Here is a 57113-nt window from a genome sequence, read left to right as displayed (position 1 = left end):
CGCCATCGGCGCCCTCCCACCCCCGGCGCGAATGCGTCGGTTCCCTGGCCACTGCGCGGACGCTTCTCCACGCCCCGCCTGGCCTTCGGCGCCCTTTCCTCGAAGGACCGTCCATGGATTTTCTGTCCGGCCTCTTCTCCTTTATCTACCAGACCGGCGACGCCTTCGCCTTTCTCGTTCTCTCCGCCTGCGGCCTCGCGGTGATCTTCGGCATGATGGGCATCATCAATCTCGCCCATGGCGAGTTCATCCTGTGCGGCGCCTATGTCTCCGCGAGTGCCGCGCGGATGGGCCTGCCGCTGCCCTTCGCGATTCTCCTCGGGGCAGTCGTCGCCGGCCTCGTCGGCATGCTGCTGGAGCGGGCGATCATCCGCCATCTCTATAACCGGCCGCTCGATTCCATCGTCGTGACCTGGGGCATCTCGATGATCGCGACTCAGGGGACGCTGATCATTCTCGGCTCGACCATGCCGGGCACGGGCACGCCCTTCGGCAGCTTCGCCGTCGGCGCCTATTCCTATTCCATCTACCGCCTCGTCCTGATGGCGGCGGCCGTCGCGACGCTCGCCGTCCTCTGGCTGATCTTCACGCGCACCCGCTTCGGCATCCTCGCCCGGGCGACGATCCAGGTGCCGCACATCGCCGAGGCGCTGGGCGTCAACACGCCGATGATCTACAGCCTGACCTTCGGCCTCGGGGCGGCTCTGGCCGGGCTCGCCGGCGGCCTCTACGCGCCGACCATGACCCTCGTCCCCACCATGGGCGCGGCCTTTGTGGTGGAGGCCTTCGTCACGGTCGTCGTCGGCGGCGCCGACATCTTTCTCGGCACGGCGCCGGCTGCCGCGATCCTCGCGGTGGTGAAGGCGGGGCTGACCTCCTGGCAGGGGCAGCTTGCCGGGCAGATCGGCCTCCTCGTCGCCGTCATTATCGTCATTCGCATTCTGCCGCGGGGCCTGACCGGCTTCATCCTGCGGGAAAGGGCCTGACGTGTCTTCGCGTAACTCCATCATCTCGACCTTCAGGCTTCTCGAAGGCCCGCAGACCCTCGGCAAGGGGCCCGGTTTCTGGTCCGCCTTCGCCGTAGTCCTGATCCTCGCCTGCATCTATCCGATGTTTGCCGATGGCTATGACGTCGGCAACAATGTCTACTTCTTCAACTGGACCTTCATGGCGCTGGGCCTCAGCCTGATCTGGGGCTATGGCGGCGCGCTCTCTTTCGGCCAGACCGCCTTCTTCGGCGTCGCCGGCTATGCCTATGGCGTGTTGACCATCAATCTCGGCGACGCCTACGGGCTGACCTTCTTCTCGCTTCTCGCCGCTGTCGGAATCTCGGCGCTGTTTGCGGCCGTGCTGGGCTACTTCCTGTTCTTCGGCAGGATCAGCGGCGTCTTCCTCGGCATCGTCACCCTGTCGGTGACGCTGGTACTGGAACGCTTCATGTCCCAGACGGCGGGGCCGGAATGGGCGATCGGCTCGGCCCGCCTCAACGGCTTCAACGGTATGGGCGGCATGCCCTCGCTCACCATTCCATGGCCGGGCGGCGACATCGTGCTCTATCCCGACGTGACGCTCTACTACATGACGCTGGCGCTTCTGGTGATCGCCTATCTCGCGCTTCGGATGCTGGTGAACTCGCGCATGGGCAACGTGCTGGTGGCGATCCGCGAGAACCCGCAGCGCGCCGAGATGCTTGGCTACGACATCCGCCGCTATCAGCTCGGCGCCTTCGTCATCGGTTCCGGATTGGCGGGCCTTTCGGGCGTTCTCTACACCGCCTGGGGCAACTACATCACGCCGTCCTCCATGGGCATGTCGGCGGCCGCCCTCCCTGTCGTCTGGGTCGCGGTCGGCGGACGCAGCGACCTGACGACGACGCTCTTCGGCACGCTGCTGGTGCTCGCGGGCTTCCAGTATCTGACGATCTACGGAAGTCAGTATGCGCTTGTGATGATGGGCTTCCTGCTCGTCGTCACCATCCTGCTTGCGCCGAGCGGCATCTTCATCACCGTCGGCTCCCTGTTTTCCAAGGGCCTGCGGCGACGCCTGGCGAGGGAGCGCGCGTGATGGCGATCCTCGAAACCCGCAAGCTCGACAAGTGGTTCGGCGGCCTGCACGTCACCGACAATGTCGATTTCGCCCTGGAAAAGGGCGAGGTCCACTGCCTGATCGGCCCGAACGGCGCCGGCAAGAGCACCTTCTTCAAGCTGGTGCTGGGCGAGCACACGCCGTCCGGCGGCACGATCCTCTATGACGGCGAGGAGATCACCAGGGCGAAACCCTTCGAACGGGTCCGCCGCGGCATTTCCGTGAAGTTCCAGGTGCCGGGCATCTTCCAGGCACTGCGCGTGCGCCAGAACCTTCAGATCGCCCTGCAGCATCATCTCGAAGGCGCCGGCCTGAATGAGGAGATCGACCGGCTCCTGGAGTTCCTCAAACTGAAGGACGCCGAGAAGCAGCTTGCAGGCTCGCTCAGCCATGGTCAGAAGCAATGGCTGGAGATCGGCATGGCGATCGCGCTGAAACCGAAGCTCCTCCTCCTCGACGAACCGACCGCCGGCATGACACCGGACGAGACCCATGCCACCGGCGAGATGGTGAAGGCGCTGAACGCCGAGGGTGTCAGCGTTCTCGCGGTCGAGCACGACATGGCCTTTGTGCGCCAGATCGCCCAGAAGGTCACGGTTCTGCATTTCGGCAAGATCTTCGCGCAGGGCACGATCGACGAGATCGTCGCCGACGAGCGCGTGGCGGCGATCTATCTGGGCGAAGTCGATGCGTAAGGAAGTTCTCCTCGAAACCATGGGCCTTTGGGCCGGCTATGGCGGCAAGCCGGTGCTGCAGGGGGTCGATCTGTCGGTCCGCCAAGGCGAGATCGTCGCGGTGATCGGGCGCAATGGCGTCGGCAAGTCGACGCTGATGAAGAGCCTGATCGGTCTCCTGCCGCCGCAGCAGGGGAGCGTGTTGTTCGAAGGCGCGGAGGTCAACGGACTTTCCGCCCACCGCCGGGCGCGGCTCGGCATCGGTTACGTGCCACAGGGACGCGACGTGTTTCCGCGCATGAGTGTCTACGAAAACCTCCTCGTTGGACAGTCGATCGACGGCTCGGGCGACAAGGAAGCACAGGCCCGCATCGAGACGATCTACGGCTACTTCCCGATCCTCGAAGAGCGGCGCAATCAGCGCGCCGGCACGCTGTCGGGCGGTCAGCAGCAGCAGCTTGCCATCGGCCGCGTGCTGATGGGTGGGCCGGACCTGATCCTGCTCGACGAGCCTTCGGAAGGCATTCAGCCGAACATCGTCCAGGACATCGCGCGCATCATGGTCGAACTGAACCGTGACACCGGCATCACCGTCGTCTTCGTCGAGCAGAATCTCGACATGATCCGCGCGATGGCGGGGCGGTGCTATGTCATGGACAAGGGCGTCTTCACCGCCGAGATCGGCCGGGAAGCGCTGGAAGATCGGGAGACAGTCCGGCGGCATCTGGCGGTCTAGCATCTCGCATGAAACGAGCCGTCAATCAAACTTCGACGTCAAGAGAGGAAAGATCCATGAGCTGGTTCGACGATTCCATCATGGCCCGCAAGGCCGTTGCAAAGGGCAAGGCCCTCACGAGCCATTCCATCACCGAGGCGAGCCAGGGCAAGTATCACTATGTCTACGGCGCCTTCGTCGAGCCGGTCCTGACCATCGACCCCGGCGCGGTCGTCTCGGCCGAGACCCACGACGCTTTCGAGGGTGCGATCCAGTCTGAGACCGACAAGCCGAGCGAGATTCTCAACTTTCCCTATCTCAATCCGCAGAACGGCCCGATCTACGTCAATGGCGCCGAGAAGGGCGACTGCCTCGCCGTCTATATCGAAAGCGTCGTCCCGCGCGGGCCGCAGCCACGGGGCACGACCGTGATCATGCCGGAATTCGGCGGCCTCGTTCCGACCGGCGACACGGCGATGATCACCCCTGCCCTGCCGGAGCGGGTCAGGAAGCTGGAAATCACCGAGGAAAAGGGCACGGTCTGGAACGACCGGATCACGCTGCCCTACGAGCCCTTCATCGGCACCATCGGCACCGCGCCGGAGATCGAGGCGATCTCCTCCCTCGTCCCGGACTATTACGGCGGCAATATGGACCTGCCGGACGTCGCCCCCGGCGCCGTGATCTATCTGCCGGTCAACACCAAGGGCGCCTATCTCTACGTCGGCGATTGCCACGCCGCCCAGGGCGACGGCGAGCTTTGCGGCGTCGCCATCGAGCATCCGACCGTCACGACCCTGCGCGTCGACCTGATCAAGGGCTGGACGATCAAGACGCCGCGGCTGGAAAACGAGAAATTCTACATGACGATCGGCTCGTCGCGTCCGATGGAGGACGCCGCGCGCGGCGCCTATCGCGAGTTGATCCGCTGGATGGCATCCGATTTCGGCTTCGACGAGATCGACGCCTACATGCTCCTCACCCAATGCGGCCGCATCCGGCTGGGCAACATGGTCGACCCGAAATACACGATCGGGGCGTCGGTTCTGAAGTCGATTTCGGGGATCGCTGCCTGAGGCGTTTGGCTATGGGCCAGCGTCGCTCCGCCTCTCTTGGTGCGCTCTGGATCCCTATGGTTCGACAGGCTCACCATGAGGGTGTTGGAGGACTGGCCCCGAGGATAAGAGCATAAGGCTGAAAACCGCAGTCGATGCACCGCATCTGCCGAAGCCCTCACCCTGAGCTTGTCGAAGGGCGAGGGCGTTCACCTGCCGACCCGGACTGGTTTGCAGATCCAAGAGTGCGCCGCAATCGGGCGCATCCATAGGCCCGAGGCATCGAGCCGAGAGCCACCCTCGGCTCCCACCATGCGCGACGCCTCATCCCACACGCGAACGCCTTCTCCGCGCAACCATCCGGACGCGCGGGCGAGGAACCTATTCCCCTCCAACCCAAGGCACCAAGCGATGACCCCTCCCCCTTTCCAGGCTGCCGCCGTCCAGTTCGAGCCCGCCATGGGCGACAAGGAGCGCAACATCGAAGCGCTCGGCCGGCTCGTGGAGGAAGCCGCCGACCAAGGCGCCCGGCTGATCGTGACGCCGGAGATGGGGACCACCGGCTATTGCTGGTACGACCGCAAGGAGGTCGCCCCGTTCGTCGAACCGGTGCCCGGGCCGACGACGGCTCGCTTTGCCGCGATCGCGAAGCGGAGGGGTGTCTTCATCGTCATCGGCATGCCCGAAATCGATCCCGCGACCGATCTCTATTACAACTCCGCCGTCCTGATCGGGCCCGAGGGCGTCGTCGGCGTCCATCGCAAGACCCACCCCTACATTTCCGAGCCGAAATGGGCCGCGAGCGGCGATCTCGGCCATCAGGTGTTCGACACCGAGATTGGCCGCATCGCCCTCCTGATCTGCATGGACATCCATTTCATCGAGACGGCGCGCCTCTCCGCCCTCGGCGGCGCCGACGTCATCTGCCACATCTCCAACTGGCTCGCCGAACGCACGCCCGCCCCCTACTGGATCAACCGCGCCTTCGAGAATGGCTGCTATCTGATCGAGAGCAATCGCTGGGGGTTGGAGCGCGGCGTGCAGTTTTCCGGCGGCAGCTGCATCATCGGACCCGACGCCGAAATGCTCGCCGTGATCGACGGCGGCGACGGCGTCATCACCGCAACGATCGATCCCGCCCTTGCCCGAGAGCGCGCGATGCGCGGCGAGCCGGTGCTCAGCCAGCGCCGGCCGGAGCTCTACAAGGAACTGATGACCAACACGTTTTCCTGGAATCCGTCGGATTTCTTTTCGCTCTACGGCCATGAGCCGCTGCCGCAGGGCCGAAAGGCGAAGATCGCGGTCGGCGAGTTCGCACCAGGTGAAGACGGCGAGGCGAATTTGCAGGAGATCGCCCGGATCGCCGAGGACGCAGCGAGCGAAGGCGCCGAACTCCTGGTCCTGCCGGAGCGGGCACTCACGGGTCTCGAGAATCCGGCGGCCAGCGCGATCGGGCTCGATCATCTGGCGATCGCCCGGCTCGCCGAGATCGCAGCAAAGGCAAAGCTCTTCATCGTCGCAGGTTTCGCCGAGCGCTCTGAAGACGCCGTCTGGAACAGCGCGGTCCTCGTCGGGCCCGAGGGCGTCGTTGGCCGATATCGGCAGACGCATCTTTCGAGCCAAGACCATGAATGGGCAAGCGCCGGAGACGATTGGGCGGTGTTTGACCTACCCTTCGCCCGGCTCGGCCTTCTCATCGGCCATGACGCCAACTTCCCCGAGGCGGGCCGGGTCCTCGCCATCCGAGGTTGCGACGTCATCGCCTGTCCGGCGGCGGTGACAGGTCGCTTTGTCTCGGCCCATGAAGGCACGGACGTCACTCAGCCCGATCCAATCCCGACCGGTCCCGATCCCCTGCATTGGCACCAGTTTCGCGTCCGCGGCGGCGAGAACAACTGCCATTTCGCTTTCGCAAATGCCCGCTCGCCCGAGAACGGCCAGGCGGCCCATTCCGGCATCTTCGGGCCGGACACCTTTCTCTTTCCGAGACAGGAGGCGGTGGTTTCCGGCAATCGCGCCATCGCTGTCGCGGAGATCGACACCGGCTCCCTCGGCGGCGCCTATCCGACCAGCGCGCTCCGGCGCAAGGATCTCGTCCTCATGCGCCTGCCCCAGCACTATGTCCCGCTCGTCATCTAGCGATACGGCCGATGCGGAGCCCCTTAAGACAGGATTCCCCGCAGCAATTCGCTCAGCCGGTCGGCTTCGCCGGGGCTGAGCGAGTCGATGATCTCGCGGCGCTGCGTCTCCACGACAGGCACGAGGTCGCGAAACTCCCGCCGTCCCTTGTCGGCAAGAAAGACCAGCACCCGGCGCCGATCCTTCGGATCCGGGGCGCGATAGACCAGCCCGTTCGAGACCATGCGATCGACGATCTTGGTCAAGGTCGGCAGATCGACGAAGACGGAGGGCGCGAGTTCGCCCATCGACTGTCCGTCCCGGCGATCGAGCGCCACCATCACCCGATATTGCTCGATCCGAACGCCAGCGGGCTTCAGTCGCGTCTCCACGGCGGTTTCGAGACGCCGATTGACCCCGGCAATCAGGTCAGACAGGTCGATCGGGCCGGCCTCAGGCGCGCCATTCATGACAGATTCTCCGATATACTGGAATTTTCATATATTCGGAGGCGTCACCAGAGGCAATTTCAAAAGCGACGTTTTCGGCCCGGCCGCAGACCAGAGCGCTGCCATGACCGCCATGCCGCCAATTCGCGCAACTTGCCTAACCGACAAGCTTTTCTGTCGAGAAAACATACGGATCGCCGGGTGAGACCCCCGGTCCTGCGGGGCTCCTCCGTTCGGCTCGCGATGGCACGAAACATGCCAAGCGACTCGTCAGGGTCGCATGCGCCCGACTGCCATGCGTCCCTGCACCACCCTCCGGCAGCGGGAGCAGCGATTGATCCGGATCGGACTCTTGATAGCCCAGAGCGGCGCATCGGGAATCTGGGCGCCATCGTCGGAAGCCTGTGCCAGGCTCGCCGTCGAGGAGATCAACGCCTATTACGGCCTCCTCGGAAATGAAGTCGAGCTCACGGTCATCGACGCGGGGCAAAGTCCGGCGAGTGCGGCCGAAGCGATCGATCTGCCGATCGAGTTCGACGAGATCGACGCCGTTGTCGGCATGGTGCCGAGTTACCAGCGCGCCTCCATTTCCAGGGCGATCGCGGGACGCGTGCCCTTCATCTATACGCCGCAATTCGAGGGGCGCGAACGCGACCGGGCGATCGTCACGGTGGGCGAAACCTCCCACGAACTGCTGGAGCCCGGCATCGACTGGCTGTTCGAACAGAAGCGGGCGACGCGCTACTATCTCTGCGGCAACGACTATGTCTGGCCGCGCCAGACCCTGGCGACGGCACGGCGCATCATCGCCGCACGCGGCGGTGAGATCGTCGGCGAAAGAATATGCCCCTTCGGCTTCGAGGATTACGACTCGATCTTCACTGAGATCCGCGCGAGCCGGGCCGAGGTGGTCGTGCCCTATTTCCTCGGCGCCGAGGCGGTGTTGTTCAACCGGGCCTTCGCCGAGACCGGTCTGGCGGCGACGACCCTGCGCTTTTCCTCCGCGATCGACGAAACGGTGCTCTACGGCATCGGGCCCGACGCGACAGAGAATTTGTATTTGTCTTCGGGCTATTTCGGCTCACTCGATTCCCGCAACAATCAGGGGTTTCTCGAGCGCTACCATTCGCGGTTCGGCGAGACGCCGCCGCCCGCAAACGCCTTCGGTCAATCCTGCTACGAGGGCATCTACTGCCTGCTCGCTCTGGCGGAAGCCGCAGGGGATCTGGCCGTTCCGGCGGTCGTCGACCGGCTGGGCCAAACCTGTCAGCGGAAGACCGCGCGCGGCTCCGACGCCCCCAATATCGCCGGCCAGCGCCAGCAGATCCATCTCGCCGCGGTCGACGGGCTGGAACTCCGCATGATCCGCTGAGCTCAAGAACGCTTTCGCAGCGCAAAAAACATTTGCAATTTCAAAATTTGTGTTTTCAAATATTCCTGTCCGTTGCCGTTCCGGGTCACGAAGGGAAATTCCACGATGACAATTTCGCGCCGCAAGTTCCTGCACTCCACGATGGCCGCCTCCGCGGTCCTGGCGAGCCCGGCGATTTCGACGCGCTATGCTTTCGGCGCCGACGATCCGATCAGGGTCGGCAGCCTGCTCGACCAGTCCGGCGCGATCGCGTCATCGGGCGTCACCATGGTCGCGGCGATCCAGCTTGCGATCGACGAAATCAACGAAGCCGGCGGCCTGCTCGGCCGGCCGCTGGAGCTCATCCAGTACGACACCCAGTCGAACATCCAGCTCTATTCGCAATACGCCCAGCAACTGGCCTTGAAGGACCGGGTGGACGTGGTTCACGGCGGCATCACCTCGGCGTCGCGCGAAGCGATCCGGCCGACCTTCGACCGCTTCCAGGTGCTCTATTTCTACAACGTGCTCTATGAGGGCGGCGTATGCGACCGGAACGTCTTCTGCACCGGAACGACGCCGGCCCAGACGGTCGAGAAGCTCGTTCCCTTCGCCATGAAGAACAGCGGCAAGAAGGCCTACATCCTGGCGGCCGACTACAATTACGGCCAGATCACCGCCAAGTGGATGACGAAATACATGCGCGACAATGGCGGCGAGATCCTCTCCGTCGACTTCTTCCCGCTGGACGTCACCAATTTCGGCCCGACCATCTCCAAGATCCAGGCCGCCAAGCCCGACCTGATCCTCTCGGCCCTCGTCGGCGGCAACCACGTCTCCTTCTACCGCCAGTGGGAATCCGCCGGCATGAAGGGCCAGATCCCGATCGCCTCCACCACTTTCGGTCTCGTCAACGAGCCCTCGACGGTCGATGCCTCGGTGAGCAAGGACATCTATGGCTGCTACGGCTATTACGAGGAGCTGGAGACGCCCGAAAGCACGGCTTTCGTCGACAAGCTGAAGTCCCGCTGGGCCGAGATCCCCTACATCAGCGAACTCACGGCCACGACCTATGAGGGCGTCTATCTCTGGGCCGAAGGCGTCAAGAAGGCCGGCACGCTCGACCGGATGAAGGTGATCGAGGCGCTGGAAAGCGGCATTTCCTACAAGGGTCCCAGTGGCGAGGTCACCCTCGACGGGCCGACCCATCACACCGTCCGCAACGCCTATCTCGCACAGGTTCAGGACCGGAAGTGGAACGTGCTCGAGACGTTCCAGGACGTTCAGCCGTCCGACACCGCCATGGTCTGCAATCTGGCCGAGAATCCGAACGACAACCAGCAATATGTGATCGACATCGATAGCTGACGATCACCGCGCAGGGTGGCGGCGGGCTGGCGGACCGGGGCGACACGCCAGCATCGTCCCACCCTGTCGATCACCAGAGCAAGGCGCGGTTCGGTCGGATAGGCGGGTTTGCCTCTTCGACCGGCGTGCCAGCCGCCCCGGCTTCCTCTTTCGATCGGACGTGACCGACATGGACCTTGCCGCCCTCCTGGCGCTCAACGTCATCAACGGCGCCGCATCCCTGTTTCTGCTGTGCCTGGGCCTTGCGATCATCTTCGGGATGATGCGGATCATCAATCTCGCTCACGGCGAGTTCGTCATGCTCGGCGCCTATGCGGCCGTGCTTTCCGCCAATGCCGGGGTGAACATCTGGATCGCGATGCTGGTCGTCGCGCCGCTCTTCGTCGGCCTGGTCGGGCTGCTAGTCGAGCGTTGCCTGGTCCGCTTCCTGTATGGACGGCTGGTGGATTCCATGCTGGCGACCTGGGGACTCAGCCTTCTGATCATCGGGATCGTCACGACGATCTTCGGCAACACCATGCAGGGTGTCCCGACGCCGCTCGGCGGCTTCTCGATCGGAGACTACCGGACCTCCTGGTACACGCTGTTCCTGCTCGCCGTCGCGATCGTGATGATGGCGATCGTCTATGCCGTCCTGCGCTACACGCGCTACGGGCTGATCGCCCGGGCGGTGATGCAGAACCCTGACATGGCGGCGGTTCTCGGGGTCAATCCGACCCATGTCTACATGGCGACCTTCAGCCTGGGCGCGGCGGTCACGGGGCTGGCCGGCGGCGTGCTCGCGCCGGTCTCCGGCATCACGCCGGTGATGGGCGGCGCCTATGTCGCCAAGGCCTTCATCACCGTCGTCGGCGGCGGGGCCGCGATCATTTCCGGCACGCTCTCAGCCTCGGGTCTCTTCGGCTTCGTCAACCAGCTCGGCGCCTATTTCACCACGCCCGTCTATGGCGAGGTGATCCTCTTCCTCTCCGCCATCGTGCTGATCCGGCTCCTGCCCCAGGGCATTTCCGGCCGCTTCTTCAAGGGGACCGTCTGAGCCATGTCCGACACCGCCAAGCTCTCCGTCCAGATCGCCGCCGTCCTCGTGGCCTGCATCGCCGTCGCCCTCATGCCGGGCTATGTCGACCTGTTTCAGCTGATGCAGTTCACCCTGTTCGCCTCCATGGCGGTGCTCGCACTCAGCCTCGGCTTCATCTGGGGCTTCGGCGGCATCCTGTGCTTCGGCCAGACGGCGTTCTTCGGCCTCGGCGCCTACGCCTATGCCGTCGCGGCAATCAATTTCGGCGATTCCACACCGGCGATCCTGATGGCCATCATCGTGCCGAGCCTGTTCGCGCTCGCGCTCGGCTATTTCGTCTTCTATGGCCGGATCAGCGACGTCTATCTCGGCGTCATCACCCTCACCGTGACGCTGATCCTGTTCAACGTCTTCAACTCGACGGCGGGCGACGAATACACGATCGGCGTGGCCCGGCTGGGCGGCTTCAACGGCATGCCGGCGGTGCCGACCTTCAACATGCCGTTCGACCCTTCGGGAATCCTGTTTCCCGAGCACTCCTGGTATGTCACCGGCGGCGTGCTGATCGCGGTCTATGTCGGGCTGCGCCTTCTCCTGCGCAGCCGCTTCGGCCGGGTCGCCGTCGCCGTGCGCGAGAACGAGACGCGAGCGGCGCTTCTGGGCTACGATCCGCGCGTGGTGAAGCTCTGGGTCTTCGTCCTCGGCGGCGCCATCGCCGGGCTCGCCGGCGCGCTCTACGTCAATTGGGGCGCCTTCGTCGGACCGACGATCTTCGCCCTGTCGCTGTCGGCCGAGATCATTATCTGGATCTGCATCGGCGGTCTCGGCACGCTGATCGGGCCGGTCGTGGGCTGCTTCCTGATCCAGTATCTGGTCTCCCAGATCGGCTCCCAGCAGAGCTTCAATTCCAACCTCATCCTCGGCGCCATCCTGGTCGTCTTCGTCGTCCTCCTGCCCAAAGGCTTGGTCCCGACGCTTCGCAATCTGATCCTGTCCGGCTGGCACCTTGTCGGTGATGCCCGCCGCAAGGGCGCCGAGGCGAAGCGCAACGATCTGGCCGCGGGACAGCCCGTGGGAGCGGAGTGAGCGCCATGTCGACCATCCCTCCCCTTCTCGAAACCCGCAATCTGACCATGCGCTTCGGCGGGGTGGTCGCCAATGACGACGTCAATTTCACCCTCGACGAAATGGAGCTGCGCTGTCTCATCGGCCCGAACGGCGCCGGCAAGAGCACCTTCTTCAAGATGCTGACGGGCCAGCTCACCCCGAGCGAAGGCACGATCCGCTTTCGCGAGCATCCGATCGCCGGTCATGCCTCCCACGAGATCGCCCGGCTCGGGATCGGCATCAAGACGCAGATCCCCAACGTCTTCAACGGCCTGTCCGTGCGAGAAAACATCTGGCTCGCCGCCCAGCGCACTGCCACGCGCCAGGCCACCCGCAAGATCGTCGAGGAGGTGCTCGAACGCATCCAGCTCACCGATCTCGCCCATGCGATCGTCGGCCAGCTCTCCCATGGCCAGCGCCAATGGGTGGAGATCGGCACGGTGCTCGCCGCCGAGCCGGAGCTGATCCTTCTCGACGAACCGGCCGCCGGTATGACCGACGAAGAGACCGTCCGCACCGCCGAAATCATCCGCGAGATCAACAAGACCCGCGCGCTGATCGTCGTCGAGCACGACATGGAGTTCATCAAGATGATCGCCAGGACGGTGACGGTCTTCCACCAGGGACGCATCCTGATCGAGGAGAGCGTCGAGGCGGTGCTCGCCGACAGCCGGGTGCGCGACGTCTATCTCGGCAAGAAGGTGGCGGCATGAGCACGCTTCTTGAAACCACCGATCTGCGCGCCGGCTATGGACGCGTGCCGATCCTGTCCGGCGTCAACTTCGCCATGGCCGAAGGCGAGTTCCTCGGCATTCTCGGCCATAACGGCATGGGCAAGACGACCCTGATGCGCACCATCATGGGCTCGCTTCCGGCGAGCGGTGGGACCGTGCACTTCGGCGGCACCGACGTCACCAGGATGGCGGCCCATCAGCGCTCGCGTCTCGGCCTCGGTCTCGTGCCCCAGGGCCGGGAGATCTTCCCCGCGCTGACGGTCATGGAGAATCTGCGAATGGGCCTCGCCGCGGCCAAGCGCGAGGACCGCGGTGTGATCGACGGCGTGCTCGAAGACTTCCCCCGCCTCGTGCGCCTTCTCGACCGGCGCGGCGGCGCGCTGTCGGGCGGCGAGCAGCAGCTTCTGGCCCTCGCCCGCTGCCTGTGCGCAAGACCCAAGCTCATCCTGCTCGACGAACCGACCGAAGGCATTCAGCCCTCGATCATCGAGGAGATGATCGAGACGCTGAAGATCCTGCGCGAACGCTGGTCGCTCTCGATGATCATCGTCGAGCAGAATCTCGATTTCATTACCTCGCTGTCGGACCGCGTCCTCAACATCCAGAAGGGCCGGATCACCGGTGAGATCGACCGTGAAGCGCTGCTGTCCGGAAATGTCGGCATGGAAGTCGCCTGAACTCGGGCGAGCGCGCCGAAGCCGGTCCGGGTTTGACACCCGACCGTGAAACGAAACGCCGAGGGGCTCCGGCCCTGAAACTTGCAGACGCGTCGCCGCAAGGCATTGGCGTCCCGGTCTTCATTGAACGCATCCAACGAAAGGGAGAAACTTCATGCCCATCACCCGTCCGAATGTCGAACAGGTCCAGGCCATGGCCGCCGATCTCGGCATGACGTTCACGATCGAGGAAGCGGCCGATTATCTCGCCCTCATGGGCGCGAATTTCGACGCCTATGATCTGGTCGACGCCTTGCCCGACTACGTCGCGCCGGTGACCTATCCCCGCGTTCCCGGCTATCGGCCGGTCGGCGAGGAGAACAAGTACAATGCCTGGACCTACAAGAGCGAGATCAAGGGCAAGCCCGGCGGCAAGCTCGACGGCAAGACGGTCGTTCTGAAGGACAATGTGGCGCTTGCCGGCGTCCCGATGATGAACGGTGCGGCGACGCTGGAAGGCTTCGTCCCGACGATCGACGCCACCATCGTCACGCGCATGCTGGATGCCGGCGCGACCATCAAGGGCAAGGCGGTCTGCGAGCATTTCTGCCTGTCCGGCGGCAGTCACACCTCCGATCCGGGTCCGGTGCACAACCCCCACAAGATGGGCTATTCGGCCGGTGGCTCGTCCTCGGGCAGCGGCGCGCTGGTCGCCGCGGGCGAAGTCGACATGGCGATCGGCGGGGATCAGGGCGGTTCGATCCGCATTCCCGCCGCCTATTGCGGCATCTACGGCATGAAGGCGACCCACGGCCTCGTGCCCTATACCGGCGTGATGCCGATCGAGACCACGATCGACCACACCGGCCCGATGACGGCGAATGTCGCCGACAATGCGCTTCTGCTGGAAGTCCTGGCGGGCGCCGACGGGCTCGACCCGCGCCAGTACGCCCCGAAAGTGGAGGCCTATACGGCAGCGCTCGGCAAGGGCGTGGACGGCCTGAAGATCGGCATCCTGACCGAGGGCTTCACCCTGCCCAACATGCAGGAAGCGGTCGCCGACAAGGTGAAGGACGCCGTCGCCAAGCTTGGCGGCATGGGGGCCGTGGTCGAGGAGGTCTCGCTTCCCGAACACAGCCTCACCGCTGCCGTATGGCAGCCGATCGCGCTGGAAGGCCTGACCGCCCAGATGATGATCGGCAACGGCATGGGCTTCAACTGGAAGGGCCAGTACGACGTCGCCCTTCTCGACGCCCATTCCGCCTGGACGTCGCGGGCGGACGAATTGTCGAAGACCCTCAAGATCTCGATGCTCGTCGGCCAGTGGGGCCTCAGCCATTATCGCGGTCGATACTATGCCAAGGCCCAGAACCTGTCGCGCAAGATGAAGGCCGCCTATGACGAGACCTTCTCCCGCTACGACCTCCTGGTGATGCCGACCCTGCCCATGGTCGCGAGCAAGCTGCCCGGCAAGGACGCACCGCTGGAAGAGATCGTCACGCGCGCCTTCGAGATGGTCGCCGCCACCTGCCCGTTCGACGTGACCGGCCATCCGGCCATGTCGATCCCCTGCGGCCTCGTCGACGGCCTGCCCGTCGGGATGATGCTGGTGGGCAAGGACTACGCGGAAGCGACGATCTATCAGGCCGCTGCCGCCTTCGAGTCCGGCGTCGACTGGAAAGCGCTCTGATGCCGACCATAACCGCGGTCATTCGCGTGAAGGCGGGCGAGGAGGCGGTCATGAAGGCCGCCCTCCTCGACGTCGCCGCCCATGTCCAGGCGAGCGAGCCGGAGACGCTCGACTTCTTCCTCTCCCAGGATGCCGAAGACCCGTGCCGTTTCACGACCTATGAGCGCTTCGCCGATACGGCCGCGATGGATCGGCACAACGGCTCGGAAGCGGTGGCGAAATTTTTCGCCATCGCCAAGCCGATTCTCGACGGCGAGGTCGTGCTGGTGACGGCGGAGGAATTTTCCAGGAAGACCTGACGAACCCATCGCAATGGTCGACATGATTATTTCCAGTGCCGGTAGGGGTGGTGCATTCAGGCGAACCGCCGGTCAGCCGACCCCAGCCGGAACGTGCTCTGGTCGAAGCACCACGATCATAATCGCCGAGTGCACAGCAACGGCGTTCGGTGTGCCCACTCGATTGGCATGTCCTCCTGACGCCCGCGTTCAACCAAGGTGACCGAGCCCATGGAATTCCAGACCCTTCTCCAGATTTCCGATGCGCTCAAGCGCCGTGCGGTCTTGCCCGTCGAGGTCACGAAGACGATGCTGGAGCGCATCGACCGTCTGGACCGCCAACACCGCAGCTATCAGACCGTTCTCGCCGAGCGCGCCATGGACAAGGCGAAGGCGGCGGAGGAGGAGATCGGCAAAGGCATCTGGCGCGGCCCGCTCCATGGCGTGCCGATCGCGGTCAAGGACCTCTGCTACACGACCTTCGCACCCACCACTGCCGGCACCCGTATCCATCGCGACTTCGTGCCCGGCTACAACGCCACCGTTGTCGATCGGCTGGAGGCGGCGGGCGCGATCATCCTCGGCAAGCTCAAGATGACCGAGGGCGCCTACACCACTCACCATCCCGATGTCGATCCGCCGCTCAACCCCTGGGCGCCGGAGCATTGGGCCGGCTCCTCATCGAGCGGTTCCGGCGTCGCGCCGGCAACAGGTCTTGCCTATGGTTCGCTCGGCTCCGACACGGGCGGGTCGATCCGCTTTCCCTCGGCGGCCAATGCGCTCACCGGCATCAAGCCGACCTGGGGCCGGGTCTCTCGCCACGGCGTCTTTGCGCTGGCCGATTCCCTCGATCACGTCGGCCCGATGGCCCGGTCGGCGGGCGATGCCGCGGCGATCCTCGGCGTCATCGCCGGCGCCGACGACAAGGATCCCACGAGCCTTCGTGCCGAAGTGCCGGACTATCTTGCCGCCATCGGCCAAAGCATCCGGGACATGACGATCGGCATCGACCGCGCCTACGCCTTCGACGGCGTCGATCCCGAAGCCGCGGCCGCGCTGTCGGCCGCCGAGGAGGTCTTCCGCTCGCTGGGTGCCAGGATCAAGGAAGTGCGGTTTCCGCCGCATGAAAGACTGGTCAGCCTCTGGATCCCCATGTGCGCGGTGGAGACGGCCGTCGCCCATCGCGGGACCTATCCGGCGCGAAAGGCGGATTACGGGCCGGAACTCGCCGGTCTCATCGAGGAAGGCCGTGACCTCGGCGGGCTTGATCTCTGCGACATCATGCACGAGCGGCTCGCCTTCAACGGCGGCCTTTCGGCGATGTTCGAGGAGGTGGACGCCTTCCTCATTCCGACCATGCCGATGCGCCTGCCGAGCCTTGCCGAGCTGGCATCCTTCGGCGCGGACCCCTCCGTTCTCGTCAGACTCCTGCGCTTCACGGCACCCTTCGATTTTTCCGGCACGCCGACGATCACCCTGCCGAGCGGGTTCGACAGCGCCGGCCTGCCGCTCTCGATGCAACTTGCCGGGCCGGCGCTCTCGGAAGCCCGTCTGGCGAAAGCCGCCCACGCCTTCCAGACCCAGACTGACTGGCATACGCGTCGACCCGGCATGTAGATCCCTCCGAGGAGGCCGACCCCGAAGATCGATCTGAAACAAGCGTTCAGGCAAAGGCGCCAGCCGAAAACGCGAACGACGCGGGAAACATCTCCCGCGTCGTCTGTCATGGCGCCGAGGCTCGGCCCCACGCTCCTTCGAGGTCATGCACCGGATCAGGACAGTCGGACGTCACTTGCCGGCATAGACCGGGAAGACGTTCGCATCGCCGTAGTCCTTGATGGGCTCGGCATTCTTGAGCGTCTCCATGTCCGCATCGGATATCTCGAAATCGACGTCGGCATTGTTCTTCATGTGGTCCGGATTGGCCGTCTTGGGGAGCGGCAGCAGTCCGAGCTGAAGCGTGTAGCGAATGCTCAGCTGCGGAACGCTGACGCCGTACTTCTCGGCCATCGCGCCGATCTCGGCATTGTCGAGGATCTTGCCGTGCCCCATGGGCGAGTAGGCTTCGACTAGCAGCCCGTTCTTCTTGCAGTAGTCGATCAGATCGAACGGCGTGTTGCTGACATGGGCGAGGATCTGGTTGACCATCGGCTTGACGGAGGCGTTCTCGAGCAGATTGTCGAGATCCTCCTTCTGGAAGTTCGACACGCCGATCGCGCGGATCTTGCCCGCCTCATAGGCCTCTTCCAACGCCCGCCAGGCGTCGACATTGCCGGCAAAGAAGCGATCCGCACCGCCGAACTGGCCCCAGGGCTGCGGGCTGTGGATGATCATCAGGTCGATCGTGTCCAGCCCGAGAGTCTGAAGCGAGCCCTCGATCGCCGCCTTGGCGCCGGCATAGTCCTTGTGGGAGGCGTCCAGCTTGGTTGTCACGAACAGTTCGTCGCGCGGTTCGCCGCAGTCGCGGATAGCTTCGCCGACGCCGCGCTCGTTTCCATAGGCCTGAGCCGTGTCGATGTGACGGTAGCCCATGGCCACGGCGGCGCGCACCGCATCGGCGACCTTGTTGTCGTCGATCATCCAGGTCCCGAGCCCGAGCTTCGGGATCTTCACGTCGTTCGGCAGGGTATAGGTTTCTTGCAGGATCATGGTCTGCTCCTTTCGCGAAAAGGCTGTCGAGCCTCATATCGTTGCGGATCAGGCCTGACCGCCCGCCTTGTCGCGCCTGAAGCCAGCAAAGCAGGCTTCAACTCTTCCGTCGCGCCTGGCCGGCGATAGCCCATCCGTCCATCCCAGATGTGGTGCAGCCACCCGGGGCTGATTATGGGGGCGAATGTGAAGGCACTTATGAACGACAAGCATCAATCCGCTTGGAGTTATCCCCGTGCGAACGAGCCGTGCAGTTCGTTGGTCCCCTCCACGTGTTCCTGCGATGGCGCCGGAACCATCATGCCGACGCGCTGTTCCGGGGACCATGAATGAAACGACCCAGCACCAATCCGAACTCGAGCGTTCCGTCGGACTATGGCAACTGGTGTTCTATGGCTCGGGAACCATCCTGGGCGCCGGCATCTTCGTCGTCGTCGGGAAAGTGGTCGGTGAAGCCGGCACCCTGACGCCGCTCGCCTACGCGCTCGCAGCCATTGTGGCGATCACCTCGGCCCTTTCATTCGCCGAAATGGGCGCGCGCATTCCTACCGCAGGCGGGCCCATCGACTATCTGGAGCAGGCCTTCCACGCACCTGCTCTCGGATCCGGCGCGGGCTGGGTGCTTATGGTCGCGAACACCGTGTCGGCGGCGACCATCGTCACGGGTTTCGTGGCCTATCTGGACAGCTTCGCGACCGTCCCGGGATGGCTTGCGACCACAGCTCTCGTCCTCGTTCTCGGTGGAATCGCCATTGCCGGGATGAAGGAAAGTGCATGGCTGATGAGCGTGACGACTCTCATCGGGATCGGCACGCTCATCGCCGTGCTCTGGGCCCTTCGCGATTCGATCCTGGCTGCGCCCGCCGAAGTGCTGACCGGGCTCGACGCCAGCGCGGATGGCGGCGAAGGGTCGGTGGGCGGCGGCTTCGGCGGGCTCTTCGCCGGCGCCATTCTCGCGGTGTACGCCTTCATCGGCTTTGGTGATCTGGCGCAAACGGCCGAAGAAGTCCGCGACGTGAAGCGCACCTTGCCTCGCGCGATGATGATCTCGCTCGCGATCGTCTTCGTCTTCTACATCCTGATCGCACTCGCCCTGGTGGGCACCGGCGAACTCTCCGCCATCGCGGAAGCCTCCGCGCCCCTCGTCAAAGCGGTCGAACTCGTCGGCTGGCCGGGACTTCCGATCGCGATCGCCAGCCTCTTCGTGATCGTGAATGGCGCGCTGACGCAGATCATCGCGGCCGCCCGGTTGCTGCTCGATATCGCCCGGGACGGCCGCGGAGCGCCGCGTCTCTTTGCCAAAGTCAACGAGAGCACCGCCACGCCGATCCCGGCGACGCTCCTCATCTCCGTCACCGTGCTGGTGCTGGCTCTCCTGGTGCCTCTGAAATCGCTGGCCGAGGTCACGAGCTTTGCGATCCTGATCGTCTTCGTCGGGGTCAACCTGTCGCTCATCCGTATGAAGCGCAGAACACAGCCCGAGGATGTGCCCAATATCCCGGTGGTCGTGCCTTATGTCGGCGTGTTCGCCGCCGGCGCCGCGCTCGTCGCGCAGATCGCTCAGTTCATCCTCGGCGGGGGGTGACCAAGCCCTCACGCGCATTGCGTTGACCCCATGGGAGCCTGCGATCGGAAAGCAGGCGCGCGACAGCCCTCGAGCATTCTGACGACGCGTTCAATCATGCGTCATATCGCAGCGTTTCCTTTGACGAGCTGTGCCCGTGAAGCACTTGTCGAACCAAAGAAACGCAAGCGGAGAGCCGATTGGGTCGGGCGATCAAATGGTTGGCGGGTCTCGTCATTGTCGTGGCATGTGCGGCCGCGGGCATCTGGGGCGCCGACTATCTGACGCGCAGCGAACAGGCCGCGGCTTCGACCGAGGAGCCCAGCGCTACGCGCGTCTCCACCGAAAGCCCCGAATTGCGCGAACTGGAAGATCGCTATTCGGCTGTCGGAACGCTCCTGCCGCTGCGCTCGATCGAGTTGCGCCCGCTGGCGGCCGGTCGGGTGGTCCGCGCACCGGTCAACTCCGGAGATCGCCTCGCTGAAGGCGATCTCATCTTCGAACTCGACAGCCGCGCTGCGCGCGCCGAATTGGCAGACGCGCGGGCCACATACGAGGAGGCGCGGCAGGAACTCCGGCGCTTCGAGGAATTGCAGGATCGCAACGTGTCCTCCGAGGCGCGGATCGAGACGGCACGCGCGGTGTTTCGCCGTGCCGAGGCCGCCCTGCGGCTGGCCAATGCGAATCTCGAAGATCGCAGGCTCGTCGCCCCTTTCGAGGGCGTGCTAGGCGCGTTCGACCTCGACGCGGGCGAATATGTCGAGCCCGCGACGGTCGTCTCCACCTTCGAGGATCTGAGCGCGGTCGAAGCGGAGTTTGCCCTCCCCGAACGCTATTTTGCTCGCGCCCGAAAGGGTCAGACGGTACGGCTGCAGGCGCGCCCCTATCCCGAACGCGTCTTCACCGGCGAGGTCGACTTCATCGCCCCGGGCATCGATCCCGGCTCGCGCAGTTTCAACGTTCGGGTTCTCGTCGACAACGAGGACCGCGCCCTTGCCAGCGGCATGTTCGTCTCAACTGAACTCGTCTTCGAGACCTACGAGGCACTGACCGTTCCGGACGATGCCGTCATCAGCGAGGGCTCCGCCACTTACGTCTTCACGGTCGCGGACGGGACGGCGAGGCGGACTGACGTCGCACTGGGGGCAAGCCGCGAAGGCCGCATCGAGATCGAACAGGGCCTCGATCCTGCCTCGCGCGTCGTGGTCACCGGCTGGGACACCCTGTCCGACGGGTCGCCGGTCGAGATCGTCGAGGCGGAAAACCGCGACGAGGCGCTCGACTGATGTTGTCCGAGCTCAGCCTCCGCCGTCCCGTTCTCGCCTCGGTCGTCTCGATCCTGATCGTGATTCTGGGCATTGCCGGCCTGTCGCGCATGCCGATCCGGGAACTGCCCGATGTCGACGCGGCAGAGGTGACGGTCAGCGTCGCCTATACGGGCGCCGGGCCCGGCGTCGTCGATGCGGAGGTGTCGACGGTGATCGAAGGCGCGATCTCGACGGTCGCGGGCGTCGATTCCTTCACCACGGAAGCCGAACTCGGCGGCTCGCGAACGGTGATCACCTTCGAGCCCAGCCGCGACATCGACGAGGCGACGGCGGATGTTAGGGCCGCGGTCCAGGCGGTCGCGCCCGAACTGCCCGAACCGGTCGACCAGCCCTCGGTCGAGAAAAACGACACCGAGGGCGATCCGGTCGTGCGGCTGGCACTGGTCAGCGACACCCTGTCGGCGAGCGAGCTGACCGACTACGCCGAACGCTTCGTCACCGCGCGGCTGGAAACGATTTCCGGGGTGGCGACGGTGCAGCTCTCCGGCGAGCGGCTCTACGCCATGCGCATCTGGCTCGATCCGGACGCCATGGCCTCGCGCGGGGTGACGGTCGACGACATCGCCTCGGCGCTTCGGGAAAACAATATCGAACTGCCAGCCGGCCAGATCGAGTCCGCCTCGCGAAACTACCTGCTGCGCACCGAAACGCGACTCGCATCGGTCGAGGAGTTCGAGGAACTCATCGTGCTTCGCCGCGAGGGCTTCCCGATCCGGCTCGGCACGCTGGCCGACGTCGAACTGGGGGTGGAATCCGACGACACCCTGTTCCGCACCAATGGTCAGACGGCCATCGGCCTCGGCGTCCTGCGCCAGTCGAGTTCCAACACGCTGGCGATTTCGCGTGCGGTCGAAGAGTTCGTCTCCGATATCGAGGACGAATTGCCGGCCGGCACGACGATCCGCATCACCAGCGACGATGCCGAGTTCATCCGCAGCTCGATCTATGGCGTCTTGCAGACGCTCGGCATCGCGATCGCGGTGGTCGTGTCGGTGATCTTCGTCTTCATCGCCTCGATCCGTGCCACCCTGGTTCCCGCCGTCACCATTCCGATCGCCCTGATGGGCGCCTGCGCCGGAATCGCCTTCGCCGGCTTTTCGATCAACATCCTCACGCTCTTCGCCCTGATCCTCGCCATCGGCCTCGTGGTCGACGACGCGATCGTGGTTCTGGAGAATATCGAGCGACGGGTCGAGAATGGCGACGAACCACGCGAAGCGGCCTCCGCCGGCGCGAAGGAGGTCTTCTTCGCCGTCGTCTCCACCTCGGCCACGCTGATTGCGGTCTTTCTCCCGCTCTCCTTCCTGCAGGGCGAGATCGGACGGTTGTTCACCGAATTCGGCATCACCCTCGCGATCGCCGTCGCCGTGTCGACCTTCGTCGCCCTCACGCTCTGTCCCGTCCTTGCCTCGAAAATCCTCAAGAAGGGCGAAGGCCGAAACGCGCTTGCCCGAACCGTCGACTGGACGACGCGCCGCCTGTCATCCGGCTACCGCCGCCTGCTGCGGCTCGCTCTCAAGGTGCCGATCGTCGTTCTCGCGGTGGCGGCCTTGTTCAGCGGCATGTCCTGGACCTTCTACCAGAATCTGCCGTCGCAGCTCACGCCGCAGGAGGACCGGGGCGTCTTCTTCGTCAGCGTCGACGGGCCGGCGGGCGCCGGTCTCGGCTTCACCGACGTCGTCGTCGAACGCATCGAAGATCTGCTTCAACCCTATCGCGACAGCGGCGCCGTCGAGGAGGTCATCTCGATCGTCGGGCGGTATGGCGAGACGGGACGCGCCTTCGTCGTCGCCGTCATGGCGCCATGGGAGGAGAGAACCCAGGCGCCGCGGGAGATCGTCTCGGAACTGCGGCCGGCCTTTTCGAAGATCACACTGGCCAGCGTCCGAGCCTTTGCGCCCTCCGGCCTCGGGGCGGGCGGCGGCGGAACCCCGCTCGAAGCCGTGGTGACGGCCCCGAGCTTCGATCTGGCCGCCCGCTACTCCGAGGAGCTCGAGAGCCGGTTGCGGGAGCGGCCGGAAATCGTCGACGTGCGCCGCGACTATGAGGTGAACACGCCGGGCTTCGACATCGAGGTCGATCGCGAACGGGCGCGCGAGGTCGGCATCGCCGCCCGCACGGTGGCCGACACGGTGCGCACCTTCTTCGCCTCCGCCGAGGTTACCGAATATATCGAGCGCGACCGGCGCTATCCGGTGATCCTGCAGGCCCCGGAGGAGCGCCGGCGCAGTCCGGCGGACCTGCGCGGCCTGAACGTGCGGACCGCGTCGGGTGATCTGATCCCTCTCGACGGGCTGGTCGAGGTCGAGCGCCGCGCCTCCGTGCGCGCCTTCAACCGCTACGACCGCCAGCCCTCCGTCGAGATTTCCGCCGGGCTTGCCGAGGGAACCGATCTTGGAGCGGCGATCGCGATCACGGAAGGGATCGTTGCGGAGCTGCCGTCCCAGATGGGGCTTTCCTGGACCGGTCAGGCCAAGCAGTTTCAGGAGACGTCCGGCGGCCTCCTCATGACCTTCGGCCTCGCTCTGGTCGTCGTCTATCTCGTGCTCGCGGCGCAGTTCGAGAGTTTCATCCAGCCGGTCGTCATTCTGCTCTCAGTCCCCCTGGCCGTCGCCGGCGCGCTCGCCACGCTGTTCGCGCTGGGCGAAGCGATCAACGTCTATTCCCAGGTCGGCATGGTGATGCTGATCGGACTGATGGCCAAGAACGGCATCCTGATCGTCGAATTCGCCAACCAGCTCCGCGAACAGGGTCAGTCGGTGCGCGAGGCCGTGACCGAAGCCGCCACTATCCGCCTGCGCCCGATCCTGATGACGGTGCTCTCGACCGTTCTCGGCGCCGTTCCGCTGATCCTGTCCTCGGGCGCCGGCGCCGAAAGCCGGTTCTCGATCGGCCTCGTCATCATCGGCGGTTATCTCGTGGCTTCGATCCTGACCCTGTTCCTGACGCCGGTTCTCTACGACATCTTCCAGTCCGATGCCCGGGAAGAGAGGCGTGAGAAAGCCGATACGACCGGGCAGGAAGCCGAAGTGGCGACGTGAACATGAGAAGATGCCTCACTCACTCGACCGTCGTCATTCCCCGGGCAGCGAGCACCCGCCGTTCGGTGAAGACTACGATCTGATAGCGGACGACGGACAGGATCACCGAGACCGCTGCGACGGTCCAGATCATGCCGTAGTCGAGAAAGCCGCGCGACTGGTTGAGGAGGTTGCCGAGGCCGGTTCCCGTGGCGAGCCATTCGGCGATCATGACGCCGAGGATCGCCCGCGGCACCGTCAGCCGCGTCGCCGCGAAGACATAGGGCAGCGATGCCGGCACGGAGACCAGCCGCAATTCCTGAAGCATCATGCCCCATACGCCTTGGGAAGTTCGAGGGCGGCGCGCGGCACGAGGCTTAGGCCCTGCAGGATTGAGGATCGTCGCAAGCGCGATCGGTGGAATGGCGAAGGCGGCGATGTTGACGCCGCGCATGGCGCGCAGCGTCTTCGGCCAGAGCGCGGATTCAATGCCGCAGAGGATGGCGATCCCATTGCGCGGCGAATTCGACCGCCCCGCCCGCCGCAGGCTGGTCGCACGCTGAACGAAATCGGTCTGACGAAACCGCGAGTTGGCCGATGGGATATTGCGTGCTTCAATCATCTGAGCCAAAGGCGGATCGTGGGGGTCGCGATCCCGTCTATGGATCCACAGGAGCGATTCATGTTCATCTCCGTCTTCGAGATCTTCAAGCGGGGCGTCGGGCCGTCCTCCTCCCACACGATGGGTCCGATGGTGGCCGCCGCGCGCTTTCTCGACGATCTGCGCGGCGGCGCGGAGCGCATTCCGGGCGGCGGAGCGCCTGCCTCGATCCGGGTCTCGCTGCACGGATCGCTCGCTTTCACCGGCAAGGGCCACGCCACCGACCGGGCTGTTCTTCTTGGCCTCCTGGGACAGTTGCCCGAGACGCTCGACATCGAGGCCGCCGACGAAATGATCGACGATCTTCGAGAGTCCCGGAAACTGGATCTGCCCGACCTGCCCGCGATGGCGTTCGATCCGGACAAGGATCTGATCTTCGACTACGGGCCGCCCTTGCCGCTTCATGCCAATGGCATGATCTTTCGCGCCTTCGACGGACGGGGAAACCCGACGCTGACCACCACTTATTATTCGGTCGGCGGCGGCTTCGTGATGAGCGAGGAAGAACTCGTCGCCCAGAACGACGGCGGTTCGGGCAGCGCCAAGACCTCCGAAGAGCTGATCGGGGTGCCCTACCCCTTCACCTCCTCGCAGGAGATGCTCGACATGGGACGCGCTTCCGGCCTCACCATCGCCGAGATGAAGCGGGCAAACGAAGAGGCGCGCGGACGCGGTGACGATCTCGACGACCGGCTCGACGAGATCTCCGATGCGATGAACGAATGCATCGACCGCGGCCTCGAGGGCTCCGGCATTCTTCCGGGTGGGCTGAAGGTACGCCGGCGGGCGCGCGACCTCCACGAGAAGCTCGAAGCCGAGCGCTTCACCAATCTGCAGACGCCGCATATCGGCAATGAATGGTTGAGCCTCTACGCCATGGCCGTCAACGAGGAGAACGCCGCCGGCGGCAAGGTGGTGACCGCGCCGACCAATGGCGCGGCCGGCACGGTGCCAGCGGTGCTTCGCTATTGGCAGGAACATTGCGGCGGTCGCTCCGACAAGCTGCGGCGTGACTTCCTGCTGACGGCCGCGGCGGTCGGCGGGATCATCAAGGCCAATGCCTCGATTTCGGGTGCCGAGGTCGGCTGCCAGGGCGAGGTGGGGAGCGCTGCGGCCATGGCCGCTGCCGGCCTCTGCGCGGCTTTCGGCGGCACCAATGCGCAGATCGAGAACGCGGCAGAAATCGCGCTGGAACATCACCTCGGCATGACCTGCGACCCGGCCGGCGGCCTCGTTCAGGTGCCCTGCATCGAGCGCAATGCGCTCGGCGCCATCAAGGCCGTGTCGGCCGCCGCTCTCGCGCTACGCGGCGATGGCGAGCATTTCATGCCGCTCGACAATTGCATCAAGGTGATGCTCGAGACCGGCCGCGACATGAACGTCAAGTACAAGGAAACCTCGACCGGCGGCATCGCGGTCAACCTGCCGGAGTGCTGAGGATCAGACCTCTCGTAAGCTGTTCCGGCCCGGCGCGCGCTTAACGGTCGTCGTGAAATACGAGAGCGGCCGGGTCAGCGAAGATCGGCCGAGGAGTCCGGACGGACTGAAAGAAGCTCCGTGTCTGATGGTTGGCCCGTCGCCGGTTTGACGGATTCGCGCCCCGCCCGCCGAACCGCAAAGCACCTCCCTGCGTTGGCGAACCGCGGGCTCTGTCGATGCAACACATCAGGGAAAGCCGCGAATTCTGCAATAAACGAAAATATCTTCATCATTCTGCACATTATTTTACCTGTCTCTGCGCAATTAAAGGTCAATTCATTTCTATAAAAGCGACAAATACTCGGCATTTGGCGATTAAATTGGACGTTCATACCGCACTGCATCTAGCGTCGAAGCACTGAAGCCAGCGATCAACGAGACTGTTCGACGACTTGGGGTCGGTTCCATGGGGAGCCGCTCATCAGGAAAGGTGTGACCATGACCAAGAATGATGATCAAAGCAGGGGCTCGAAGCCGGCCGGCGCGCTGTCGCGGCGTACGGTCCTCAAGGGCGCGGCGGCGGCCGCCGGCGCTGCGGCGGGTTCCGGCGCGATCACCGGTTTCCCGACCATCTGGGCGCAGGAGATCAAGGACATCGAGCTCACCCATGTGGGCGTCTCCTACTCGGTGGTGAAGGCGATCGGCGACCAGGCCTCGAAGGATCTCGGCTTCAAGGTCACGATGCAGAACCTCGACACGTCGGCCGCGATCAACCGCTTCATCACCCAGCCCAATTCCGTCGACATCGCCGATGTCGAAGGCTGGCAGGCCAAGCTCGCCACAAGGCGCGGCGTCCTGCAGGGGATCGAACGTGCCCGGATCAAGCAGTTCGACAACATCCTGCCGATCTTCACCCGCGGCGAAATCGAGGGCCACGAGATCCCCCGCGAAGGCATCTCCCCCTATGAGGCGATGTATATCGAGGAAAAGGACGCGACCGAGCTGCACGAAGGCGTCACCGACTGGATGACCTTCCTGCCCCAGGTCTACAACGCCGACTCCATCGGCTACCGGCCCGACCTCGTCGGGCACGAGGTGACCGAGTGGAAGGAGCTGATCGATCCGAAATTCGCCGGCAAGGCGGCGATCCTCGACGTTCCCGCCATCGGCATCATGGACGCCGCGCTCTGCTTCGAGAGCGCCGGGCTCATCAGCTACGGCAACAAGGGCAACATGACCCGCGAGGAGATCGACCAGACGATCGACAAGCTGATCGAGCTCAAGCGCGCCGGCCATTTCCGCGCCACCTGGACCACTTTCGACCAGTCGGTCAACCTGATGGCCGCTGGAGAGGTGATCATCCAGTCCATGTGGTCGCCGGCGGTCGCCGCCGTTCGGGTCAAGGAAGTCCCCTGCGTCTACGCGCCGGTCAACAAGAAGAACGGCAAGGAAGGCTATCGCGGCTGGTGCAACGGCATGGCCCTGATGGGGCATCTGGAAGGCAAGAAGCTCGATGCGGCCTATGAATATCTGAACTGGTACCTGTCCGGCTGGCAGGGCGCCTTCGTCGCCCGCTACGGCTATTATTCGCCCGTCCCCAGCACGGCGAAGGAGCAGTTGTCGCCAGCCGAGTGGGCCTACTGGTACGAAGGCAAGCCCGCCCCCGAGCCGATCATGGACCCTTACGGCGTGCCGATGGAGCCGGAAGGCGCCAAGCGCGATGGCGGCTCCTTCATCGAACGCGTCACCAACATCTCGTGCTGGAACACGCTGATGGACGAGGCGGCGTACATGAACAAGCGCTGGAACGAGTTCAAGGTCGCCTGAGCCGAGCGCGTGAACCCCACAAGACATCGGGCCGGCCGCAAGCGGCCGTCCCGATCGCCCATCCTCCCCACGGAGTCCGATTGATGGTCAAGCGCTCAGACCTGTTCGGCTGGCTCGCGGTCTCGCCGCTCCTGCTCGTGCTGATCCCGTTCTTCGTCGTGCCGTTCCTGGTGATCCTGGCGGCGAGCTTCATGGAATCGGACGGCTTCGGCGGGATGATCCAGACCTTCACGCTGGACAATTACATCGGCGTGTTCCGCTCGCGGCTGACCTTCGACCTTTATTACGAGACCGCAAAGTTCGCCGTCATCACTTGGGCGTTCGCCACCGTCATCGGCTTCTGGGTCTCCTATTTCCTGGTCTTCCACGTGAAGAACCAGCTTCTGGCGATCGGCCTGTTCCTGCTCTGCACGGTCCCGTTCTGGACGTCGAACATCATCCGGATGATTTCCTGGATCCCGCTCCTGGGCAAGGAAGGCCTCATCAATCAGGGCCTGATGGGAGCCGGCATCATCGACCAGCCGCTCGCCTTCCTGCTGTTTTCGAACTTCGCGGTGATCGTCGCCTATGTCCATCAGCTGACGATCTTCATGATCGTGCCGATCTTCAATTCCCTGTCGAAGATCGACAAGTCGCTGATCGAGGCGGCGCTGGACGCCGGTTCGAGCCGCTTCGACATCCTGCGGTACATCGTCCTGCCCATGGCCAAGAGCGGCATCGCACTCGGCTCGATCTTCGTGCTGTCGATCGTGATGGGTGACTTCTTCGTGGTGAAGGTGATGTCCGGCGGCGGCTCGGCCTCGGTCGTCGGCGCGCTCTACGAAGATGTGGGCGTCCTGCAATATCCCTCCGCCGCAGCCAGCGCCGTCATCCTCACCCTCATTGTGGTGGCGGTCGTCTTCTCGATCCTGCGCGTCGTCGACATTCGCCGGGAGATTGCCCGATGAGCCGCTCCGCCACCGCCGGAACGCCGCGCTCGGGCGGCCGGCCCTGGACCTTCTACGTCCTCCTCGCCGTCTTCATCCTCTATGTGATCGGGCTCTACGCTCCTATGATCTCGATCTACATCCTGTCCTTCCAGGATGTGCGCGGCGGTCTCGTCTTCCCGATGAAGGGCCTGTCGCTGCACTGGTTCGTCGATCTCTTCACCCAGGTGCGCACCGGCGACGTGAAAGGCTCGTTCGATCGCTCGATCCGGCTGGCGGTCCTCGTCACGGTGTTAACTGTGGTGATCTCGTTCCTCGCCGGCATGGCCTTCCGCCGCCGCTACTTCGGCGACACGGCCGTGTTCTATCTGATGATCGGCAGCCTCGTCGTGCCCGGCCTGGTGCTCGGTCTCGGCATCGGACTGACGTTCAATTTCCTCGGGATGCGCCCGAGTTGGTATACGTCGGCGCTCGGCGCGCAGCTCTCCTGTACCCTGCCCTTCGGCGTCCTGATCATGTTCGCCGTGATGTCGCGGTTCAACACGGCCTGGGAAGAGGCCTCGCGCGACCTCGGTGCCTCTCCGCTCCAGACCGTCTGGCTGGTGATCCTGCCAATCCTGCTGCCGGGTCTCGTCGCCGTGGCCCTCTTCGGCTTCACGCTTTCCTATGACGAGTTCGCCCGCACGCTCCAGACCGCCGGGACGCTCAACACGCTTCCCCTCGAAATCTGGTCGATGACGCTCAACGTGACCTCGCCGGCGCTCTACGCGCTCGGCACCGTCACCACGATCGTCTCCTTTGTCACCATCGGCCTTGCGCTCGGATCGATCGTCATGATCCAGCGGCGTCGGGCCCAGCGCATCAAGAACGAGGCCTGACATGACGATGCAAACGACCTCGTCCGGCCGCGGCGCCATCGAGCTCGCCGGCGTCGTGAAATCCTACGACGGCGGAGAGACCACGGCCGTCGACGGCATCAATCTGAAGATCCCCGACGGGGCCTATTGCTGCGTGCTTGGCCCGTCCGGCTGCGGCAAGTCGACCATTCTCAGGATGATCGCCGGTCACGAGGACCCGACCCATGGCGAAATCCTGATCGGCGGCGAGAACGTCGTCGGCCTGCCGCCGGTCAAGCGTCGCACGGCGATGATGTTTCAGTCCTACGCCCTGTTTCCGCATCTCAACGTGCGCGACAACATCGCCTATGCCCTCAGGGTCAGGGGCATGAGCCGGTCCGAGCGCTACCGCCGTGCCGAAGAGATGATGGCGACCGTGCAGCTCGGCGAGTTTGCCGAACGCCTGCCGGGCCAGCTCTCCGGCGGCCAGCAGCAGCGCGTCGCCCTCGCCCGCGCCGCAATCACCGAGCCGCGGGTTCTGCTCCTCGACGAACCGCTCTCGGCGCTCGACGAGCATCTGCGCATCCAGATGCGCACCGAACTCGCCACCATGCAGAAGAATCTCGGCATCACCTTCGTTCACGTCACCCACACCCAGATGGAGGCAATCGCGCTTGCCGACCTCGTCGTCGTGATGGAACGGGGAAAGATCAAGCAGGCCGGCCCTGCCCGCGAAGTCTACATCGCCCCGCGCGACCGCTATGTGGCCGAGTTCATGGGTGGCCAGAACGTGCTGCGCGGCAAGGTCCGCACGATCAACGGCGTACGTGCCACCATGGTCGGCCGCGGCGAGGAGCCGATCGAAGTCGCGTTCGACGGCAGGCACCGTCTCGAAAAGGACGAAACGATCGAAATCGCGGTGCGCCGCGACGACATCGAGCTGCTCCGGCCGGAAAAGGGCAAGGTTCCCGCCGGCAAGGCCGCCGTGTCGAGCCGGATCGTCGGCATCGAATACCAGGGCAATTTCGTCAAGGTCATGCTGGACGCCACCGACGACGTCGCCTTCATCGCCTTCGTACCCGAACGCCGCTTCTTCCAGGATCCGATGAAGGTGGGCGAAGTCGTCTACGCGGCTTGGGACGTCGAGCACGCCCATCTGATGATCGAGCCATAGGAGAAACGCCATGAAGGTCAGTTTCACACTGAATGCCAAGCCCGTGACGGTCGATGTCGACCCGGCCACCCGGCTGGCCGATCTCCTGCGTGAGGATATGGATCTCACCGGAACCCATATCGGCTGCGACACCAGCCAGTGCGGCGCCTGCCTGGTGCTCCTCGACGGGGAGTCGGTGAAGAGCTGCACGCTGCTCGTCGCTTCGCTCGAAGGCCGGGGCGTGACGACGGTCGAGGGGCTCGCCGATCCCGATGGCGGCCTGCACCCGATGCAGACTGCGTTCCGGGAGAACCACGGCCTGCAATGCGGCTTCTGTACGCCGGGCATGCTGATCTCGGCCGTCGATTTTGCCAACCGCAATCCCGATCCGACGGAGACCGAACTGCGCCACTGGCTCGAAGGCAATATCTGCCGCTGCACCGGCTATCAGAACATCGTCAAATCCATCATGGCGGGCACCGCCGCGATGCATCAGCGCGCTTGAAGGAGAACACCGTCATGACGGCGATCGGCATCGGCCAGGCCCCGAAACGCAAAGAGGACGTCCGCTTCCTCACCGGCCGGGGGCGCTACGTCTCCGACATCAAGCTTCACAACATGGCGGCCGCCTTCTTCGTGCGCTCACCGCACGCCCATGCGAAGATCGGCGCAATCGACTCATCGGCTGCGCTGGAGGCCGAGGGCGTCGTCGCCGTCTTCACCGGCGCGGATCTGGAGGCCGCGAAGGTCGGCGGACTGCCGGTCGGCTGGGGCATTACCGGCAGTGACGGCGAACCGATGAAGGAACCGTTCTACCCGGTCCTCGCCGTCGGCAAGGTGCGCCATGTCGGCGATCCGGTCGCCGTCGTCGTTGCCGAGACGCCGGAACAGGCGCAGGCCGCGGCCGATCTCGTCATGGTCGACTACGAGCCTCTGACGCCCGTCGTCAGCATGCTCGACGCCCTGAAGCCCGAGGCACCGCTCGTTCATGAGGACGTGCCGCAGAATCTCTGCTGCGACTGGGCGATGGGCGACGAAGCGGCGGTCGAGGAGGCGCGCCAGAAGGCCGCCCACATCGCCCGGATCGAACTCGTCAACAACCGCCTCATCGGCAATCCGATGGAGCCGCGCGCAGCGATCGCCGAATACGACCGCGCCCGCGACCACTACACGCTCTACACCACCAGCCAGTTTCCGCATGTGGTCCGCTTCCTGATGGGCGGGCTGGTGCTCAACATTCCGCAACACAAGCTGAGGGTCGTCGCGCCCGATGTCGGCGGCGGTTTCGGGGTGAAGCAGTTCCACTATGCCGAGGAGGCGGCGCTCACCTTCATCGCCGGCAAGCTCTGCCGGCCGGTCAAATGGGTGAGCGAGCGCTCCGAAGGCTTCGTCTCCGACCGTCAGGGCCGCGATCACGTCACCGAAGCCGAGCTGATGCTCGACGAGAACGGCAAGTTCCTCGGGCTCTGGGTGTCGACGCTCGCCAATATGGGCGGCTATCTCTCGACCTTCGGGCCGAACATTCCGACCAATCTCTACGCCCCGCTGCTTTCGGGCGTCTACAAGCTGCCGGCGATCTTCTGCAACGTGAAGGTCGTCTTCACCAACACGCTGCCCGTCGACGCCTATCGCGGCGCAGGGCGCCCCGAAGCGACCTTCGTTCTGGAACGCCTCGTCGACGTGGCGGCGATCGAGACCGGGATCGACAAGATCGAGATCCGCCGCCGCAACATGATCTCGAAGGAAGAATATCCCTATCAGACCCCGGTGGTCGTCGAATATGACAGCGGCGATCCAATGGCCTGCCTCGACAAGGCGATCGAGGTCGCCGACATCGCCGGCTTCGAGGCCCGCCGCACGGAGGCAGCCAGACGCGGCAAATATCGAGGACTGGGGCTTTCCACCTATGTCGAGGCCTGTGGCCTCGCGCCCTCGCGCCTCGCCGGCCAGATGGGCGCCCGCGGTGGCCTCTACGAGAGCGCCACGGTGCGGGTGCATCCGACCAGCCATGTCTCCGTGATGATCGGCACCCACAATCACGGCCAGGGCCACGAGACCACCTTCGCCCAGATCGTCTCGGAACAGCTCGGCGTACCCTTCGAGGACATCGACATCGTCTTCGGCGACACCGACCGCGTGCAGTTCGGCATGGGCACCTACGGCTCCCGATCGCTCGTCGTGGGCGGCGCGGCGCTATCCAAGGCCGGTGACAAGGTGATCGTGAAGGGTCGCAAGATCGCCGCCCATCTTCTGGAGGCAAGTTTCGAGGACATCGCCTTCGAAAAGGGCGAGTTCAAGGTCGCCGGCACCGATCGCGCAAAGACCTTTGCGGAGATCGCGGGCGCTGCCTATGTGCCACACGACTACCCGCTCGAAACGCTGGAGCCCGGCCTCGAGGAGCAGGCCTATTACGACCCCATCAACTTCACCTATCCCGGCGGCGCGCATTTCTGCGAGGTGGAGATCGACCCCGATTCCGGCGAAATCGAACTTTGCGCCTATACCGCCGTCGACGATGTCGGCACGATCATCAATCCGATGATCGTCGAAGGCCAGCTCCATGGCGGCATCGTCCAGGGGATCGGCCAGGCGCTGTTCGAGCACGGCATCTATGACGAGGAAACCGGCCAGCTGATGTCTGGCTCCTTCATGGACTACTGCATGCCCCGCGCCGACAATCTGCCGTCGATCACCATCTCGCCGCAGGTCACCGCCTGCGCTCACACGCCGATGGGCGTGAAGGGCTGCGGCGAGTGCGGGACGATCGGATCGCCGGCCGCCGTCATCAACGCCGTCGTCGATGCGCTGAAGCCGCTCGGCATCACCCATGTGGACATGCCGGCAACGCCCAACCGGCTCTGGGCGATCATCCGCAACGCCCAGTCGACCAGCATCGCAGCCGAGTGAGGAGGAAGTTCCCATGACCCTCGCCTTCCATCGCCCTTCCTCCATCGCGGATGCCGCCAAGCTCCTTGCCGGCGCCGAGGACGGCAAATTCCTCGCCGGCGGCATGACGCTTTTGCCCACCATGCGTCAGCGCCTGGCGGATCCGAGTGATCTGGTCGACCTGTCGTCGCTGCCTGGCCTTGCGATGATCGAGCGGACCGGCGACGGCCTCGTGATCGGTGCCCTCACCCGCCACGCGGATGTGGCGGGCTCAGAAGTCGTGAAAGCCGCCGTCCCCGCCCTGGCGGCGCTGGCAGGCCGGATCGGTGACCCGCAGGTGCGCTATCGCGGCACGATCGGCGGCTCGATCGCCAATAACGACCCGGCGGCAGACTACCCGGCAGCGCTCCTCGCCCTCGATGCGACGGTCGTCACCGATCGGCGGGAAATCGCGGCCGACGATTTCTTTCTCGGCACCTTCGAGACTGCCCTCGAGACCGACGAGATCGTCACGGCAGTCCGGTTTCCCATTCCCCTTGCGGCGTCCTACGAAAAGCTGAGGAGCCCGGCTTCGCGCTACGCCCTCGTCGGGGTCTTCGTCGCGCGCTTTGCGGATGGCGTCCGGGTGGCGGTTACCGGTGCGGGTCCGTGCGTCTTCCGCTCCGCCGATATCGAGGAGGCCCTTGCGAGCGCCTTCGAGCCGTCCGCTCTCGACCGCATCTCGATCGACGCGAGCGAGCTCAATTCCGATCTTCACGCCGATGCCGACTATCGAGCCCATATGATCATGGTGCTCACCAAACGCGCCGTCGCGGCGGCAATTGCCGGCCATTAGCGCGGCGTTTCCGGGGTCGCCCCAGCCGGCCGGCCCCGTCTTTCGCGGACAAGAACGAAACCGACATCAGACTCGAAGTGGCGGCGGTCTTCCGCCCCCCTGGCGCCTGAGGCGAGGAGACACGACAGATGCAGGACGTCGAGATGGGTGCCGCCACGGCGGCTGCCCCGGGAGAACTTGCGCGCCGTTCGGCGACCGATCTCCTTGCCGGATACCGAAGCGGCGCGTTCACGCCGAGCGAGGCGGTCGATCAGATCCTGTCCCAGCTCGCAATCGTCGACGGCGCCTGCAATGTCGTCGTCACCGACCTCTACGACGGCGCGCACGCCGCCGCCGAGGCCGCGACGGCCGCCTATCGCAGCGGCGACGCCCTCGGCCCGCTCGCCGGCGTGCCGGTGACGATCAAGGACCTAGTCTTCGTCAAGGACGTCGCAGCCAAGGGCGGCGCACCATCGCTCAAGGATTTCGTCGCGACGACGGACGCCTTCGTGGTGGAACGCCTGAAGGCCGCCGGCGCGATCGTCACCTGCAAGACCACCACCTGCGAATCCGGCTACAAGCTCACCGCCGACAATCCCGTGACCGGCATCACGCGCAATCCCTGGTCCCAGGACCGTACGAGCGGCGGATCGAGCGGCGGGGCCGCTGCCGCGGTCGCCGGCGGGGGCGGACCAATCGCCATCGGGACGGACGGTGTCGGCTCGATCCGGGTGCCTTCCTCCTTTTGCGGCGTCTTCGGCATCAAGCCGACCTTCGGCCTCGTCTCCCGTGCTCCGGGCTTCTTCCCGCCCTCATGGGGCAGCCTCGCCCATACCGGTCCGATCACCCGCACCGTCGCAGATGCCGCCCTCATGCTCGACGTGATCGCGGGGCACGATGCGCGCGATGCAGCGTCGCTGCGCACCGAGACGCGCTATCCCAATCCACAGCCAGGCAGCCTTGAAGGCATGACCATTGGCGTCTCGCCCGATTTCGGCTACGCGCCGGTGGAGCCTGATGTCGCAGCGGCGTTCGAAGCCGCCGTGGCCGCGCTCACCGAACTCGGCGCGAAGACGGTGCATCTCGATGCGCTCGTGCCGGCCGATATCCTCGAGAGCATCCTCAAACCGATCGCGCTCAGCGAACAGGCCGGCTCGATGGGAGACCGGGACGAGAGCGCCTTTGCACAATCCGATCCCGACTTCCGCGACGTCCTCGCGAAGGGCCGGACCTATAGCGGGGTCGACTATGTGGAAGCGACGCATCGGCGGTCGAAGCTCCGGGCTCGTTTCCTCGACCTCTTCTCCGGCATCGACATGCTGGCGAGCCCAACCGTTGCCATCACGGCCTTCGCCGCCGGCGAACTCGGCGCCGACAGCATTGCCGGCCGGACCGTCGACCGGCATCTCGGCTGGTCTCCCTTCACCTGGCCGATCAATCTGACCGGCCTTCCGGCGGCCACCGTCCCCTGCGGTTTCGACCAGGCGGGGCTGCCGATCGGGCTGCAATTGGTCGCCCCCTGGCTCGAGGAGAACCGGCTCTTCAAAGTCGCCGCCGCTTTCGAGGCCGCACGCCCCTGGGCCCAGCATTGGCCAGAACTCACCCTGGCCTGATTATCCCACTTCGATGATCGCCGCCTGTCCCATCTTGCCGGCCAACACGGCAATGGAGGGACGTTGCTGCCTGCTATTCGGGCACTTCGGCCGTGGGGACGGCCCTTTCGTCGATGTCGATCCGAGCCGGCATGGGCATCCATATTGCCCAAATCATGGGGGCTGTTGCGACTGTTTCCGCGATTGCCCGCTTCTTGGCGCGGGAGTTGCTTCTTCCCTGTAGGCGGCGCGTCAACTTAGAGCTTGGAGCCCATGAGTTCGCTGACCTTCGACATTCGCATTCTCCGCTCGCTCCTTTCGATCGCGGAGACCGGCAGCGTCACCGAAACGGCCCGCCGGCTGGGACGCACGCAGCCGGCGATTACCTTGCAGCTCAAGCGCCTGGAGGATCTCAGCGGTCGAAGCCTGTTCCGGCAGGAAGGACGGCGCATGGTGCTGACCACCGACGGCCAGATGATCCTCACCTATGCCAAGTCGATCCTGCGCTCCCATGACGAACTGATCACCAAGCTCGCCTCGGACGAGATCGAGGGCCAGGTAGTGCTCGGCACGCCGGACCTCTACGCGCCCTACGTGCTGCCGGACGTCCTGTCGCATTTCCGCAAGGAGTTTCCGAAGGTCCAGGTGCAGCTCCAATGCTCCCTGTCGACGCCGCTCGTTCGCCTCGTCCATCGCGGCGAGATCGATGTCGCGCTGGTCACGCGCATGAACGACTTCACCGGCGGACAGGTGGTGCAGCGCCAGCAACTCATCTGGGTGACGGGCGAGCGCTCGAGCGCCCATGAGGAGGTCCCCGTTCCTCTGGCTCTGCTCCCACCGGGCAACATCTTTCGCGACCATGCCATCGCCGCGCTCGAGCAGGCCGACCGTCCCTGGCGGATCGCCTGCATCAGCGAAAGCATCTCGGGGCTACAGGCCGCGGTCTTTTCGGGGATGGCGGTCGCGGTGCTCGGCCGCAAGGCGCTCGTCCCCGGTATGCGGGAACTCGAACCGTCGCCGCAATTTCCGCTTCTGCCCAAGGTCGAAATGCTGCTCTACAAATCGCCGGTGGCGCTGTCCCCCGCCGCCCATGCCCTGCACCAGTACCTGAAATACTATCTCGACCCCACCTCGTCCGGTCCCGCTGCCTTGACTGCAGCGCTGCCGCCAAAGGCGAAGACCCGCGGCGAACTCGTCTCCTGACTCCCGGCCAGCCATCGATCGACGTTGGTTTCCGGCTTCCCTTGTCACTCCACGCTCGTCCACCGCACGAGCCCGCGGGTGCGGCCGTTTACCGAGATGAGCTTCTCGGCGTCACTCACGAGAAACGGCTCATCCAGGCAATGGCCGATCTGACGTCCTGATCGCCATACCGGCGCCAGATAGCCGATCCCGCAGGACCAGACGCCCCTTGCGCCTGCATTGTCGACCAACCGCATCGTCTTGAGTTCGCCCGTCTCGGAAAGAACAAGTCCCGCCTCATCTCCCAGCGACACGGGCATGCCGGCGCAAAGCTCGACTGTGCCGACCACCAGGGGGGACGGCGTCATCGCCTTGACGATCAGTTCGGCAAGCAGGCTCCCCAGGTTCTCGCTCGGTTCGATCCCGTTGTGCAGGATCGCCACTCGGGACCTTCCGTCGACGCTCTCTCGGAACGCTCCGCCACGATCGCCGAAGCGCGCAATGAAAGATGTGTCGGCGGCAAAGATCTCGCCATCAGCCGACAGGGCAATCAGTCCGGCATCGGCGTTGGGGTTGCTCCGCACCACGGCTTGTACGGCATCCTGCGGCGTTTCTCCGCGCGTCATCGCCGCCAATACGGATTCGGCAAGCGATCGGCCGTCCAGGCCGCGATTGTTCGGAAAGCGGTGTCCGGTCACAAGGCCCACTCCTGCCAAAGCCGGCGTGAACTGCGACAGCGGTTCGGGCCGGTTGGGGCCGCTGGACATCAGGACGACCGACCGCGCCGACAGGAGAAGTTCCGAGACACGTCCTTGGTCGAGGAGTGCACGCCCGCCCCCGTTCTGGATTTCGGCGCGATGGATGCTCCCGTCATAGCCGAGACCTGCGACGCTGACGAAACCGCCGATCGCTCCGGTGGCGAACGCTTCGATTGAGCCGAGGGAGGTCAGGATGGCGCGACCCGCCCCCGGCCCATGCGCTGCAATCCCTATTGTCACGCCAGGACCCAATGCTGGTCGCCAACGGCGCGCCATTCCCCGGGGTGGCCTGCGGCCGCCCCCTCGGTCTCCGGCATGCCGTGTCGCCGCTCGCGGCGCCGTGCCGGGTCCGGCACTGGGGCGGCTGCGATCAGCGCACGCGTATAGGGGTGAATCGGGCGCTCCAGAACGTCGGCGGCGGCGCCGAGTTCGACGATGCGCCCCTTGCGCATGACCGCGACGCGATGGGCGATCCGGCGCACCACTGCAAGATCATGGGTGATGAAGAGATAGGCGAGCGAGTCGGCCTCCTGCAATTCGATCATCAGGTCGAGGATCTTTGCCTGAACCGAGACGTCCAGGGCCGAGGTCGGTTCGTCGGCGACGATGATCTGCGGATTGACTGCGAGCGCCCGGGCGATCGCCACCCTCTGACGCTGGCCGCCGGAGAGTTCATGCGGCATGCGGGCGGCCATCGCGGCCGACAGTCCCGCCCGTTCGAGCAGGGCCCCCACGCGCTCGCGAACCACGCTTCGCGGAACACTCCCCTCGAGGATCATGGGCTCGGCGATCGTCCGGCCGATCGAAAAGCGCGGATCGAGCGAGGCATAGGGATCCTGGAAGATCATCTGGATCGCTCGGCGCATCCGGCGAAGCCCCCGACCCGACAGACGCGTGATGTCCTTGCCGGAAACCATCACCCAGCCGTGGTCCGGCGTTTCGAGACGCATCGCCAGGCGCCCGAGGGTGGATTTCCCCGAACCGCTCTCGCCGACGAGCGCCAGGGTCTCGCCCGCCTGAACCGAGAGGGTCACGCCATCCACGGCCTTCAGCGGTGCCTGCCGTGAAAACAAGCCGCCGCCGCCGAAGCTGCGACTGACATCGGCGAGGCGGAGGACTTCCGAACCAAAGGACGCCGCGGTCGTCGTGCGAGTCGGGTCGTCCAGCGTCGGTACGGCGGCGAGGAGCTTGCGGGTATATTCGGCTTGCGGCGCGGCGAAGATCGACCTGCATTCGCCGTGCTCGACCACCTGGCCGTTGCGCATCACCACGACCCGGTCGGCCATCTCGGCGACGACGCCCATGTCGTGGGTGATCAGGAGAAGGCTGGTGTCGAGATCACGCACCATCTCGCGCAGAAGGTCGAGGATCTGCGCCTGAATGGTCACGTCGAGCGCAGTCGTCGGTTCGTCGGCGATCAGCAGCGCCGGTTTCAGCGCCATCATCATGGCGATCATCACCCGCTGTCGCATGCCGCCCGAGAATTCATGGGGATACTGGCGCAGCCGCCTCTCGGCATGGTCGATGCCGGTCCGCTCGAGCATGGCGACCGCCCGCTTCCGGCTCTCCGCCTTCGACAGACCTTCATGGACGATCAAGGCCTCGACGAGCTGTTCGCCGACGGTCAGCACCGGATTGAGCGACGTCATCGGCTCTTGGAAGATCATCCCGATGCGCGCGCCGCGGACCGAACGCAGGCCCGCTTCGTCAAAGGCGAGCAGATCCTCGCCCTCGAACAGGACGCGCCCCGCGCGCACGCGGCCGCGTTCGGGCAACAGGCCGACGATGGACAGCGCGGTCATGCTCTTTCCCGACCCGCTTTCGCCGACGAGGGCGACGATCTCGCCCTTGCCGATTGAGATATCGACGCCGTCCACCACCGGCGGCTTCGTCTCGTCGGCGCCGAAACCGATCGTCAGATCCGAAATATCGACGAGCGCCATCAGCTTCGCTCCCGCGATTTGGGATCGAGGGCCTCGCGCAGGGCATCGCCCAGAATGTTGAAGGCGAGCACCGTCAGCGCGATGGCGAGCCCCGGATAGAGCATCAGCCAGGGGGCGCGGTTGAAGAAGTCGCGGCCGGCCGAGAGCATGGCGCCCCATTCGGGCGTCGGCGGCTGGGCGCCGAGGCCGAGAAAGCTCAGGGCCGCGGCCGCAAGGATCGCATTGGAGAGCCCAAGCGTCGCGATGACGATCATCGTCGGCACGACATTGGGCAAGAGATGCAGGAAGAGCAGGCGCCCATGCCCCGCACCGGCGGCAATCGAGGCCTCGAAATAGGGCTTGCCCTCCTCGCCGAGCGCGCTGGCATAGCAGGTGCGGGCGTAGAACGGCACGCCAGCAATCCCCACCGCGATCATCGCGTTTTCAAGGCTCGGCCCAAGAACCGCGACGAAGGCGAGCGCGATCAGCGTCTCGGTGAAGGAGAAGACGACGTCGGTCGAGCGCATCAGGAGCTTTTCGATGAAGCCGCCGGCATAGGCCGCCACGAGCCCGATCAAGGTCCCGATGCTGAGCGAGATACCGACGGCGATGAGACCGATCTGCATCGTCAGCCGCGAGCCGTAGACGATGCGCGAGAACATGTCCCGGCCGAATTCGTCCGTGCCGAGCAGATGGTCGGCGGAGGGTCCGGTGAGCGGTTTTCCGGCGGCCATCTTGATCGGCGAATAGGGCGCGATCTGATCGGCAAAGATCGCCATCACCACGAGGACGGCCACGATAAGGAGCCCGATCGCCCCGGAAGGCTGGCGCACGAGCCGCAGGAAGAAGGGGGCTCGGCCCTGGCGCGTATCGCCATCTGCCGCGACCTGCGTTTCGGTTGCGTCCGTCATCGCTCAACTCCTCCTGATGCGCGGATCGAGAAGGGCGTAGACGGCATCGAGCGCGAGCATGACGACCACGACGGTTGTGGCGAAGACCAGAATGAAGCCCTGAATCACCGGGTAGTCGCGCTGGAAAATCGCTTCCAGGGCGAGCCGGCCGATGCCGTTCCAGGCAAAGATGTTCTCCACCACGATCGCGCCGCCCATCATGAAGGTGAACTGCAGCCCCATGACCGTGACCACCGGCACGAGTCCCGCCCGCAGGACGTGGCGGCGCAGGACCTTGCCCTTGGACAGACCCTTGGCATGGGCGGTGCGGATGAAGTCCTGGCTCATCACGTCGATCATCGCCGAGCGCGTCATCCGCGCGACGATCGCCGCATTCGACAAGCCGAGGGTCAGGGCCGGCAGAACGATGTTGAGGGGTCCACTGCCGGCCACGGGCAGGAGGCCGAGATCGACGGCCAGCCAGAAGAGGAGAAGCAGGCCGAGCCAGAAATGCGGAATCGAGATCCCCGCGATCGCCGTCACCATCAGAAGGCCGTCGAGGACCGTGCCCCGCTTGTAGGCGGCGAGGAAGCCGAGTGGCACGCCGATCAGCGTCGCGATCAGCATTGCGAGGGCGGCGAGTGCCAGCGTGTTGGGCAGACGCTGCATCAGAAGCTGGGCGACGGGCTGCTGACCGCGGATCGTGACGCCGAGATCACCCTCGAGAAGCCGCCCGATGTATTGGACGTACTGGACCGGGATCGGCTGGTCGAGGCCGAGCTTCGAGCGCATCGCTTCGAGCTGCTCGGGCGTCGTGCCCTGGCTCTGGGCATACATGATCTCGACCGGGTCGCCGGGCACGAGATGGATCAGAAGCGTGACGGCGATGGTGGTGACGAAGATCGTCAGAAGCCCCATCGCCGCCCTTTGACCGAGAAACCGCAGCATCGCCCGTGCCTCTTCCTGAACCTTGGACCGGGGCGGATAGCCGCCCCGGCCTGTCGCTGACGGATAGGCGGGATCAGCCCTCGTCGGCGATCTTCACGTCGCTGAAGATCGGGTAGACGAAGGGGGCGACCTTGAAGCCCTCGACCTCGGGCCGGACGGCGAAGACCCATTCCCAGCCGGGGGTGTAGAGCGGCACGTGGATCGCCTTTTCCAGGAGATAGGCCATCACCTCCTCAACGGCCTTCCGGCGCTCGTCCGGGTCGGTCAGGACGCGGGTCTCTTCCAGCATCGCGTCGAGTTCCGGCGAGGTGTAGCCGCGATAGGCGCCGGGCGAATGCCAAAGGGCATAGAGGATGTCCGGGTCGTACCAGGACCAGGTCATCATATCCATCGAGCCCTTGCCCTCGGGATTCTCGTTCTCCTGGCGCACGCGGGCGTTCATCGTGCCGATGTCCATCATCTGGATGTCGGCCGTAATGCCCACCTGCATCAGCTGCGCCTGGAAGACTTCGGCGAGCTTGTCGCGCTTGCCGCCGGTCCAGACCAGGAGGTTGACCTCCAGCGGGTTGTCCGGGCCGTAGCCCAGCTCGCCGAGCAGTTCGGTGGCCTTTTCGGGATCGTATCGCGGCCGGTGCTCGGCACAGAATTCCTGGTCGTTGCCGAAGACGCCGCGCGAGATCGGGCACTGTTCCGGCATGGACAGATCGCCGTAGATCAAGCTGATCGCCGCTTCCGGGTCGGTGGCGTGAGCGACGGCCTTGCGGGCCCTTTCATCGTCGAAGGGCGGCCGGTGCACGGCGAATTCGAAGAAGACGTTCTGGCCGGTGTTTTCGGCCGTGACGATGTCGAGATCGCCGGACTCCTTCAGCATCGCCACGTCGTCCAGCGGCGGCTCGGCCACGTCGATGGCGCCGGTCTTGAGGCCGGCGAGGCGCGCCTGCGGCTCGGGCACGGTGGTGATCAACAGGCGATCTTCGTAGGGCGCCCCGGGATTGTCGGCGAGCTTGCCGTAGTTCTCGTAGTCCGGGTTCTTTTCCAGAACGATCTGGTCGCCCTTGGTCCAGCTGTCGAACTTCCAGGGGCCTGAGCCGATGGCGACGCTCGTGCCGAATCCGTCCTTGCCCTCGTTGGAATCGCAGATGATCGAGGAGAAGCTGTCGGCGAGGAAGGGGATCAGCGCGACGAAGGGCTTTTCGAGGGTGAACTTCACGGTCGTCGGATCGACCACCTCGACTGCGCTGATCGGGCCCCAGCTCGCCTTGGTGACGCTCGGATTCTCCTCGTCGAAGGCCTGATCGACGGTGTATTTCACATCGTTGGCGTCGAGGGGCGTCCCGTCGTGGCAGACGGCTCCTTCATGGAGCATGAAGGTGTACTCCGTGCCCTCTTCGTTGGACTCCCAGGACTTGGCAAGATTGGGAACCGGCTTGCCGTCTTTGTCCGTCGCGAGCAGCGTATCGTAGATCAGGCTCCAGACCTGGAGTGAAAGGGTGCTGGTCGCCCGGTGAGGGTCGAGGGAATCGATATCGCCGTAGCGGGCCCAGACGATATCGCCCGCCGAAGCCGTAGCGGGGATGGCGGTGCTCGCAGCAAGAGCGAGCAATGCTGAAGTAAGGCGCGTTCGCATGGACATGGGTCGTCGTCTCCTCTCGAAGGCAGGAAGGCGGAAGAACGGGCATGGCAGACGCACGACCGAAAACGGCACGCCTGCTTCGGCAGCGCTGACAAGATCGGACAGAAGTTCGGGAGAACCGCGTCACCGGAAGATACTCACCGGAGCCGCCAAGGCTCTGGGCGCTCTGTCTGACGGGGATAGTATCGATCGGCCGATGGGGGTCAAGAAAGTTTCAGAAACGACGTATTTATTTTCGTTTCTGATACTTTATTCAGAATCATTCCCGCCAAAGGAGTCATTTTTCAAAGCGCCGACCAAGACGACCCGCAGATCAGCAACCCGATCAAAGATCTTCGGTCAGCACCTCACCCCAGTCCTCATGGATGCGATCAATGAAATGGAGACGCTCGATCGCGTCTTGACCGATCCGCAGAGCGAGCGATGAGCACAAAAAGGTCAGAAGGGAGACTGGCGCCACAACGCTGTCGAAGACGCTTGCCCCCTGCGTACGGCACCGCAGGGTGATGTTGGCGGTGTCGTTGGCGGCCGGTGTCGCCTGATCGGTGATGAGGACGACCCCCGCCCCTGCCGCCCGCGCCGACCGCATGATCGAGCGCAGCCCACGCGACTTGCGGCCGACTCCCAGCGCGACAACGACGTCGGTCTCGCGGATGGAGGCAAACTCCTCCGGCACGGAGAAGCCACCGATCGGGATCATGCGAATATCCGCCTTGACGCGGATGAGCAGCGAACGGGCGAAATGGGCGAGCGGATAATTGTCGCCGAAGCCGACGACCCAGAGCTTCTCGGCCCGTGCAAGCAAACTCGTCGCAGCATTGAGATGATCCGAGCGCATCTGCTCGACCGAACGCACCAGGTTCTGCATCTCGACGGCAAGGTGCTGACTGATGTTCGTCGCGACGAAACGCCGGTCGCTCAGGGACAGGTGGCTGCGCTCAGGCGACTCGATCGCCTCGCGCGCCTCCTTCTGCGCCGTCTTCGAACTCGGATAGCCGAGCCGCCGGAAGAAGCGGGCGGTCGTCGCCTTGGAGACATTGGCCTTGGTCGACAATTCCGACGCGGTGAGAAGGACCAGCATATCGGGGTCCTGAAGAAGAAGCTCCGCCAGGCGGCGCTCGCTCCGGGTCAGGTCATCGATCACATCGAGAATGCGCTGCGATAGAGTTTTCATGCTCTACCGAATAAGTTTCAGAACTGAAACTGACAAGGGGCCTTTGCCAGAATTCCCCTTCGGGCATTTCTCTGCCGAACGGGTCGCCGCCAGGCCAATGGCCGGCGGCGATCCCATCGGCTTCGCTCAGGAGGCCCGGGCAGCCCTCGGCTTCTCGCGTCTCGGCTTGTCGCGGAAGGCAGATCCGGCCCCTTGGGCCCGTTTCCCTTTCGTCTTGAACCCCTTGCGCGCCCCGCCAGGGGCGCTGCCCCCGCCGCCAGGACCGTCGGCATAGGAGATCGTGATATCGTCGCCGTCGCTGTGCTCGGCACTGGCTGCGAAACGCTTGGCGACGCTCTCGGAAATCTCGAACTTGGTTTCCCGGTCGAAGATCTTGATCGCGCCGATCTCCTGGCGCGTGATCTTGCCGCGTCGGCACAGAAGCGGCAGCAGCCATTTCGGATCGGCATTGTTGCGCCGGCCGACATCCATGCGGAACCAGACCGACGGCCCGCCCCGCTGGTGTTTGGCAGGGCCCCGCTCGTCGCGATCGCGGCCGGGCCTTCCAGCCTTAGGATCAGGGCCGAAATTCGGATCGAAGACGTCTTCCGGGGACGGGAGGCGGGCCCGCCACTGGCGCACGAGCGTCGCCGCGAGGACTTCCGGCGAATGGGCGGCGAGCAGCCGGGAGGCAGTCGCCACGTCCTCCTCGCTCGGCTCCTGCGCAAAGGCGGGATCGGCGAGAAGACGCGCGTCGTCGGCCGCACGGATCTCCTCGGCCGAGGGCGCCGCGCCCCAGTTCGCATTGATCCGGGCCTCGGCAAGAAGCCGCTCGGCCTTGCGCCGACGGGAGATCGGGACGAGCAACACGGAGACGCCCTTGCGCCCGGCCCGGCCGGTGCGGCCGGAGCGGTGCTGCAGCGTCTCGGCATCGCTCGGCAGATCGGCATGAACGACGAGGCCGAGGCTCGGCAGGTCGAGACCGCGCGCCGCGACGTCGGTCGCGACACACACCCGCGCGCGGCCGTCGCGCAGGGCCTGGATTGCCTGGTTGCGCTCGGACTGGCCGAGTTCGCCCGACAGCGTGACCGCAGCAAAGCCCCGTTCGATGAGGCCGGAGGACAACTGCCGCACCGTCTCGCGGGTGTTGCAGAAGACGATGGCACTCGGGGCTTCCGCCTGGCGCAGAATGTTGGTGACGGCGTGCTCGACCTCGTTCGGCGCGATCCGCACCGCACGGTATTCGATGTCGGCATGGCCGGTCTCGCCGCGCGCGACCTCGATGCGAAGCGCGTTCTGCTGATAGCGCTTGGTCATCTGGATGATGGGTTTCGGCAAGGTCGCCGAGAACAGGAGCGTGCGGCGGGAAGCAGGCGTCGCCTGGAGCAGGAATTCCAGATCCTCGCGAAAGCCGAGATTGAGCATCTCGTCGGCTTCATCCAGGACAAGCGCCGTGAGGTTGCCGATCTGCAGCGCCCCGCGCGTCAGGTGATCGCGCAGGCGTCCCGGCGTACCGACGACGATGTGGACCCCTTGGGCCAGCCGGCGGCGCTCGGCGCGCGGGTCCATGCCGCCGACAAGGGTCGCGAGCTTCGCGCCGGTCTTAGCGTAGAGCCAGGTGAGTTCGTTGGTCACCTGCATGGCGAGTTCGCGCGTCGGGGCAACGATGAGCGCCATCGGATCGCCCGCCTCGGGCAGCGTGTCGGCGTCGCCGAGAAGCGTCGGTGCGAGGGCAAGGCCATAGGCGACGGTCTTGCCGGAGCCGGTCTGGGCGGAGACGAGGAGGTCACGACCGGCCGCTTCGGGCTTCAGGACGGCGGACTGCACGTCGGTCAGCTCGGCATAGCCGCGATCGGAAAGGGCTGCGGCGAGCGGCGCGCTCGTCGTGGAAAGGGGCATGGGGGTGTCCTAGACGGGCGGGAGAGCCCAGGCGAATGCGCAAGGGCTGGTCCCGATAAACGGGCGACATGGCGCCTGAACGATTGCGCGTCCATATCAAGCTTTCGGCCAGAATCCAATCGTGCTGTCGCAAGCTTGCTATCCGCGCGGTGCATGGCACCGCGTCGCGCACCCCGGCGCGGGAGACACGCCCTTCGCCGTCAATCCAGTTGCTCGAAAGCCGTGGATAGTCTGGACAATTGGACATATCGGCGGACCGAAGCGGTTCGCGAGGAAACCGGCTTGGAGTAGAGATGCGAGAATGACGGCGGCACAGACGCGACAATTCGATCTCTTCGCTGGGGCGGCGCCGGCGGCAGGCGCAGAGCGATCGGCCCGGACCAAATCCCCGGCCGCGCGCAAGGCCGTGCCGTCGCCGATACGGACGCCCGTCCCCGCCGATCCCGAAGCCATGGCGCGCCATCTCGAAGCGAGCGGAGCGTATCGCGTCTTGCGCCGGCTGGAGCCGCGTCCGGTCATCGAGGGCTGGACGCCGGACATGCGACGCGAGGACGAGAAGATCGGCATCATCCTCGACACCGAGACCACCGGTCTCGACGCCGAGAGCGAGGAGATCATCGAACTCGGCATGGTGATGTTCACCTATGGCACGGACGGCATCCGGGACGTCGTGAAGGTCTTCAGCCAATTGCGCGAGCCGAAAGCGTCGATCCGCCCCGAGATCACCCGGATTACCGGCATCACCGACGAGATGGTGGCCGGCCGGTCGATCGACCCGGCCGAAGTCGCGGAATTCATCGCACCTGCCGACCTCGTCATCGCCCATAACGCCAAGTTCGACCGGCCATTCTGCGAGCGCTTCGCGCCGGGCTTCGATGTGAAGGCCTGGGCCTGTTCGGTCGCGGAAGTCGACTGGGCCGGGCTCGGCTTCGAAGGCTCGAAGCTGACCTATCTCGTCGGCCAGTGCGGGCTCTTCCACAACGGCCACCGGGCGGTGGACGACTGCCATGCGCTCCTGGAAGTCCTCGCCCTCGAACGCGAAGCCGGCGGCAGCGCCTTTCCCCGGCTCGTCGCCTCGGCCGAGCGCCGACGCTGCCGCATATTCGCGATCGGCAGCCCGTTCGAACTCAAGGACACGCTCAAGGCTCGGGGCTATCGCTGGAACGACGGCAATGACGGCCGCCCGAAGAGCTGGTGGACCGAGGTCGACGAAGACGCATACCAGGCCGAGTGCCGCTTCCTCGCCGAAGAAATCTACCGCCGAGACTGCGATCCGCTGGTCCAATGGCTGACCGCCGTCGAGCGGTACCGGAGCTAGGCTCGATCCCTGCAGTAGGCGCGAGGGCCTTGCCGACGCCAGATCGAAGGTCGATAGCTTGCGACGTTGCCAAGCAGGGGGAGAAGTCGACATGGCGATCCAGATTGCGGTCATCGGGGCGGGCGTCATGGGCGCCGATCACGCGCGCATCATCGCGGAGGATGTGCCGGGGGCAAGTCTCGCCCTCGTCTGCGACGCTTCGCCAGAGCGGGCGAAGGCGGTGGCTGATGCGTATGGCGGAGCAGAGACCTCGACCGATCCCTTCGCCGTCATCACCCGCGATGACATCGACGCGGTGATCGTCGCGAGCCCCGACGAGACCCACGCCCCGCTGTGCCTCGCCGCGATCGAAGCCAGCAAACCGGTCCTTTGCGAAAAGCCGCTGTCCCAGAGTTCGCAGCAATGTCTCGACGTGATCGAAGCGGAAGTGGCGAGCGGCCGCCAATGGGTGCAGGTGGGCTTCATGCGCCGCTACGATCCCTCATATGCGGCGATGAAGGCGACGCTCGACAGCGGCGAGCTGGGCCAGCCGTTGATGATGCACAATTTTCACCGCAACGTCGAAAGCCCCGGGCCCTGTTTCACCGGCGCCATGGCGATCACCAATTCCGCGCCCCACGAATTCGACGCCGCCCGCTTCGTTCTGGAGGCCGATTACGCTGCGATCACCGCCTTCCAGCCGGCTCGCCCGGGCGATCTGGTCGCGCCGGTTTTCATGGTGCTGGAAACGGTCACGGGCCAGATCGTCAATGTCGAGATCAACAACAACGCCGCCTATGGCTACGACGTGCGCGGCGAACTCGTCGGCGAGAAGGGCTCGGTGTCGCTGAGCGGCCCGATCCATGCGCGCACCAATCTCGCCCTCAAGGCGAGCGAAGACTATGCCCGCGACTGGCGGCCCCGCTTTGCCGAAGCCTATCGGCTCCAGAACAAGGCCTTCGTCCATTTCGCCCGCACCGGCGAGTTTCCGGCGATCTCCGCCAACGCCTGGGATGGCTATTGCGCGACGGCGGTGGCGGAGGCGGGCGTTACGGCGCTGAAGAGCGGAGGCCGCACGGTGATCAGCCTTGCGGACAAGCCGGCGCTCTACGCGCGACAGGAGACGTGACGAGCGTTCCCGGGTTACGGGACGAAGAAGTAATTCGTCAGGTGGAAGAACAGCGGCGCGGCGAAGGTGACGGAGTCCATGCGATCCAGTGCACCGCCATGGCCCTCGATCATCGTGCCCCAATCCTTGGCTCCGAGCGAGCGTTTGATCGCGGATAGGACGAGCCCGCCGCAGAAGCCCGCGGCGACGATGACGAGCGCCATCGCCGCAGCCTGAAGCGGCGAGAAGGGCGTGATCCAGTAGAGGCCGGCGCCGATCAGCGCCGCGGAAGCGCCGCCGCCGATCAATCCCTCCCAGGTCTTGGCCGGCGAGACCTTCGGCGCCACCTTGCGCCGGCCGAAGAGCTTTCCGAAGACATACTGCATCACGTCCGAAAGCTGGACGACGGTGATCAGAAAGAACAGCCAGAGCGCGTTCTCGCCTTCATGGCCGGGGATTTCCAGGATCAACAATGCCGGGGCGTGGCTGATGCAATAGACGGTCAGCATCAGGCCCCACTGGATCTTGGCCGTGCGCTGCAGGAAGTGGTCGGTCTCGCCGGCGAGCACCGCGAGAACCGGCAGCAGGAGAAAAGCGTAGACCGGGATTGCGATGGTGAAGACGCTCAGCCAGTCGATCCAGATCAGCCAGTATTGCAGCGGGATGAAGATGTAGAACGCCGTCGCCACGGCCCGGTGATCAGCCGGCCGCGTCGGCGTCAGGGTGATGAACTCCCTGAGGCAGTAAAAGGAGGTCAGGGCGAACAGGACCAGCGTGATCGCCTCGCCCGCCAGGAAGGCGACGGCAAAGATCGCGACCATGACCCACCAGGCCTTCACCCGGTCGTTCAGGTTGCGGACCGTCGCTTCGCTTCCCGTTCCGGCAAGGCGCCGCGAGAGAAAGAAACCGGCCACGGAGCCCGCGAGAAGGATCGCGACGACACCGCTGAACAGCAGAAGAAAACGGGGATCGATTCCGGTCATTGGGGCGGCCCGGCGAGGTCGATCACGGCGTCACGGGCGCGCTCCAGAAAGGCGGCTCGCTCTTCGTCGGCGCCTATTCGGATCGGCGCGCCGAAGCGGGCCGTGCAGCTGATCGGGGCGGGAAGGTAAGCGCCTTTGGGAAAGGCGCGGGAGAGATTGTCGAGGAAGACGGGCACAAGTTCCACATCGGGAAAGCTGGTGGCGAGATTGTAGAGGCCGGACTTGAACGGCCCCGGCAACGCCTCATGGCCGCGCGTCCCCTCGGGAAACAGGATCAGGGAGCGGCCCTCGGCCAAGGCCTCGCGGACCGGCGCCAGCGGATCGGCCTCGCCGCGCAGTCTGTCGATCAGCACGCAGTTCAGAACATCGAGGGCGACGAACCGACGAAGCGGCGTCCCGCCCCAGTAGTCGGCAGCTGCGACGGGGCTCGTGCGCCGGCGAAGCCCTTCCGGCAGCGCCGCCCATAGAACGATCGTGTCGAGATGGCTGCCGTGATTGGCGAAATAGATGCGCTGGGCCAGGGACGGCTGTGAGCCCAGCCAGCGACCGTGGCCGCCAACGATGAACCGCGTCAGCGCCAGCAGCAGCAATTTGAACGCCTGGCTCAATCGAGACCGCCCTCGCGCCCGAATACACCCTCGTCATCCGCGCCGCGGCGAGACAGCAGCACGCCCTGGCGACCGATCCGACGCAGGAGCGTCAGCGCAGCCCCCACGACGACCACCCCAAGTGCGATCGTCGGGGCCCAGAGGCTGCCGAAAACCCAGGCCTCCAATGGGGCGAGGATTGCACCCGCCGTCAGCACCGCCATGCGGTGGGGCTTGGCCATCGGTCCTCGAAAATCCTGCCCCAGATCGAAGGTCGCGCCGAGCAGCCGGACATAGGCGGTGAACGCGGCCATCAGCGCCGCGAGCCAGCCGAGCCACGCGACATCGACTGCATAGCCGGCCGCCACCAGAAGCAGACTGTCCTCCAGCCGATCGGGCGCCTCGTTCCAGATCGCCCCGGTCGGACCACCCCTCCCGCCCTCGACGGCCACGAGGCCATCCATCAGATTGGCGACGAGCCGCAATTGAACGAAGACGGCCGCGACCCACCACAGGATCGGCGACTGTGAAGCCCAGATCATGGCCGCAGCGCCGCAGGCCGCGAACAGGATCCCGACTGCGGATATCTGGTTTGCCGATAGCCGCGTCTTCAACAAGAGCCGAAGCAGCCAGGAGGCCCAGCCCGTGCTGCGCGATTTCAGCGGCCGGCGCATCATGGTCTCAGCATGTTCCCCAGCCACCTTGGCATCCATTCTTTTCCGATCTCCAACCTGCCCGCCCTGCCCGGTCCTAACGCGTCGCGCTCGTCATTGCACCGAGCACCCGTGAAATTTTCGTAGACGATTCGCGCCAGGGAACAAGCATCAGAGAATCGTGAATTCTGCGACCACAGGATGAAATCCGCTCAACAAGATTGATTCTCCTTGCGAACACAAGCTGTTGTTCTGGAAATACATCGATGCTGGCGAACCGGGATGCGTCGATACCTCCAGTGGCAGCGCCTATCTTTTGCCGACCGGCGACAGCGTATGAAAGGCCTCGGCTTCCTGAAACTCCCGGGAATCGGGGAATGTCACGATCAGATTGTAGAGCGAGCCGTCGCCGTATTCGCGAAAAAAGCGCAACCGCGTTCCCGATTGATTGATGTCGAAGGCATCCAACTCGAGCAAATTGCGGCTCACCTCGCTCGGCATCTCCCAACGGAGCTTCTGGAAGAGGTTCTGCATGAGTTCGGCGAGACGCACCCCGCCCTGTCGGGCCGCCCTCTCGTTTGCCGCCACGAGCTTGAACCGGACGAGGTTCAGCGCTTCCTCCTCGACGCCTCGCGCCATGGCGAAGATTCGCGTTTCCTTTGGAAGATCTGGCGTGGCAGGCGGCTCGCCGGTACCATCGTCCTCGCTGACGGCATCCACCTGCTCCGGCTGGATCGGCTCGCCATCCACGGTCGCCATCGCCTGGCATTCCCAGCGGCCGGCAAAGAGCGGGCTTTCACGCCAGGCCATTCCTTCCGCGCCCGGGTCGATCGCATCGCACAATTCGGCTGGATCGGTCAGAGGCAGACGGACGAATCCCCCCGTCCCCCGGCTTGCGGCAGGCAACAGCAATTGCGCCGAAGGGATCGGCACCCTCGCCCCGACGGGCAGGTCGGGATAGTCGCCGTGCTCGTGACCATCACGCCCCCCCGCGCTTGCATCTGTCGCCGCCGTTCCATTCTCGGAGGCCCCACCGACCTCGATCCCGGTTCGTTCGGCACGCACGATCCGCCAGGAAGTCGTCTCGCTCGTATCCGTATTGAGGAAGATCGCGATCAATCCGCCGGCGACGAGCACGGCGACCACGCTCAAGCGTGCAACGGCCCCCACGACCTCGGCATCAAGGCCCCAGCGACCTTCGTTCTGTCGATCCTTCGCACCTGGCGAAGGCTGGAGTGACGAGGTCCTGGTTACGGGCGCCCGATCGTCACCCGAGCCAGAGTGCGACCGTCGCGAGCGCCATGCGCGCGGCAGCTTTTGCAACGTTTCGACGCTGGCCTTCCAGAGCGCAGCAAATTTACCCGCCAGCCGCGCAGACCGTGCCAGAAGTGCGAGAGCGGTCGACCGCGCCGAACCCGCGACGGCGCGCAGCACCGAGAACATTCCGGATCGCGCGCGCGTCAGGAACCGCCCAACGGGCTTGTAACGCCTCCAGAAGTCTCGAATCGTTGCTCTCAAGGCGATGGCTCGATAGCGCTCAGATGTCGGCACTCAGAAGTCTCGTGCCGATCCTCGGCAGACCATGACCGGCGGAACAGCTCCCGCGATCCTAAGTCCTCAGGTAAATGCCAAGATTATGGTCCGGCATGTGTCAAAATTGGGTATCGGCAGCTGACTTTGCTGCAGGAAGCTAGGACGCGGTTTAACCATGGTTGTATCCTTGGCGCTATACCAGCCCGACATCGCTGGCAACACCGGCACCATCCTCAGGCTTGCCGCCTGTTTCGGCCTGACCGTCGATCTGATCGAACCGGCCGGCTTCGACGCCTCCGATCGGGCCCTGAAGCGGGCCGGGATGGACTATCTGGCCATGGCCGCGCTGCGCCGCCATGCGGATTTCGCGAGCTTCGTCAAAGAGCGGCCACCGCAAAGCCGGCTCGTACTTCTGACGACCAGGGCCGAGACGATCTACACGGACTTTGCCTTTCAGCCAGGAGACTGCCTGCTCTTCGGGCGCGAGAGCGCCGGCGTGCCGGCGGAAATCCACAGCCTCGCGGATGCCCGACTGAAGGTGCCGATGGTGTCCGGCGGCCGCTCGCTGAACCTCGCGGTGACGGCCGGCATCGTCGCGGCCGAGGCGTTGCGGCAATCGGGCTGGCAGAGCGCCCGAGGCGCCGCGCCGTCCGGTTCGCCTTGAGCCGACATCCGGTCTTTCTTGCGGGGCCCCGCGCTCCATCTGTGAAAGCCTCCTTCCCCGGTCCTGGAGGCTCCGTCCGTGCTCACCGTCCACCATCTCAACAATTCGCGCTCGCAGCGCGTACTCTGGCTGCTCGAAGAGCTGGGCGTGTCCTATGAGGTGAAACGCTACGAGCGGGGCAAAGACATGCAGGCCCCGCCGGAACTGAAGAAGGTGCATCCGCTCGGCAAGTCGCCGGTGATCACCGTCGACGGGCTGACAATCGCCGAAACCGGCGCGATCGTCGAATACATCCTAGCGAAATACGGCAAGGGCCGACTGATGCCTCCCGAAGACAGCGAGGATTACTGGACGGTGCGGCATTTCCTGCACTATGCGGAAGGCTCGGCCATGCCACCCCTGTTCCTGATGCTAGTCCTGCAGATGATCCCGGATCGCGCGCCGTTCTTCGCCAGGCCGATCCTCAAGACCTCGATGGAGAAGGTCGACGAGATGCTGGTGCGGCCGCAGCTCACGCTTCATCTCGACCATTGGGAACGGGCGATCGGCTCCAGCGGCTGGTTCGCCGGCCCCGAAATGACGGCAGCCGACATCATGATGAGCTTTCCGGTCGAGGCAGCCGGGCAGCGCTTCGGCTACGAGAACCACCCCAGCCTGCGCGATTTTCTCCAGCGTATCCATGCCCGGACGGCCTATCGCCAGGCGCTGAAGCGCGGGGGGCCCTACGCCTATGCTTGAGATGGCAGAATGAAAGACACCTGTGCCAACGGGAGCCGAAGCACCTTCGGACAAATTCACGAGCGTGCCACCATTGGATAGGCGGGGACTCGGCAAGTCCCCGCATTTGCCTGATCGAGACCCGAACCGCCCGCTCCAAGGTGCGGTTGGCTCGTGTCAAGACGCTTGGCGGACCGGTCGGTCGATCTCAGAACCGGTAGGTGACGCCGGTACCGATGATCCAGGGGTTGAGCTTGGCCTTGCCGGACAGGGTGGCGCCGCCGACCTTGACCTCGAAGTCTGGCTCGAGGAAGATCTTCTTCACGTCGACGTTCCAGCCCCAGTTCTCGTCGATCATGTAGTCGAAACCGACCTGCAGGGCCGCTCCGAAGGTGTTGTCGATGTCGAGATCGTCGACCCCGTCGGCATCCTGATTGTAGAAGATGGCATAGGTTCCGCCGGCGCCGACATAGGGCTTGAACTTGCCGAAATTGGTGAAGTGATACTGCAGGGTCAGCGTCGGCGGCAGCAGCCAGGTCTTGCCGACCCGCTCCATGGCCGTCAGCGAGCCATCACCGGTCACATTGGCATAGGTGGTGCCGAGAATGAGTTCGGCGGCGATGTTGTCGGTGAAGTAGTAGCTGATATCGAGTTCGGGAATGACCGTGTCGGAGTAGGACAGATCGGAATCGACCACCCCGTTCACATAGCCCTTGTCCTCGGTGATGACGCCAAGGCCGCGAACGCGGATCTGCCAGGGGCTCTGGTATTCCACCGGCGCCGAAACGCCCGTGATGTCGAGATCGGCGGCATTGGCGACCGTCGGCACGGCGAAAGCCGGGAGGGCGACGCCCGCCAGAAGCGCGGCGACGCTGAGAATTTTCTGCGATGTCATGGCTGATCTCTGATGTCTGTATGTGAATCGACATCGCCAAAATTAGTCAGCCAGGCATAGCGTCCGTTTGATCCAGATCAAAGTTTTGCCGCATTTCGCCGATGTTGCCTTTCCGCAACATCCGTTGACAGCGGCTCGCAGTCGGACCCACGATGATCTTCCTCAAGGTCATCTCGCGCCCGGGATCTGCCGATGAAACGCCTCCTGTTCAGTCTTGCCTTATGCGCTCTTTCGACGGCTGCACATGCGATGGAGTTTCAGGTCTCGAGTGAGACGGTGCTCGCCACGGGGCCGATCACCAAAGGCGACGCCGACAAATTCGCGGCGACGGTCGCGCCGCTGATCGACGGACCGCTCTGGACGGTTTCCTTCGACTCGCCCGGCGGCGATCTCATGGAGGGAATGCGCCTCGGCGAAGCCATCCATGCAGCCTATGCCGGCACACTGGTTGAAAGCGGCCGGAACTGCCTCAGCGCCTGTGCCATCGCCTTTCTCGGCGGAAAGTCCTTCGGCAGCTACGCCCATCAGGTGCGGCGCGAGATCGAGCCGGGCGCGAGGCTCGGCTATCACGGGTTCTTTTCGTCACGAGACGATCAGGTCGAACTCGTCAACGAGGTTCTCGACCTGACGCGCCTGGTCAACGCCCTCCTCCTCGATTACGCCACCCGCATGCGCGAAGTCGACGGCGGCCTGTTGTCGGAACTCCTGACCACCGCCCCGGCCGAGATGGAGATGATCGACACGCCGACGGAGATTTCGGGGCTCGGCATATCGCTCATGGGCGAGCCGCTGCCCCTGCCGGTCGACTGGCCGCGGATCGCCTGCCGCAACGCCGTCCAGGCGATGATCGGCGCCTTCGCCGATGCCGGTCCGCTGGTCGGGGCGTATTCGGAACCACCCCCGGGCCTGACCATCACCGCACGGCAGATGATCGACGACAAATATCCGGCGGACAGCGACACCGCGGCGTTGCGCGGTCTTCTCGCCGGGCTTGACCCAGGCGATGCGATCGACCTCATGGTCGGCCAGCCGCTCTATGCGGACCCCGACAACCCGCCCATCCGCGTGGCGCTTTCCCATGGCGGCGGTTTTCTGGGCGATGCCTGCTATGCCATGACCGACCCGAGCGGGGTGACCACGATCGTCGTCAACGGGATCGACCGGAAGGCGACGCTTCGCCAGGACGATCCGCTCTTCGCGCACGAGCCGGAACAGCCGCTTTGGTGATCGGTCGTCGACCTCGGCGGGCGCGATGAGCCTTCAGCGGCCCTGTGTCATCAGGATCTTGACCGCGAAGGCGGAAAACACGCTGGCGAACAGCCAGTCGATCGCGCGCGTGACCTTCGGTCGCCGCTTCAGGGCGGCGGCCAGCTTGTCGGCGGCGACGATCATCGCCACGCAGAAGGGCGTCGCAAAGACGATGAAATAGATCCCGAGAAAGAACAGCTTGCCGCCGGCATGCGGATCGCCCGCTTGCACGAATTGCGGCAGGAAAGTCACGAAGAACAGGATGATTTTCGGGTTGGACAGATTGATCCCGACCCCCGTCAACCAGCTTGCCTTGAGCGAGGGTGCCGCCTTCTCCTGGCCCTTCTCATCCACCCGGAAGGTCGAACCGGATCGGACCGCCTGGACGGCGAGAAAGATCAGATAGCCGGCCCCGACGATCTTGAGCACCAAGAACGCTTCCGGCGAAGCCGCGATCAGGGCCGACAGGCCGACGGCGGCAAGCGTCGTATGGATCAGCGAGCCCGTCGCCGCGCCGAGATAGGCAGCGATCCCCGATGCCCGACCGCCGGCCAGCGTCCGGCCGAGAAACAGCGTCATGTCCGGCCCCGGCGTGATCGTCAGCACGAAGCAGGCGACCGAGAAGGCGAGGATGGTCGAGAGGTCGGGGATGAAGGGCATGATCCGTCCCGCTGGTTCAGAAGCTGCATGCGATACGCCTTCTGCAGGCGGGACGCCAGAGCGCTCCCGGAATTCGTCCGAATCGCTGCGACCAGTTCCCTTCGCCACGGCTTTTGTGTAGACGCCCGTCAGCACCAATTCCGAGCGGAAACAACGAGCCATGGCCAACACACGCGACGTCAAGAAGGTCGTCCTCGCCTATTCGGGCGGCCTCGACACCTCGATCATCCTCAAATGGCTGCAGACCGAACTCGGCGCCGAGGTCGTCACCTTCACCGCCGATCTCGGCCAGGGCGAGGAGCTGACACCGGCCCGGGAAAAGGCCGAGCGCGCCGGCATCCGCGAGATCTATATCGAGGACGTGCGCGAGGAGTTCTGCCGCGACTTCGTCTTCCCGATGTTCCGCGCGA

The 57113-nt window shown here is 64.9% G+C and carries 50 protein-coding genes (1 of these 50 only partly in view); 34 read left to right on the top strand and 16 right to left on the bottom strand.

From position 1 onward, the window contains the following. Nucleotides 1-113 precede the first annotated feature (113 nt). The 6 genes from MF134_RS13685 (at nt 114) to MF134_RS13660 (ending at nt 6668) form a co-directional block, all read left to right on the top strand. Nucleotides 114-986 carry an ABC transporter permease subunit gene (locus MF134_RS13685; protein WP_255340032.1) on the top strand — a complete coding sequence of 291 codons (873 nt, stop codon included), beginning with the start codon at nt 114-116 and terminating at the stop codon, nt 984-986. Between the two features lies 1 nt (nt 987). Further along, a complete protein-coding gene (locus MF134_RS13680) occupies nt 988-2064 on the top strand; it encodes an ABC transporter permease subunit (protein ID WP_255340031.1) in 1077 nt (358 codons plus the stop codon). Further along, a complete protein-coding gene (locus MF134_RS13675) occupies nt 2064-2780 on the top strand; it encodes an ABC transporter ATP-binding protein (protein ID WP_255340030.1) in 717 nt (238 codons plus the stop codon). The genes MF134_RS13680 and MF134_RS13675 overlap by 1 nt, the downstream gene beginning before the upstream one ends. Beyond that, nucleotides 2773-3495 carry an ABC transporter ATP-binding protein gene (locus tag MF134_RS13670; protein WP_255340029.1) on the top strand — a complete coding sequence of 241 codons (723 nt, stop codon included), beginning with the start codon at nt 2773-2775 and terminating at the stop codon, nt 3493-3495. Before MF134_RS13675 ends, MF134_RS13670 begins: the two co-directional genes overlap by 8 nt. 56 nt (nt 3496-3551) lie before the next feature. Beyond that, nucleotides 3552-4550, top strand: coding sequence for an acetamidase/formamidase family protein (locus MF134_RS13665; protein ID WP_255340028.1), 999 nt, complete (start codon nt 3552-3554; stop codon nt 4548-4550). A gap of 390 nt (nt 4551-4940) precedes the next feature. Next, nucleotides 4941-6668: a nitrilase-related carbon-nitrogen hydrolase gene (locus tag MF134_RS13660; protein WP_255340027.1), complete on the top strand. Its 1728-nt coding sequence runs from the start codon at nt 4941-4943 to the stop codon at nt 6666-6668. A 23-nt stretch (nt 6669-6691) separates the two neighbouring features. Here MF134_RS13660 and MF134_RS13655 read toward each other — a convergent pair whose 3' ends face one another. Continuing rightward, the gene (locus MF134_RS13655; protein ID WP_255340026.1) at nt 6692-7117 is read right to left on the bottom strand and encodes a MarR family winged helix-turn-helix transcriptional regulator; all 426 of its coding nucleotides are present in this window, start codon (nt 7115-7117) and stop codon (nt 6692-6694) included. A 313-nt stretch (nt 7118-7430) separates the two neighbouring features. Between MF134_RS13655 and MF134_RS13650 the strand changes: the two genes are divergently transcribed. The 9 genes from MF134_RS13650 (at nt 7431) to MF134_RS13610 (ending at nt 16915) form a co-directional block, all read left to right on the top strand. Continuing rightward, nucleotides 7431-8468 carry a substrate-binding domain-containing protein gene (locus MF134_RS13650; protein WP_255340025.1) on the top strand — a complete coding sequence of 346 codons (1038 nt, stop codon included), beginning with the start codon at nt 7431-7433 and terminating at the stop codon, nt 8466-8468. A gap of 105 nt (nt 8469-8573) precedes the next feature. Next, nucleotides 8574-9815: an urea ABC transporter substrate-binding protein gene (locus MF134_RS13645; RefSeq protein WP_255340024.1), complete on the top strand. Its 1242-nt coding sequence runs from the start codon at nt 8574-8576 to the stop codon at nt 9813-9815. A gap of 169 nt (nt 9816-9984) precedes the next feature. Then, a complete protein-coding gene (locus MF134_RS13640) occupies nt 9985-10851 on the top strand; it encodes a branched-chain amino acid ABC transporter permease (protein WP_255340023.1) in 867 nt (288 codons plus the stop codon). Nucleotides 10852-10854: 3 nt separating this feature from the next. Then, nucleotides 10855-11919, top strand: coding sequence for an ABC transporter permease subunit (locus MF134_RS13635; RefSeq protein ID WP_255340022.1), 1065 nt, complete (start codon nt 10855-10857; stop codon nt 11917-11919). Nucleotides 11920-11924: 5 nt separating this feature from the next. After that, entirely contained in the window at nt 11925-12653 is a 729-nt protein-coding gene (locus MF134_RS13630; RefSeq protein ID WP_255340021.1) for an ATP-binding cassette domain-containing protein, read from the top strand. Continuing rightward, nucleotides 12650-13351, top strand: coding sequence for an ABC transporter ATP-binding protein (locus tag MF134_RS13625; protein ID WP_255340020.1), 702 nt, complete (start codon nt 12650-12652; stop codon nt 13349-13351). The genes MF134_RS13630 and MF134_RS13625 overlap by 4 nt, the downstream gene beginning before the upstream one ends. Before the next feature lie 154 nt (nt 13352-13505). Beyond that, nucleotides 13506-15020, top strand: a complete 1515-nt coding sequence (locus tag MF134_RS13620) for an amidase (protein WP_255340019.1) — start codon at nt 13506-13508, stop codon at nt 15018-15020. Beyond that, nucleotides 15020-15319, top strand: coding sequence for a putative quinol monooxygenase (locus MF134_RS13615; RefSeq protein ID WP_255340018.1), 300 nt, complete (start codon nt 15020-15022; stop codon nt 15317-15319). The genes MF134_RS13620 and MF134_RS13615 overlap by 1 nt, the downstream gene beginning before the upstream one ends. A gap of 210 nt (nt 15320-15529) precedes the next feature. Further along, nucleotides 15530-16915 carry an amidase gene (locus MF134_RS13610; protein WP_255340017.1) on the top strand — a complete coding sequence of 462 codons (1386 nt, stop codon included), beginning with the start codon at nt 15530-15532 and terminating at the stop codon, nt 16913-16915. 171 nt (nt 16916-17086) lie between these two features. On the opposite strand, the gene MF134_RS13605 is transcribed toward MF134_RS13610, so the two are convergent. Further along, on the bottom strand, nt 17087-17947 hold the full coding sequence (locus tag MF134_RS13605) for an aldo/keto reductase (protein ID WP_255340016.1): 861 nt from the start codon (nt 17945-17947) through the stop codon (nt 17087-17089). Nucleotides 17948-18272: 325 nt separating this feature from the next. Here MF134_RS13605 and MF134_RS13600 point away from each other — a divergent pair, with 325 nt between their 5' ends. The 3 genes from MF134_RS13600 (at nt 18273) to MF134_RS13590 (ending at nt 23880) form a co-directional block, all read left to right on the top strand. Then, entirely contained in the window at nt 18273-19532 is a 1260-nt protein-coding gene (locus tag MF134_RS13600) for an APC family permease (RefSeq protein ID WP_255340015.1), read from the top strand. Between the two features lie 179 nt (nt 19533-19711). Continuing rightward, a complete protein-coding gene (locus tag MF134_RS13595) occupies nt 19712-20797 on the top strand; it encodes an efflux RND transporter periplasmic adaptor subunit (RefSeq protein ID WP_255340014.1) in 1086 nt (361 codons plus the stop codon). Continuing rightward, on the top strand, nt 20797-23880 hold the full coding sequence (locus MF134_RS13590) for an efflux RND transporter permease subunit (RefSeq protein ID WP_255340013.1): 3084 nt from the start codon (nt 20797-20799) through the stop codon (nt 23878-23880). Before MF134_RS13595 ends, MF134_RS13590 begins: the two co-directional genes overlap by 1 nt. Before the next feature lie 19 nt (nt 23881-23899). Here MF134_RS13590 and MF134_RS13585 read toward each other — a convergent pair whose 3' ends face one another. Beyond that, the gene (locus tag MF134_RS13585; RefSeq protein WP_255340147.1) at nt 23900-24481 is read right to left on the bottom strand and encodes an ABC transporter permease; all 582 of its coding nucleotides are present in this window, start codon (nt 24479-24481) and stop codon (nt 23900-23902) included. Nucleotides 24482-24541: 60 nt separating this feature from the next. On the opposite strand from MF134_RS13585, the gene MF134_RS13580 reads away from it, so the two are divergent. From MF134_RS13580 to MF134_RS13535, 10 genes are all read left to right on the top strand, one after another. After that, entirely contained in the window at nt 24542-25957 is a 1416-nt protein-coding gene (locus tag MF134_RS13580) for an L-serine ammonia-lyase (RefSeq protein ID WP_255340012.1), read from the top strand. A gap of 480 nt (nt 25958-26437) precedes the next feature. After that, nucleotides 26438-27766, top strand: a complete 1329-nt coding sequence (locus MF134_RS13575) for an ABC transporter substrate-binding protein (RefSeq protein WP_255340011.1) — start codon at nt 26438-26440, stop codon at nt 27764-27766. An 83-nt stretch (nt 27767-27849) separates the two neighbouring features. Further along, the gene (locus tag MF134_RS13570; RefSeq protein WP_255340010.1) at nt 27850-28713 is read left to right on the top strand and encodes an ABC transporter permease; all 864 of its coding nucleotides are present in this window, start codon (nt 27850-27852) and stop codon (nt 28711-28713) included. Then, nucleotides 28710-29570 (top strand): ABC transporter permease, encoded by an 861-nt coding sequence (locus MF134_RS13565; protein WP_255340009.1) that lies wholly within the window; start codon nt 28710-28712, stop codon nt 29568-29570. The genes MF134_RS13570 and MF134_RS13565 overlap by 4 nt, the downstream gene beginning before the upstream one ends. 1 nt (nt 29571) lies before the next feature. Then, nucleotides 29572-30702 (top strand): ABC transporter ATP-binding protein, encoded by a 1131-nt coding sequence (locus MF134_RS13560; RefSeq protein ID WP_255340008.1) that lies wholly within the window; start codon nt 29572-29574, stop codon nt 30700-30702. A gap of 10 nt (nt 30703-30712) precedes the next feature. Beyond that, a complete protein-coding gene (locus MF134_RS13555; RefSeq protein ID WP_255340007.1) occupies nt 30713-31186 on the top strand; it encodes a (2Fe-2S)-binding protein in 474 nt (157 codons plus the stop codon). A gap of 14 nt (nt 31187-31200) precedes the next feature. Beyond that, a complete protein-coding gene (locus tag MF134_RS13550) occupies nt 31201-33588 on the top strand; it encodes a xanthine dehydrogenase family protein molybdopterin-binding subunit (protein ID WP_255340006.1) in 2388 nt (795 codons plus the stop codon). Nucleotides 33589-33601: 13 nt separating this feature from the next. After that, nucleotides 33602-34402: an FAD binding domain-containing protein gene (locus MF134_RS13545; protein ID WP_255340005.1), complete on the top strand. Its 801-nt coding sequence runs from the start codon at nt 33602-33604 to the stop codon at nt 34400-34402. A 128-nt stretch (nt 34403-34530) separates the two neighbouring features. After that, nucleotides 34531-35994, top strand: coding sequence for an amidase (locus tag MF134_RS13540; RefSeq protein ID WP_255340004.1), 1464 nt, complete (start codon nt 34531-34533; stop codon nt 35992-35994). Nucleotides 35995-36246: 252 nt separating this feature from the next. After that, nucleotides 36247-37176, top strand: a complete 930-nt coding sequence (locus tag MF134_RS13535) for a LysR substrate-binding domain-containing protein (protein WP_255340003.1) — start codon at nt 36247-36249, stop codon at nt 37174-37176. Between the two features lie 44 nt (nt 37177-37220). Here the strand turns inward: MF134_RS13535 and MF134_RS13530 are convergent, their stop codons facing one another. The 7 genes from MF134_RS13530 to MF134_RS13500 form a co-directional block, all read right to left on the bottom strand. Next, nucleotides 37221-38153, bottom strand: a complete 933-nt coding sequence (locus MF134_RS13530; RefSeq protein WP_255340002.1) for a DUF6963 family protein — start codon at nt 38151-38153, stop codon at nt 37221-37223. After that, on the bottom strand, nt 38150-39856 hold the full coding sequence (locus MF134_RS13525; protein WP_255340001.1) for an ABC transporter ATP-binding protein: 1707 nt from the start codon (nt 39854-39856) through the stop codon (nt 38150-38152). Before MF134_RS13525 ends, MF134_RS13530 begins: the two co-directional genes overlap by 4 nt. Then, nucleotides 39856-40746: an ABC transporter permease gene (locus MF134_RS13520; protein WP_255340000.1), complete on the bottom strand. Its 891-nt coding sequence runs from the start codon at nt 40744-40746 to the stop codon at nt 39856-39858. Before MF134_RS13520 ends, MF134_RS13525 begins: the two co-directional genes overlap by 1 nt. 3 nt (nt 40747-40749) lie before the next feature. Further along, nucleotides 40750-41673 (bottom strand): ABC transporter permease, encoded by a 924-nt coding sequence (locus MF134_RS13515; RefSeq protein ID WP_255339999.1) that lies wholly within the window; start codon nt 41671-41673, stop codon nt 40750-40752. 73 nt (nt 41674-41746) lie between these two features. Further along, nucleotides 41747-43306: an ABC transporter substrate-binding protein gene (locus MF134_RS13510; RefSeq protein ID WP_255339998.1), complete on the bottom strand. Its 1560-nt coding sequence runs from the start codon at nt 43304-43306 to the stop codon at nt 41747-41749. Nucleotides 43307-43631: 325 nt separating this feature from the next. After that, on the bottom strand, nt 43632-44480 hold the full coding sequence (locus MF134_RS13505; RefSeq protein WP_255339997.1) for a MurR/RpiR family transcriptional regulator: 849 nt from the start codon (nt 44478-44480) through the stop codon (nt 43632-43634). A gap of 126 nt (nt 44481-44606) precedes the next feature. Continuing rightward, complete coding sequence (locus tag MF134_RS13500; protein ID WP_255339996.1) at nt 44607-46358, bottom strand: DEAD/DEAH box helicase; 1752 nt, start codon at nt 46356-46358, stop codon at nt 44607-44609. Between the two features lie 301 nt (nt 46359-46659). On the opposite strand from MF134_RS13500, the gene MF134_RS13495 reads away from it, so the two are divergent. Both MF134_RS13495 and MF134_RS13490 read left to right on the top strand, forming a co-directional pair. Beyond that, entirely contained in the window at nt 46660-47676 is a 1017-nt protein-coding gene (locus MF134_RS13495) for a 3'-5' exonuclease (RefSeq protein ID WP_255339995.1), read from the top strand. 91 nt (nt 47677-47767) lie between these two features. Continuing rightward, nucleotides 47768-48784 (top strand): Gfo/Idh/MocA family oxidoreductase, encoded by a 1017-nt coding sequence (locus tag MF134_RS13490; RefSeq protein WP_255339994.1) that lies wholly within the window; start codon nt 47768-47770, stop codon nt 48782-48784. 14 nt (nt 48785-48798) lie between these two features. Here the strand turns inward: MF134_RS13490 and MF134_RS13485 are convergent, their stop codons facing one another. The 4 genes from MF134_RS13485 to MF134_RS13470 form a co-directional block, all read right to left on the bottom strand. After that, complete coding sequence (locus MF134_RS13485) at nt 48799-49746, bottom strand: phosphatidate cytidylyltransferase (RefSeq protein WP_255339993.1); 948 nt, start codon at nt 49744-49746, stop codon at nt 48799-48801. Beyond that, nucleotides 49743-50354 carry a lysophospholipid acyltransferase family protein gene (locus MF134_RS13480; protein WP_255339992.1) on the bottom strand — a complete coding sequence of 204 codons (612 nt, stop codon included), beginning with the start codon at nt 50352-50354 and terminating at the stop codon, nt 49743-49745. The genes MF134_RS13485 and MF134_RS13480 overlap by 4 nt, the downstream gene beginning before the upstream one ends. Further along, nucleotides 50351-51046 carry a CDP-alcohol phosphatidyltransferase family protein gene (locus MF134_RS13475; RefSeq protein WP_255339991.1) on the bottom strand — a complete coding sequence of 232 codons (696 nt, stop codon included), beginning with the start codon at nt 51044-51046 and terminating at the stop codon, nt 50351-50353. The genes MF134_RS13480 and MF134_RS13475 overlap by 4 nt, the downstream gene beginning before the upstream one ends. Nucleotides 51047-51295: 249 nt before the next feature. Continuing rightward, a complete protein-coding gene (locus MF134_RS13470; protein ID WP_255340146.1) occupies nt 51296-52132 on the bottom strand; it encodes a DUF6030 family protein in 837 nt (278 codons plus the stop codon). Between the two features lie 562 nt (nt 52133-52694). Between MF134_RS13470 and MF134_RS13465 the strand changes: the two genes are divergently transcribed. Both MF134_RS13465 and MF134_RS13460 read left to right on the top strand, forming a co-directional pair. Next, nucleotides 52695-53183 (top strand): tRNA (cytidine(34)-2'-O)-methyltransferase, encoded by a 489-nt coding sequence (locus tag MF134_RS13465; protein WP_255339990.1) that lies wholly within the window; start codon nt 52695-52697, stop codon nt 53181-53183. A 78-nt stretch (nt 53184-53261) separates the two neighbouring features. After that, nucleotides 53262-53921 (top strand): glutathione S-transferase family protein, encoded by a 660-nt coding sequence (locus MF134_RS13460; RefSeq protein WP_255339989.1) that lies wholly within the window; start codon nt 53262-53264, stop codon nt 53919-53921. 187 nt (nt 53922-54108) lie between these two features. Here the strand turns inward: MF134_RS13460 and MF134_RS13455 are convergent, their stop codons facing one another. Next, nucleotides 54109-54795, bottom strand: coding sequence for an OmpW/AlkL family protein (locus MF134_RS13455; RefSeq protein ID WP_255339988.1), 687 nt, complete (start codon nt 54793-54795; stop codon nt 54109-54111). Nucleotides 54796-54987: 192 nt separating this feature from the next. Between MF134_RS13455 and MF134_RS13450 the strand changes: the two genes are divergently transcribed. After that, complete coding sequence (locus tag MF134_RS13450) at nt 54988-56022, top strand: COG3904 family protein (protein ID WP_255339987.1); 1035 nt, start codon at nt 54988-54990, stop codon at nt 56020-56022. Nucleotides 56023-56055: 33 nt separating this feature from the next. Here MF134_RS13450 and MF134_RS13445 read toward each other — a convergent pair whose 3' ends face one another. Further along, complete coding sequence (locus MF134_RS13445; RefSeq protein WP_255339986.1) at nt 56056-56703, bottom strand: LysE family translocator; 648 nt, start codon at nt 56701-56703, stop codon at nt 56056-56058. 160 nt (nt 56704-56863) lie between these two features. Here MF134_RS13445 and MF134_RS13440 point away from each other — a divergent pair, with 160 nt between their 5' ends. Continuing rightward, nucleotides 56864-57113: the start of an argininosuccinate synthase gene (locus MF134_RS13440; protein ID WP_255339985.1), read on the top strand. It continues 971 nt past the right edge of the window; only the first 250 of its 1221 coding nucleotides appear in the window; its start codon is at nt 56864-56866; its stop codon lies off the right edge, out of view.

The sequence above is a fragment of the Jiella marina genome, from assembly GCF_024359545.1.
In the GTDB taxonomy this organism is placed as follows: Bacteria; Pseudomonadota; Alphaproteobacteria; order Rhizobiales; family Rhizobiaceae; genus Jiella.
Note: the sequence above shows the minus strand (reverse complement) of the source record. Positions and strands in the feature narration are given on the sequence as shown.

What these genes read in the sequence shown, in the direction of transcription:
- MF134_RS13565 (WP_255340009.1), top strand. Translation starts at nt 28,710, where the DNA reads ATGAGCCGCTCCGCCACCGCCGGAACGCCGCGCTCGGGCGGCCGGCCC.
- MF134_RS13575 (WP_255340011.1), top strand. Translation starts at nt 26,438, where the DNA reads ATGACCAAGAATGATGATCAAAGCAGGGGCTCGAAGCCGGCCGGCGCG.
- MF134_RS13620 (WP_255340019.1), top strand. Translation starts at nt 13,506, where the DNA reads ATGCCCATCACCCGTCCGAATGTCGAACAGGTCCAGGCCATGGCCGCC.
- MF134_RS13570 (WP_255340010.1), top strand. Translation starts at nt 27,850, where the DNA reads ATGGTCAAGCGCTCAGACCTGTTCGGCTGGCTCGCGGTCTCGCCGCTC.
- MF134_RS13520 (WP_255340000.1), bottom strand. Translation starts at nt 40,746, where the DNA reads ATGACGGACGCAACCGAAACGCAGGTCGCGGCAGATGGCGATACGCGC.
- MF134_RS13555 (WP_255340007.1), top strand. Translation starts at nt 30,713, where the DNA reads ATGAAGGTCAGTTTCACACTGAATGCCAAGCCCGTGACGGTCGATGTC.
- MF134_RS13495 (WP_255339995.1), top strand. Translation starts at nt 46,660, where the DNA reads ATGACGGCGGCACAGACGCGACAATTCGATCTCTTCGCTGGGGCGGCG.
- MF134_RS13540 (WP_255340004.1), top strand. Translation starts at nt 34,531, where the DNA reads ATGCAGGACGTCGAGATGGGTGCCGCCACGGCGGCTGCCCCGGGAGAA.
- MF134_RS13550 (WP_255340006.1), top strand. Translation starts at nt 31,201, where the DNA reads ATGACGGCGATCGGCATCGGCCAGGCCCCGAAACGCAAAGAGGACGTC.
- MF134_RS13600 (WP_255340015.1), top strand. Translation starts at nt 18,273, where the DNA reads ATGAATGAAACGACCCAGCACCAATCCGAACTCGAGCGTTCCGTCGGA.
- MF134_RS13515 (WP_255339999.1), bottom strand. Translation starts at nt 41,673, where the DNA reads ATGCTGCGGTTTCTCGGTCAAAGGGCGGCGATGGGGCTTCTGACGATC.
- MF134_RS13640 (WP_255340023.1), top strand. Translation starts at nt 9,985, where the DNA reads ATGGACCTTGCCGCCCTCCTGGCGCTCAACGTCATCAACGGCGCCGCA.
- MF134_RS13455 (WP_255339988.1), bottom strand. Translation starts at nt 54,795, where the DNA reads ATGACATCGCAGAAAATTCTCAGCGTCGCCGCGCTTCTGGCGGGCGTC.
- MF134_RS13605 (WP_255340016.1), bottom strand. Translation starts at nt 17,947, where the DNA reads ATGATCCTGCAAGAAACCTATACCCTGCCGAACGACGTGAAGATCCCG.
- MF134_RS13525 (WP_255340001.1), bottom strand. Translation starts at nt 39,856, where the DNA reads ATGGCGCTCGTCGATATTTCGGATCTGACGATCGGTTTCGGCGCCGAC.
- MF134_RS13610 (WP_255340017.1), top strand. Translation starts at nt 15,530, where the DNA reads ATGGAATTCCAGACCCTTCTCCAGATTTCCGATGCGCTCAAGCGCCGT.
- MF134_RS13615 (WP_255340018.1), top strand. Translation starts at nt 15,020, where the DNA reads ATGCCGACCATAACCGCGGTCATTCGCGTGAAGGCGGGCGAGGAGGCG.
- MF134_RS13675 (WP_255340030.1), top strand. Translation starts at nt 2,064, where the DNA reads ATGGCGATCCTCGAAACCCGCAAGCTCGACAAGTGGTTCGGCGGCCTG.
- MF134_RS13505 (WP_255339997.1), bottom strand. Translation starts at nt 44,480, where the DNA reads ATGAAAACTCTATCGCAGCGCATTCTCGATGTGATCGATGACCTGACC.
- MF134_RS13630 (WP_255340021.1), top strand. Translation starts at nt 11,925, where the DNA reads ATGTCGACCATCCCTCCCCTTCTCGAAACCCGCAATCTGACCATGCGC.
- MF134_RS13645 (WP_255340024.1), top strand. Translation starts at nt 8,574, where the DNA reads ATGACAATTTCGCGCCGCAAGTTCCTGCACTCCACGATGGCCGCCTCC.
- MF134_RS13590 (WP_255340013.1), top strand. Translation starts at nt 20,797, where the DNA reads ATGTTGTCCGAGCTCAGCCTCCGCCGTCCCGTTCTCGCCTCGGTCGTC.
- MF134_RS13490 (WP_255339994.1), top strand. Translation starts at nt 47,768, where the DNA reads ATGGCGATCCAGATTGCGGTCATCGGGGCGGGCGTCATGGGCGCCGAT.
- MF134_RS13510 (WP_255339998.1), bottom strand. Translation starts at nt 43,306, where the DNA reads ATGTCCATGCGAACGCGCCTTACTTCAGCATTGCTCGCTCTTGCTGCG.
- MF134_RS13635 (WP_255340022.1), top strand. Translation starts at nt 10,855, where the DNA reads ATGTCCGACACCGCCAAGCTCTCCGTCCAGATCGCCGCCGTCCTCGTG.
- MF134_RS13560 (WP_255340008.1), top strand. Translation starts at nt 29,572, where the DNA reads ATGACGATGCAAACGACCTCGTCCGGCCGCGGCGCCATCGAGCTCGCC.
- MF134_RS13660 (WP_255340027.1), top strand. Translation starts at nt 4,941, where the DNA reads ATGACCCCTCCCCCTTTCCAGGCTGCCGCCGTCCAGTTCGAGCCCGCC.
- MF134_RS13655 (WP_255340026.1), bottom strand. Translation starts at nt 7,117, where the DNA reads ATGAATGGCGCGCCTGAGGCCGGCCCGATCGACCTGTCTGACCTGATT.
- MF134_RS13670 (WP_255340029.1), top strand. Translation starts at nt 2,773, where the DNA reads ATGCGTAAGGAAGTTCTCCTCGAAACCATGGGCCTTTGGGCCGGCTAT.
- MF134_RS13535 (WP_255340003.1), top strand. Translation starts at nt 36,247, where the DNA reads ATGAGTTCGCTGACCTTCGACATTCGCATTCTCCGCTCGCTCCTTTCG.
- MF134_RS13465 (WP_255339990.1), top strand. Translation starts at nt 52,695, where the DNA reads ATGGTTGTATCCTTGGCGCTATACCAGCCCGACATCGCTGGCAACACC.
- MF134_RS13485 (WP_255339993.1), bottom strand. Translation starts at nt 49,746, where the DNA reads ATGACCGGAATCGATCCCCGTTTTCTTCTGCTGTTCAGCGGTGTCGTC.
- MF134_RS13500 (WP_255339996.1), bottom strand. Translation starts at nt 46,358, where the DNA reads ATGCCCCTTTCCACGACGAGCGCGCCGCTCGCCGCAGCCCTTTCCGAT.
- MF134_RS13475 (WP_255339991.1), bottom strand. Translation starts at nt 51,046, where the DNA reads ATGGATGCCAAGGTGGCTGGGGAACATGCTGAGACCATGATGCGCCGG.
- MF134_RS13450 (WP_255339987.1), top strand. Translation starts at nt 54,988, where the DNA reads ATGAAACGCCTCCTGTTCAGTCTTGCCTTATGCGCTCTTTCGACGGCT.
- MF134_RS13685 (WP_255340032.1), top strand. Translation starts at nt 114, where the DNA reads ATGGATTTTCTGTCCGGCCTCTTCTCCTTTATCTACCAGACCGGCGAC.
- MF134_RS13445 (WP_255339986.1), bottom strand. Translation starts at nt 56,703, where the DNA reads ATGCCCTTCATCCCCGACCTCTCGACCATCCTCGCCTTCTCGGTCGCC.
- MF134_RS13545 (WP_255340005.1), top strand. Translation starts at nt 33,602, where the DNA reads ATGACCCTCGCCTTCCATCGCCCTTCCTCCATCGCGGATGCCGCCAAG.
- MF134_RS13580 (WP_255340012.1), top strand. Translation starts at nt 24,542, where the DNA reads ATGTTCATCTCCGTCTTCGAGATCTTCAAGCGGGGCGTCGGGCCGTCC.
- MF134_RS13585 (WP_255340147.1), bottom strand. Translation starts at nt 24,481, where the DNA reads ATGATTGAAGCACGCAATATCCCATCGGCCAACTCGCGGTTTCGTCAG.
- MF134_RS13665 (WP_255340028.1), top strand. Translation starts at nt 3,552, where the DNA reads ATGAGCTGGTTCGACGATTCCATCATGGCCCGCAAGGCCGTTGCAAAG.
- MF134_RS13625 (WP_255340020.1), top strand. Translation starts at nt 12,650, where the DNA reads ATGAGCACGCTTCTTGAAACCACCGATCTGCGCGCCGGCTATGGACGC.